Origin of the sequence: Afipia sp. Root123D2 (assembly GCF_001425835.1) — a bacterium.
Classification (GTDB): domain Bacteria; phylum Pseudomonadota; class Alphaproteobacteria; order Rhizobiales; family Xanthobacteraceae; genus Afipia.
This window is the reverse complement of sequence record NZ_LMDP01000002.1, coordinates 854,818-909,224: the sequence shown is the minus strand read 5'-3', so window position 1 is coordinate 909,224 and position 54,407 is coordinate 854,818. Positions and strand designations below refer to the sequence as shown.

The window sequence follows — 54,407 nt, the reverse complement described above, 5'->3', positions numbered from 1 at the left end:
CTTCGGCGAGATCGATATCGGCGAGGATGCCGAGCGTTTCGAGGTCCGACACGTAGACCATCGGCGAGGCTTCGAGCGACGAGCCGATCCGCTTGGCGGCACGTTCGATTTCCAGCGCGCCGGTGACCACCGAGCGTACCGCGCGGATGGTCTCCCATTTTTTCGCCAGCGCGTCGTTGCGCCACGCCGCCATCACGCTCTGGAACAACTCCAGATGCACCGACGGCGCGTCATTGCCGTTGCGCGACTGCCATGCTTCTTCCGCCGTGAACGACAGGATCGGCGCGAGCCAGGTGACGATGCAGCGGAACAGATAGTCGATCACCGTGAGCGATGCCTTGCGCGCCACCGACGACGGCGGATCGCAGTACAGCGTGTCCTTGCGGATATCGAAGTAGAACGCCGACAATTCGGTGTTCATGAAATTCGCCAGCGTCGCCACCACGGTCTTGTAGTCGAAGTTGGCGTAGGCCTGCCGCACAATGCCGTCGATCTCGACCAGCTTGTGCAGCATCAGCCGCTCGAGCTCCGGCATGTCATCGGCCTTGACGCGATCGGCGTCATGGAAATGCGCGAGGCTGCCGAGCATCCAGCGGATGGTGTTGCGCAGCTTCCGGTAGGTCTCGATGGTGTTCTTGAGAATCTCCGGGCCGATGCGCTGGTCGTCGGAGTAATCGGTCGCCGCCACCCACAGGCGCAGGATGTCCGCGCCCGATTGCGCCATCACCTTCTGCGGCTCGACCGTGTTGCCCAAGGACTTGGACATCTTGCGGCCGTTCTCGTCGAGCGTGAAGCCGTGGGTCAGCACCACGTCGTAGGGCGCGCGGCCGCGTGTGCCGCAGCTTTCCAGCAGCGAGGAATGAAACCAGCCGCGATGCTGGTCGCTGCCCTCAAGATACATCACGGTATCTTCGCCGCCGTCGACCTTCCGCGTGATGCCGGCGAGGCCGGGGAAGTTTTTCGGGTCTTCGAGTACGAAAGCATGGGTCGAACCGGAATCGAACCAGACGTCGCAGACGTCGTCGATCTTGGTCCAGTCCTCGTTGGCGCGCGATCCGAGGAAACGTTCGCGCGCGCCCTCGGCGTACCACGCGTCGGCGCCTTCCTGCTCGAACGCGTCGGCGATGCGCTTGTTCACCGCATCGTCCTGCAAAATCTCGGCGGAGCCGTCGCCCTTTTCGCGCACGAACACAGTGATGGGCACGCCCCAGGCGCGCTGGCGCGAGATCACCCAGTCGGGCCGTCCGGCGATCATGCCGGTGATGCGGTTCTGCCCTTGCTCCGGCACCCAGCGCGTCACCTTGATCGCTTCGAGTGCGCGATGACGCAGCGTGTCGCCGTTCTTTGCCGTACCGTTCGTCGCAATGTCCTTGTCCATCGCGATGAACCATTGCGGCGTGTTGCGGAAGATCACCGGCTTTTTCGAGCGCCACGAATGCGGATACTGGTGCTTGAGGCGGCCGCGTGCCAGCAACATGCCGCGTTCGACCAGTGCCTTGATGACGGCCTCGTTGGCGTCGCCCTTTTCGCCCTTGTCGGTGATGACGCGTTTTCCGGTGAAGCCCGGCGCCTGCGTCGTCAGTGCGCCGTTCTCGTCGACGGTGTAGGGGATCGCCGAGCTGATGCCGCGCGCTTCGAGATCGCGTGCGTTCTGCATCCAGATGTCGAAGTCCTCGCGGCCGTGGCCCGGCGCGGTGTGGACGAAGCCGGTGCCGGTGTCGTCGGTGACGTGATCGCCGGCGAGCAGCGGCACGGTGAATTCGTAGCCGCCTTCATAACCTTTCAGCGGATGGCTGCACTCGATCGCGTCGAGAATGTCGGCCGACACATCGCCGGCTTTTTCATAGGACGTGACGCGCGCCTGCTTGAACACGTCGGCGGCGAGATTGTCGGCGAGGATCAGAAGATCGCCGGTCTTGGCCCAGTTGTCGGCGGGGGCATCGGTGACCTTGTAGAGACCGTAGGCGATCTTCGGCGAGAAGCTGATGGCGCGGTTGCCGGGCAGCGTCCACGGCGTGGTGGTCCAGATCACCACCGAGGCATGGGCGAGACGGCCATGCGCGGCGTTGACCGGAAATTTCACCCACACGGTGTCGCTGGTGTGATCCTCGTATTCCACTTCGGCTTCGGCGAGCGCGGTCTTCTCGACCACGCTCCACATCACCGGCTTGGAGCCGCGATAGAGCGTGCCGTTGGCGGCGAACTTCATCAGCTCGCGCGCGATCTGCGCTTCCGCCGGATAGCTCATGGTGGTGTAGGGATGATCCCAGTCGCCGATCACGCCGAGGCGTTTGAATTCCTCGCGCTGGACGTTGAGCCAGTGCTCGGCATAGGCGCGGCATTCGCGGCGGAAGGCGAGCATCGCGGCGGAGTTTTTCAGGTCCGGCTTCTGCTTGCCCTTGGAGCGGTAGTTCTCTTCCTCGATCTTCCATTCGATCGGCAGGCCGTGGCAGTCCCAGCCCGGCACGTAGTTGGAATCGTGGCCGAGCATCTGCTGGCTCTTGGTCACGAGGTCCTTGAGGATCTTGTTCAGCGCATGGCCGATATGGATGTTGCCATTGGCGTAGGGCGGGCCGTCATGCAGCACGAATTTCGGCCGCCCACGGGCGGTGTCGCGCAGCCGGTCGTAGAGGCCGGTCTCGGTCCAGCGGGCGAGGATTTTCGGCTCCTGCTGCGGCAGGCCGGCGCGCATCGGGAAGTCCGTCTGCGGCAGGTAAAGGGTTTTGGAATAGTCGGGGGCGTCGGACTTTTGCGGCTTATCGGACATAAAAACTCTGGCTAGCTGGATGGCGCTGAAACGCGATGGATCGCGATGAAACTGAAACGTCCCGGTCTTGCGCCGAGCCAAAGCTCAGACGGAAGCCGGGCGGCTAATGCTGTCTATGGAGCGCCATGCGGACATGCGGCCTTCAATAGCAGGCGGTCGCCGGATCGCAAAGCGCCGGATGGGCGGGAAAACAGTCATTTCAGGCCGTCATGCTGATTTCGCGGGTAGGACATGGTCCACTGGAGCGATGTTGATTCCCTCCCCCTTGTGGGGAGGGTCAGCCGAGCGAAGCGGAGGCTGGGGTGGGGTGAAAGGCCCATGCATAGACCCCCACCCGACGCATTGCGCGCTTCGCTCTCAATGCGCCACCCTCCCCACAAGGGGGAGGGAGAAAACTCACCCCACCTTGCCGAGCTTCGGAAACGCCTCGGGCGCCGCCGTCAGCGCGGCGCGGGCGCGGGCAGAGTCGTCGTCCATCTGCTTGACCAGCGCGTCGAGACGATCGAATTTCAGTTCGTCGCGGAGGAAGGCGATGAAGGCGACATCGAGACGCTCGCCGTAGAGGTCGCCCTTGAGGTCGAACAGGAACACTTCGAGCAGCGGCGCGCCGTTGTCGAAGGTCGGGCGGCGGCCGAAACTGGCGACGCCGTCGACGCGGCTGCCATCGGCGCGGCCGACCCGCACGGCATAGACGCCGTGGCGCAGCCCGCAGGCGGGATCGAGCCGGATGTTGGCGGTGGGATAGCCAAGATCGCGCCCGCGCTTCTCGCCGTGAATGACTTCGCCGGACACGAACCAGGGATAGCCGAGCAGGGCGGTCGCCTCGTCGATCAGGCCCTGGCCGAGCGCGTTGCGGATTTCAGTCGACGACACCGCCATGCCGTCGGCATCGACATGGGACTGGATGTGAACGGCGAAGCCGAGCTCCTTGCCCTTCTCCGCGAGCAGCGCCGGCGAACCGGCGCGGCCCTTGCCGAAATGAAAGTCGTACCCCACCGAGATGCCGGTGATGCCGAGACGCTCGATCAGGTCGTGGTTAATGAAATCCATCGCCGTGGTGCGGGCGCGGGCGGCGTCGAAGGTCATCACCACCGCGCCGGCAAGGCCGGTCGCCGCCAGCAGCCGCAGCTTGTCGTCGAGCGCGGTCAGCTTGAACTGCGGGGTGTTGGGGCTGAAGAAAGTGCGCGGATGCGGCTCGAAGGTCACCGCCAGCGCCGGATGGCCGGCTTTCCCCGCCATGTCCACGGCCGCGGCAATCACGGCGCGATGGCCGAGATGGACGCCGTCGAAGTTGCCCAGCGCGACCACGGCGCCGCGTGGGATGGTTGCGGCCGGGGTGGTATCGCGAATTACGGTAAACGAAGATGTCATGCGTTGAAAACGGCTTGCCGATGGGTTCGGCTACGACGTGACGGTGTGCGGGTGCGGAAGTCAAGCCGCCGGGCCGCATGGTCTTGCCACGAAACATTCATGTTGAGGAAGCCGATTAACTGGCTGTTTAAGCGCCACTGCTACCTGTTTCGGCACCCTCGGGAGCAGAAGCCGCCCCCCCGAGGGCTGGGAATTTCAGGCGCGAGCAGTTTGGTTTTGAGGAGCGCCCGCTGAAAGCGGAGCGCCAGAAGGGGAAAGTGCGATGGCGATGGATCTCTCGATGCCGGTTCTGGTGGTTGATGACTACAACACCATGATCCGCATCATCCGCAATCTTCTCAAGCAACTCGGTTTCGAGAATATCGACGACGCCAGCGACGGATCGGCGGCGCTCAACAAGATGCGCAGCAAGAAGTACGGTCTGATCATTTCCGACTGGAACATGGAGCCGATGACCGGTTACGAGCTGCTCAAGGAAGTGCGCGGCGATCCGAATCTGGCCACCACCCCGTTCATCATGATCACGGCGGAATCGAAGACCGAGAACGTCATCGCCGCCAAGAAGGCTGGCGTGAACAACTACATCGTCAAGCCGTTCAACGCCGCGACGCTCAAGACCAAGATCGAGGCCGTGTTCCCCGATCACGCGCCGGCGTAAGCGTCTTTCGGACCGCTTCAGCGTTTGAATGCCCGGCCTTCGCGCCGGGCATTTTGTTTTGGGGGACGACAGAATGCTCTTCTGTCATGGCCGGGCTTGTCCGGGTGAGGGAAAAGAAAGCGGCGGTGCGTTCTGTGGGAGGCTGAATATCTCCGCGTCGTCCCCGCGCAGGCGGGGACCCAGATTCCCTGAGCGCAGTTGGTTTGCCGGAACTGCGTTTCTCGTTTCAGCAGACGATGCGGTGGTTATGGATCCCCGCCTGCGCGGGGACGACGAGTGGAGAGATCACGCTCGCATTCTTCGCTTGCGCAGAGGCGACACGGCGAAATCGGTCAGCTCACCACTTCACGCTGTGCATCAGCACCTTCGGCGGCTTGGCCTCGCCGAACAGCCGCTTCACCTCGACATCGTCGATGTGATCGACGCCGTCGAATTCGGCGGCGTGGATGCCGCGGGTGACGAACACGCAGTCAAGGCCCATGGTGTTGGCGCCGGTGAGGTCGGTGCGAACCGAATCTCCGATCGCGAGCATGCGCTCGCGCGGCGTCGGTCCGCCGCGCTTGCCGGCGGCCAGCTCCATCGCGCGCTCATAGGCCGGCGGATGCGGCTTGCCGTAAAAGATCACCTTGCCGCCGAGTTCGCGATAGAGTTCGGCGATGGCGCCGGCGCAATAGACCAGCCGGTCGCCGCGCTCGACCACGATGTCGGGATTGGCGCAGATGAACGTGAGGTCGCGCTTGCGCGCTTCGACCATCATGTCGCGATAGTCTTCGGCAGTTTCGACATCGTCATCGGCGGGGCCGGTGCAGACGATGTAGTCGGCGCTCTCCAGCGGCGCGAACTTGACGTCGAGCCCGCGATAGATCGGGTTATCGCGCTCGGGGCCGAGCTGGAACACCGACTGGTCGAGCCGCGCGGCGACGTAGTTGCGCGCGAGATCGCCGGACGAGACGATGGCGTCGTAGGTGTCGTCCGCGATGTTCATCCGGCGCAGCTGACGCTGCACGGAATCGGCCGGGCGCGGCGCGTTGGTCAGCATGATGACGGTGCCGTCCTGTTCGCGGAAGCTGTGCAGGGCATGGCAGGCTTCGGGAAAACTTTTGAGGCCGTCATGGATGACGCCCCAGATGTCGCTGATGATGACATCAACGCCGCGCGTGAGGTCGCGCAGGTTATCGACGAATTGCAGTGTGGTCATTGCGGACAGAACCGATCAGCTTTGGGCGGCGCGCCGGGCCAATGCGGCGTTGCCGGTGAGGCGACCGTCCTCCGGCGAGGCATCGGCCTTGATGGCGCCCGATACCACGGCACGCGGCGGCGCGGAAGCGGGCTTGCCCTGCGCGGCGCTCTCCGCCGGCGCGGTTCCTTCGGGGCGCAGCGGGCGCGGCGCCGAGAACAGGAAGCCCTGCCCGAGGCGGACATCGTAGTCCAGCAGGTCGACCACCGCGCGTTCTCCCTCGATCTTCTCGGCGATCAGGTTGATGCCGAAACGCTGCAGCAGTCCGGACAGGTCGGAGGCATGAATGTCGGCGGTGGACAGTTGCGGATCGAGCAGCAGCTTCGCCGGCACCTTGATGAAGCCGACGCCGCGGTCGGCCAGTTCGCGGCCGTCGATCCGCAGGTCGCTGACATTGTCGATCGAGAAGCGATAGCCGAGCCGCGCCAATTTGCCGAGATGCTCGCTCTGCAGCGGGCCGAGATGGCGGAAGGTGTCCTGCTTGAACTCGAGCACCAGCGACGGCGCCAGCACGCGATTGGTTTCGAGGAAGTCGAGGCATTGCGCGAACACCTCGGCATTGCCGAGCGTCGCCGCCGAGATGTTGCAGAACACGCCGACGTCCTTGCTGCGTACCATCAGTCGTCGCAGCACCTGCACGCAGCGGAACAGCACCATGTAGTCGATCTGTCCCATCAACCCGGCGGATTCGGCGGGACCGATAAAGTCGGCAGCGGGCAGAAGCTGGTCGTTGTCGTCGCGCAGCCGCGACACCGCCTCGTAGAAGCGCACCTTGCGCTGGGGCAGCGTCACCATCGGTTGGAGATAAAGGTCGATGCGGTTGGCCGCGATCGCGTTCCTCACCGCGGAAACGATTTCGGCGTCGTTGATCGCGGGCGATGGGACGGGCTGTGAGCGTACGGGCTGCGGTTCGGCCGGCATTTCGGCGTGCCGCGGAACGGCCACATTAGTTGCATGAACATGATCGGCATCGTCGTACCGCTCTTGGCGGGCCGCGCCGGACAGCAATTCTCCCTGTGATGCGACCTGGTCGGCGAGATGTTTCACCAGCATGCCGAGTTCGCCGATTTCGCCGGTGATGGTCCGCAGCCGGTCCGCACTGCCCGACTCGGTGACAGCGGCAACCCGGGTTTCGATCGCCGCGAGGCGGCGTCCGTATTCGGAAATCTGACGGGCGAGATCAGTGGTGCCGCGCGACAGATCGGCGATCTGGTTGCCGACATTGGCGCGGTCGCGCATCCGCAGCGACACCGCGTTGTAGAGGATCAGGAAGGTCAGCGCGGCCAGCGCGACCAGCCCCGATTCCTGGACGCTCCATCCCGCCACTGAATAAAGGATGAGACCGAGCGAAGCTGCGATCAGCACCATGCAGATGGCGATGAAAATCGTCGATATCCGAATCATCCAGTCAGTCCAGCCCCAGGAGGCGAACAGACTAGCATCAAACGCTGATTCGGGGCGAAAGCTGGTGTTTCCCGGTGTTGCAACTATCCCGATGTGTCATTTATCCCCGATGTGTCATTGCCGGGCTTGACCCGGCAATCCATCCCGGCTTTTGCCATGGAAGAAGATGGATGCGCGGGTCAAGCCCGCGCATGACAGTTTCGCATCGGGCGCCAGCAGCTTACGCCACCGCGCGGATCACCTTGGCGACCTTGTCGATCATCTCGCCGATCTGGCTTTCGCTGACGATCAAGGGCGGGGTCAGGCAGACGGCGTCGCCGGCGACGCGGATCATGACGTCGTGGTCATGGAAGGCGCTATCGAGCGCTGCGTAGCCGCGCGCGCCCGGCCCGTCCTTGTTCGGCGAAAGATCGATGCCAACGACGAGGCCGACAGTGCGGATGTCGACGACATTCGGTTCCTTGCGCAGGTCCATCACCGCATCGGCCCATTTCGGTTCCAGCGTGCGGGCGCGCTCGAACAGGCCTTCCTCGCGGTAGACGTCGAGGGTGGCGATGCCGGCGGCGCAGGCCAGCGGATGTGCCGAATAGGTGTAGCCGTGGAACAGTTCGACGGCGTTGTCCGGACCCTTCATGAAGGAGTCGTGGACCTCGTCGCGCACCAGCACGCCGCCCATCGGCACAGCGCCGTTGGTGACGCCCTTGGCGAACGTGATCATATCCGGCGTCACGCCGTAACGCTCGGCAGCGAAGGCGTAACCGAGACGGCCAAAACCGGTGATGACTTCGTCGAAGATCAGCAGGATGCCGTGCTTGTCGCAGATCGCGCGCAGCTTTTGCAGGTAGCCCTTCGGCGTCACGATCACGCCGGTCGAACCGGCCATCGGCTCGACGATCACGGCGGCGATGGTGCCCGGACCGTGGAGGCCGACGATACGCTCGAGTTCATCGGCGAGATGCGCGCCCCATTCCGGCTCGCCCTTGGAGAACGCCATTTTCTCGCGATCGTAGGTGGTCGGCAGGTGATCGACGCCGGTGAGCAGCGAACCGAACATCTTGCGGTTGTTGACCATGCCGCCAACGGAAATGCCGCCGAAGCCGACGCCGTGATAGCCGCGCTCGCGGCCGATCAGCCGGGTCCGTCCGGCGTCGCCGCGACCGTTGTGATAGGCGAGCGCGATCTTCAGCGCGGTGTCGACCGCCTCCGAACCGGAGTTGCAGAAGAACACGTGATCGAGGCCCTTCGGCGCCAGCGCGGCGATGCGGCTCGCCAGTTCGAACGCCTTCGGATGGCCGAACTGGAACGGCGGCGCGTAGTCGATGGTCGCGGCCTGCTTCTGGATCGCATCGACGATCGGCGCGCGGTTGTGGCCGGCGTTAGTGCACCACATGCCCGATGCGCCATCGAGAATCTTGCGGCCGTCCGTCGTGATGTAGTGCATGCCATCGGCGCCGGCGAGCATGCGCGGAGCACGCTTGAACGAGCGATTGGCGGTGAACGGCATCCAGTAGGCGGCAAGATCGTTCGGCGAGGCGACGGGCGGACGGGGGTGCTGAATGTTCAAGGTGGTTTCCTTCCGGCAAAGTAGCTGTGGGCGCAGCCAGCCTATCAGTTTCGCATGCAGATCGAAACGCATAGCTGCCGCCGGTCGCCGGTAAGTGAAACTGCGAAGGCGGTCGTATAGATATACTACCATTAGTAGTGTATCTGATTTATTTGCTCTTAAAGGTTGTGTGCGCAAATGCGCTCATGACTGGCTCTCTCCCAACCTTGGTTCAGTGGTTTCGTCGCGCGCGCAGCGGCGCGGCAGCGGTTGAATTCGCACTGATCCTGCCGGCGTTTCTCGCGATCATGTTCGGCATCGTCGTGTTCGGATCGTATCTCGCAGTGGTCCACGGCGTGCAGCAACTTGCCGCCGAAGCGGCGCGTGCCTCGGTCGCGGGCCTGAGCGAAACCGAGCGCAGCGCACCGGCGAACAGTTACGTCACCGCCAACGCCGGCTCCTATGCGCTGATCGATCCGTCGCACCTTGCGATCAATGCCGCGACATCGGCGTCGGACGCGAACGTGTTCACGGTGACGGTGCGTTACGACGCCTCCGGCATGTTCATCTATTCACTGCCGTCGTTCGTGCCGTCACCGCCTTCGACAGTCGTGCGCGCCGCCGCGATTCCGCGTGGCGGATATTGATGGGAGGCTGCCATGCGGGGGATACTTCATCGTTTCATCTCCGATCAGCGCGGCAACGTCGCGATCATGGCTGCCGGCGGCATGTTGCTTGTGGTCGGGATGGCGGCATTCGGCGTCGATATCGGCACCGTCTTTGCCGACAAGCGCCGGACCCAGAGCACGGCCGATCTCGCCGCCATCGTCGCGGCGAGCGATCTGTCCCACGCCGCGCGCGCGGCCGCTGCGACTGTCGCCAAAAACAACTACCCGCCGGACTCGCTCGTGGCTGTCGAGCCCGGCCTCTATGTGGCCGACGGCGCGCTATCGCCGCCGCAGCGTTTCACGCCGTCGGCCACACCATCGAACGCCGTCCGCGTCACCCTGAAGACCAGAACACCGCTGTATTTCGGCAAGGTGCTGACCGGTTCGCCAAGCTTCGATGTTCACGCCTCCGCGATTGCCGCGACCACGCAGATGGCGAGTTTCGCGATCGGCTCGCGGCTGGCCTCGCTGAATGGCGGACTGTTGAACGCGCTGCTCGGCGGGCTGCTCGGCACCTCGCTGTCGCTGTCGGCGATGGATTATCAGGCGCTGCTCGATGCGAAGATCGACATGTTCGATTTTCTGTCGGCGCTGGCGACGCGGGCGAATCTGACCGGAGTCACCTACGATGCGCTGCTCGATTCAAACCTCAAACTCACCGATGTGATCGCGGCGCTGCAAACTGCCTCAGGCGGAAACAGCGCGGCGACGGCGGCGTTGTCGAATATCTCGCTGGCGCTGGCGGGATTGACGACAAAGATCGCCCTGAGTTCGCTGTTCGGTGCGGGACCGTACGGCACGCTTCCCGTCGGGCAAAAGCCGAAAGCGGCGGTCACGGTGTCGGCGCTCGATCTGTTGTCGGCGGCCGGGCAGATCGCCAACGGTGCGCACCAGATCGCGGCGACGGTCAATCTCGGTCTGCCGGGCATCGCGGCGGTGACGTTGACGGCGACGGTCGGCGAACGGCCGGTCGGCACGAACTGGGTCACGGTGGGGACGCAGGGCGCCAGCGTGCACACCGCGCAGACCCGCATACTCCTGCAAGTCAAGTTGATCGGCAGCGGCACGGTGTCGGTGGTCAATCTACCGGTCTATGTCGAGATCGCCGCGGGCACCGCGACACTCGATGCGGTCGCTTGCGGCTATCCCGATGTCAGCACCTCGTCGGTGCGGCTCGGCGTGTCGCCGGGCATCGTCGATGCGTGGATCGGCAAGGTGTCCACCGCCGACCTCAACAACTTTTCCACCAAACCCAATCCGCCTGCGGCGAAGCTTGTCGATCTCGGCGCGGTGCAGGTGACGGGGAGGGCGCACGCGACGATGGCCAACACCGCGCCGACGCCGGTGACGTTCAGCTATCCGGATATTCAGGCGCAGACGAAGAAGACTGTGAACACCACGTCGTTCACGTCGTCGCTCACGGCGAGCCTGCTTGGCGATTTGCAACTCGCTGTCCAGCTTGGCCCGCTCGGGCTGCCGGTGCCCGGCCTCGCGCCGCTGGTTCTCTCGATCATCGGCGGCGCGACCCATTCGGTGGATGCGCCGCTCGCCAGCGTGCTGCAGACGCTCGGCGTCGGACTCGGGCAGGCGGATGTCTGGGTGACCGGCGTGCGGTGTGATGGGGCGGTGCTGGTGAACTAAAGCCATGTGTTTCGGCTGTCATGCCCGGCCTCGTGCCGGGCATCCCGCTTAGGAAAGCACCCTGCCCGCCCTATCGGGATGGCCGGGACAAGCCCGGCCATGACATCGAACGGGAACGCTTGCCGCAGTTCCTCGTGGCTGGTAACTCGGTGTCGACTTTGTAAGTCAACTTTGACTTATAAAAACAGCACGAGCCCATGTCCGACAAGAAACCGAAAAAGCCGCAGAAACTCCGCGCCCGCTTGCCGCGCGGGCTGGTCGACCGCACGCCCGCCGAAATCGCGGCGACGCGGCAGATGGTCGAGAAAATCCGCGCCGTCTATGAGCGCTACGGCTTTGAGCCGGTCGAGACCCCGGCGATGGAATACACCGATGCGCTCGGCAAGTTCCTGCCCGATCAGGACCGGCCCAACGAAGGTGTGTTCTCATTCCAGGACGACGATGAGCAGTGGATCTCGCTGCGCTACGACCTGACCGCGCCGCTGGCGCGCTACGTCGCGGAGAATTTCGATACCCTGCCGAAGCCCTATCGCAGCTATCGCCATGGCTACGTCTATCGCAACGAGAAGCCGGGGCCGGGGCGCTTCCGCCAGTTCATGCAGTTCGATGCCGATACGGTCGGCAGTGCGTCGCCCGCCGCAGATGCCGAGATGTGCATGATGGCGGCCGACACCATGGAAGCGCTCGGCATTCCGCGCGGCTCCTATGTGGTGAAGGTCAATAACCGCAAGGTGCTCGATGGTGTGATGGAAAGCATCGGCCTTGGCGGCGACGACAATGCCGGCAAGCGGCTTACCGTGCTGCGCGCGATCGACAAGCTGGATCGTCTCGGCGTGGAAGGCGTCACACAACTTCTCGGCGACGGCCGCAAAGATGAAAGTGGCGACTTCACGAAGGGGGCGGGGCTGAACGCGGAGCAAATCCATGGTGTTCTGACGTTACTTGGTTCCAAGCCTCAACTAGTTGATGTGAAGTCGTTGCAACATTGGGAGCAAGAAGACTCTCTGCTGGAAGGAGCGTCACTTGCTTTCACGAATCGCGAGACCCTGAAGGTTTTTCGAGGGCACTTCCCCGAATGCTCAAACGCAATCGATGAACTCGAAGCCATTTCTGACCTTGCATATTCAGGCGGCTATGGCAGCAAACGTATTCTAATCGACCCCTCCGTCGTGCGCGGCCTCGAATATTACACCGGCCCGGTCTACGAAGTGGAATTGCTGCTCGAAACGAAGGACGAGAAGGGCCGCCCGGTGCGGTTCGGCTCGGTCGGCGGCGGCGGGCGTTATGATGGCCTTGTCTCGCGCTTTCGTGGCGAGCCGGTGCCGGCGACCGGCTTCTCCATCGGTGTGTCGCGGCTGCAAGCCGCGCTGACGATGCTCGGCAAGATCGACACGACTCCCGAATTCGGTCCGGTGGTGGTCGTGGTGATGGATCGCAACGAGATCGCGCAGTACCAGACGTTCGTCGCGACGCTGCGCAATGCGGGTATCCGCGCCGAACTCTATCTCGGCAATCCGAAGAACAATCTCGGCGTCCAGTTCAAATATGCCGACCGCCGCAACTCGCCATGCGTCGTCATTCAGGGCGGTGACGAGAAGGCGAAAGGCGAAATTCAGATCAAGGATCTGATCCTCGGTGCCGAGATTGCGAACCTGTCGAGCGACCGCGACGATTATCGCGAGAAGCAGGCGCAGGCGCAGTTCGCCGCGAAGGAAAGCGAACTGGTCGAAGCCGTGCGCAAGGTTCTGGCGCGGCATGCTATCAACTGGATGTAAACCCAAAAATACAGGAGCAAAACATGCCCGAAGTGACGATCAATCTGGCGGCCGGCCGCACCGAAGAACAGAAGAAGGGCATGATGCTCGATATCACCCAGGCGCTGGTGAAGAATCTCGGCGTCGATGCCGAAGCGGTGGTGGTGCAGATCAATGAGGCACCGCTCACGAACAAGATGAAGGGCGGCAAGACCTTCGTCGAGCGGCAGAAGAAATAACGGATTTCCCGGCGCGACGGCCTGTCGCCGTCGCTGGCCATGATGCAACATCCACACGTTTCTAACGGTGCTCACCTGAGGCGCGATCATTCGGCTTGCTCCTCAGGATGAAGCGTATGCCGGTGACTTCATCTCGCGAGGTGGCCATGAGCGTGCTCGAAAACGTCAAGGTCGGTATGACGGGGGAAGCCTCGGTCGTTGTCGCGCCCGATCACACTGTCGGGCATTTCGTGCCGAACATGCCGATGGTGTTCGCCACGCCGATGATGATCCTGCTGATGGAGCGGGCGGCAGGCGCGACGATCGCGCCGCATCTGCCGGACGGCTATGTCAGCGTCGGCACCGAGGTCAACATCCGGCATCTTGCCGCGACGCCGGTCGGTCACACCGTCCATGCGGTTGCGCGCGTCACCGCAATCAAGGGACGTAGCGTGATGTTCGCGGTGGAGGCGTGGGACGGCGAGCGCAAGATCGGCGATGGCAGCCATCGTCGCGGCGTCGTCAACGCCGCCGAGTTCGAGAGGCGGTTGGCTCAGTAGCGGGTGCGCAACGGCCGCCCGTAGGAGCCTTCCGGCACCCATATGCAGGCGAACGAGATGTAGCCGCCGTAGGTCGCCTGGGCGCCGGTCAGTTTCACCACCTTGCCGTAGCGCGCGCAGTGATCGACAGCCATTCCCTTGGCGTCGGCGCCGCTGGTGTAGAGCGAATAGGCGATGATGCCGCCGGTGTCGTTGCCCTTGAACGGCGGCACCCAGTCGGCCATGGCCGGCGTCGCCGACAGCGCACCGGAGACCACTGCACCGGAAACCAGCGCACAGGTCAGGATCGCCGTCCGTTTCGCCATGTCGATCGCTCGCATCGTCGTCTCCGTTGATTCCGCAGAGGCACTGTAAACGCCATCATAAGCCTTTGAAAGAACGGCTGGCCGCTCCGCACGGGGTTGTTCCGGGGTGTTGCCGCGTTGCACTTGACCCGGTTACGGCTTCGCGGCACCTTCCGCCCCAACGATTTGCGGTGGGCTGCTTCATGCGCGACCTTTTCACATCTTTCAGGACATCCAGCCTTGCCGCCGTTGTCGGCGCAGCGCTCGGATTGCTGGCCATGGGCGATGCGGCACGGGCCGCCAATCCGCTCGAACTGAATTTCTGGCTGTCCGGGCCGCGCTATGACGGCCAGATGGGGCAGTGCGAGCAGGCGCTGAATGCGATTTCCTATCAGTTCGCTGAAAAGGAAAGCACGTTCTGGAATTCCAGCCTGCAGATCACCGGTTTCGATCGTGTCCATGAAACGGCGTTCCGTCCGTGGTCCCGCGGCGCGCCGGACACCATTCCGCGCCGCTTCTGCTCCGCGAATGCGCTGTTGAGCGACGGCCGCGTGCGGCAGGTTCATTACTCGATCACCGAAGACGGCGGTTTCGCCGGCTATCAGTCGGGTGTGCAATGGTGCGTCGTGGGGCTTGACCGCAACTGGGCCTACAACCCGTCCTGCAAATCCGCGCGGCCCTGATCGTTCAGCCAAATCTCCGATCTGATGTGGCGTCATCCGGTGCCCGGATCGCGGTGCATATTTGTTCTTGTAATGTTCTTTTGGCCTCGGTAGGCTTTCTGCACCGAGGGAGCGGGGGCGTATCCATGTTGGGTTTCTCGAGGTTGATTGGCCGCCGGCTGGCGGCGCTGGCCGTCGTCGGCCTGTTCGCGACGGCGCTGTCGGTCAGCGGTGCGGCGGCGCAGGACCGGCGCCAGAACGCGCCCGGCGAGTTCGACTTCTATGTTCTGTCGCTGTCGTGGTCGCCATCGTTCTGCAAGGCGGCAAGCGAGCGCGGCAACACCGGAAAGAACACACGGATCCAGTGCGGTGGGCGGCCCTATTCGTTCGTGGTGCACGGGTTATGGCCGCAATACGAGCGCGGCTTCCCGAATTATTGCCAGCGGCCGGCGCCGCGGCTCGATCGCCGGGTCATGAGTTCGATGCTCGACCTGATGCCTGCGCCGGGGCTGATCTACAACGAGTGGGACAAGCACGGCACCTGTTCCGGCCTCGGCGCGCGGCGCTATTTTGAAGCGATCCGCAAGGCACGGGCCGCCGTGAAAATCCCGGCCGATTATCTCGAACTGAACACCACCAAGACCGTTGAGCCTGCCGCGATCGAGGATGCTTTCATCAAGGCCAATCCGGGTTTGAGCAGTGCGGCGATCGCGGTGACCTGCGACAGCAAGCGCCTCAGCGAGGTACGGATTTGCATGAGCAAGGACCTGCAATTCCGCGCCTGCGATGAGATCGACCGCCGTCCCTGCCGCCGCAAGCAGGTAATGATGCCGCCGGTGCGCGGGGGGTGAGCTTCAACTCTGCGCGGTTCAAGCCCGCGCAGGATGCGCCTTGGACTTGTCGCATCCAATCGCGTTACTTTCGCCGCGCGATGTCGTAACCCTGCGCCATGAATTATCGCCACGCCTTCCATGCCGGCAATTTCGCTGACGTCGTCAAGCACATCGTGCTGGCGCGCATCCTGACCTATCTGCACGAGAAGCCGGCGGCATTTCGCGTCATCGATACCCATGCCGGTGCAGGTCTCTATGATCTGACCGGCGATGAAGCGATGCGCAGCGGCGAATGGCGCACCGGCATCGCGCGCCTGATGCAGGCGCGATTGAGCGACGCCGCTGCGGCGCTGGTCGCGCCCTATCTCGACATCGTGCGCGCCTTCAACCCGCAGCGCGATCTGCAAACCTATCCCGGCTCGCCGCTGGTGGCGCGCGCGCTGATGCGGCCGCAGGATCGTCTGGTGGCTTGCGAAATCGTGCCAGATGCACGCAAGCGCCTGATCGCAGCGCTGCGCAAGGATCCCCAGGCGCGGGTGGTCGATCTCGACGGCTGGACCGGGCTGCCCGCCTTCGTGCCGCCGAACGAGCGGCGCGGGCTGGTGCTGATCGATCCGCCTTATGAAAGCCGCGACGAGTTCGACCGCATGGCCGATGGTTTTGCGGGTGCGTTCGCCAAATGGCCGAACGGCATCTACATGCTGTGGTATCCGATCAAGGAGCGCCGCGCCGCCGATACACTCGCCAAACGTGTAGCCGGTACCGTGCAGCAAGCGGGAGGCGGCGCCGACAAATGCCTGCGGGTCGAATTCAGCGTGGCGCCGCAGACCGCGCAGTCCGGGCTGGTGTCGGCGGGACTTCTGATCGTCAATCCGCCGTGGACGCTGGCGGCGGATTTGAAGGTCATCCTGCCAGAGCTTGAGAAGCCGCTCGGCCTTGGCGGGGCAGGGCGCTACCGGGTCGAAACCGCCCGGCCCTAAGCCGAACGTGCAATGGGCCGTAGCACGAAACTGTCATCACGACCGTAGGCAATTTGCCGGGAACCGTATTATGCTGTTCCCGTGGCTGGCGTTGCGCCCTGCTTTCGCAAATGGAAGCGGCGGACCAGATGGCCCTTGAACGACTTCGGACTTTCTTCCGGATGTAATGGAAAAACCCGGTCCGGAATTTTCTGAAGCCCCTTCCAGGCCGCTGTTTCGGCAGCGCGCGACCAGTCAGGCAAGTGCATGTGCTGCACTTGCGGTACAGGCGGGGAGGGGAGTTCCCGATGGCAATGACTGGTACGGTCAAGTTCTTCAATGCAGAGCGCGGTTACGGTTTCATCAAGCCGGACGATGGCGGACGCGATGTGTTCGTGCACATCACCGCAGTCGAACGTGCTGGACTGAAAGATCTGACCGAGGGACAGCGTATTACGTTCGAGGTTGAACCGGATAAGAAGGGCAAGGGCCCCAAGGCGGTCGATCTCGTTATTTCGCCCTGAGCGTTTTCGCCGCTCGATGAAAGAAAAATCCCGGGTCGCGGTGCGCCCGGGATTTTGATCGTGCGTGGATGTTCGCGAAATCTAGAAGTGATAGTTCACGCCGACGCGCAGCATGCCGAACTCATAGCCATGCTGAAGGCCGGTGAGGAACGTGCTGTTCGACAGATCGACGTAAAGGTATTCGGCCTTTGCCGACCAGTTCTGGCTGAGCGCGACTTCGGCGCCGAGGCCGATCGTCCAGCCGAGGCTGGTGTGGCTTTCGCTGAGGCCCAGCGTTTCGCCCTTCAGCGAACCGAAGGCAAGACCGCCGGTGGCGTAGAGCAGGATGTTGTTGAGGGCGTAGCCGACGCGGCCGCGCGCGGTGCCGAACCATGGATTGGAGAATTTCCAAGCCGCGAAAGTGTCGTCAGCGCCGCTGGCCTGAATGTCGCCTTCGACACCGAACACGAGCGGGCCGGACTGCCAGTTGTAACCGGCCTGCAAGCCGCCGGCAGGGCCGGACGGGCTTGCGCCGTTGTTGGTCACGTCGCCCCATGCATAGCCGACATTGGCGCCCAGATACGGGCCGGCCCAGCTGTACATGTTGAGGGGCTGGTTGACGGTGTAGGGTGCGGGCTGACGCCCATATCCGAAATCGGCGGCTTGCGCGGAAGCCCCGATGCAAGTGGCGGCGGCGACGATCGCGCCAAAAGCTAGTCTATTCATCTCAACTCTCCCCGATACGCACGCAACAAAGTCAGCCGATCGATTCCTGTCGCGCTGTCGAAACGGCTGCGCCGATGGCTCTCCGTGGTTACGGATGTCCACCGTTTGTGTGTAAGATTTATCGAGAATTTTACGTTAAACAGTCGTTAAGCTCCGACTTCGGGGTCCGAACGTTATTAAGAGAGTCTTACAGGGCCATCTGCGTGCCTCACGGACGTGGCGGTTTTGTGGATTGATGAGCGCTGGCCGATCAGGCCAGCCGCACCTAGTTTGTGATGATGGATAACGACGATACTGAGACGTCAAAGCCGCGGCCGGTCGATGCGACTGCGGAAGATACCGGGCTCGGCTCCGCGCGGCGGCGTGCGAGCGCGGCCGACGTTCCGCCCCAGGAACTCGATCTTGCCGATGCCGTGCCGGATGAAGACGACGAAGGCCGCTTGCCGGAACCCGTCGACGAGGCCGCGGATATCGCCGGGGAGGGAACGTTTGCCACCGGACGCGCGGCGATCGAGCGCGCGGTGAAACTGGCGCCGACCTCGCCCGGCGTCTACCGGATGCTCAATGCCGGTAGTGACGTGCTCTATGTCGGTAAGGCGAAGAACGTCAAAAAGCGCCTTGCATCCTATGCGCGGCTGACCGGTCATGTCGCCCGCATCGCGCGGATGATTGCGGCAACGGTGACGGTGGAGATCGTCTCGACCGCAACCGAAACCGAGGCGCTGCTGCTCGAAGCGAATCTCATCAAGCAATTGCGGCCGCGCTTCAACGTGCTGCTGCGTGACGACAAATCGTTTCCTTATATCCTGTTGACCGGCGACCACTGGGCGCCGCAGATTCTCAAGCATCGCGGCGCGCAGACCAAGCCGGGCCGCTATTACGGGCCGTTCGCATCGGTGGGCGCGGTCAACCGCACCATTACGGCCCTGCAGCGCGCATTTCTGGTGCGCTCCTGCACCGACTCGTTTTTTGAGGGCCGCACCCGGCCATGCCTGCTGTTTCAGATCAAGCGCTGCTCGGGGCCATGCACCGGCGAGATCGATTTTCCCGGCTACAGCGAGCTGGTGCGGGAAGCGAATGATTTTCTCTCCGGCCGCAGCCGCGCGGTGAAGCAGGAACTGGCCGCTGAAATGGAGAAGGCCTCCGCCGATCTCGAATTCGAGAGCGCGGCGCTCTATCGCGACCGTCTTGCGGCGCTGTCGGCGATCCAGTCGCAGCAGGGCATCAACCCCCGCACAGTGGAAGAAGCCGACGTGTTCGCCATCCATCAGGAGGGCGGCTTCTCCTGCGTCGAGGTGTTCTTCTTCCGCACCGGTCAGAACTGGGGCAATCGCGCCTATTTTCCGCGCGCGGACAAATCGCTGACGGCGGAAGAAGTCCTCGGCTCGTTCCTGGCGCAGTTCTACGACGACAAGCCGGCGCCGAAGCTGATTCTGCTGTCGCACCGGATCGAGGAAGAAGAATTGCTCGCCAGCGCGCTGACGATCAAATCCGGTTTCAAGGTCGAGGTGACGACGCCAAAGCGCGGCGAGAAAAAGGACCTGGTCACGCACGCGCTGACCAACGCGCGCGAGGCACTTGGCCGCAAGCTCGCCGACACCGCGACCCAGACGCGGCTGCTCGACGGTCTTGTGACTTCGCTCAGTCTGCCGCGTGCGCCGAAGCGAATCGAGGTTTATGACAACAGCCACATTCAGGGCACCAACGCGGTCGGCGCCATGATCGTTGCCGGGCCCGAAGGCTTCCTCAAGAACCAGTATCGCAAATTCAACATCAAGTCGGAGAACCTGACGCCGGGCGACGATTACGGCATGATGCGCGAGGTCCTGCAGCGCCGGTTCAAGCGCCTGCTCGCCGAAGCTCCCGACGCTGCGGCGAAAGACGACGACGCCACCCCGCAATGGCCCGATCTCGTCATCATCGACGGCGGATTAGGCCAGTTGAACGCGGTGCGGGAGATTTTCACCGAACTGGGCGTGACCGATGTGACGCTGATGTCGGTGGCCAAGGGGCCGGACCGCGACGCGGGGCGGGAGACGCTGTTTCTGCCGGATCGGCCGTCGATCAAGCTCGAGCCGCGCGATCCGGTGCTCTATTTTATCCAGCGGCTGCGGGACGAAGCCCATCGATTCGTGATCGGGTCGCACCGCAAACTGCGCAAGAAGGACATCCGCGAGGCCGGCTTGCAGGAAATTCCCGGCATCGGGCCGTCCCGCAAGCGCGCTTTGCTTCATCATTTCGGGACCTTGAAGGAAATCGAGCGGGCCTCGCTGGCCGATCTCGGCAAGGTTCCAGGCGTCAGCGCCGAAAGCGCTCGCAAGATCTTCGATTTTTTTCACCCCAGTCACGGCTGACGGGTCTGGCAGTTATGAAGTGAATGTCTCATCTGCCGTAATGGTGCGGTTAAACGGTTGACCCCGAGGCCCGGGCAGTATTGGTATCGCGCATGACCAGTGTCACGACCCGGAAGCAGGCGAACCACTCTCTGGCCCTGCCCAATATGCTGACATACTCGCGGATCGCCGCCGTTCCGGTGGTGGTGGGCTGCATGTATGCCCAGTCGATCGGCGAGGGGCCGTTGTGGCTGCGCTGGGTGGCGCTGGCGGTTTTCATCGTCGCTGGAGTGACCGATTTCCTCGACGGCTATTATGCGCGGATCTGGGATCAGTCGTCGGCATTCGGACGGATGCTGGATCCGATCGCCGACAAGCTGCTGGTGGCGTCCTGCCTGCTGATGCTGGCGGCCGACGGGACCATCAAGGGCTGGTCGCTGTGGGCGGCCATCGTGATCCTGTGCCGTGAAATTCTCGTCTCCGGCCTGCGCGAATATCTCGCCGCGTTGCGCGTCAGCGTGCCGGTCACGCAACTCGCGAAATGGAAGACGACGGTCCAGCTCGTCGCCATCGGGTTCCTGATCGCGGGTCAGGCCGGTGAGAAGATCCTGCCCCCGACCACCATCATCGGTATTGTCCTGCTGTGGGTTTCGGCGATCGTCACGCTTTATACTGGCTGGGATTATTTCCGTGCCGGAATCCATCACCTGATCGAGGAGGACTGATGAAGGTTCTCTATTTCGCCTGGGTGCGTGAGCGGGTCGGGAAGGCGGAAGAAACCATCGATCCGCCGGCCAGCGTGCGCACGGTCGCCGACCTGATGCAGTGGCTGGTGGCGCGTGGCGAGGAATACGCCAACGCGTTTGCGACCCCGCGGGTGATTCGCACCGCGATCGATCATACCCACGTCAAACCCGACGCCGCCATTGCCGGCGCACGCGAGATTGCCTTCTTTCCGCCGATGACCGGCGGCTGAGCGCCGCCATGACGATGCTCGTCACCATCCGTTTGCAGGCCGCCGATTTCGACGTGAATCGGGAAATCGCGGCGCTGACCGCAGGCAACACCAATATCGGGGCCGTTGTCAGTTTTGTCGGCATTTGCCGTGGCGGCGAGGGCGCTGACGCGATCGCCGCGCTGACGCTCGAACATTATCCCGGTATGGCGGAGGCCGAGATCGCGCGCCACGCCGAGGAAGCGATGTCGCGTTGGCCGCTGACCGGATTGACCGTGATCCATCGCTTCGGCCGCGTCACGCCGGGTGAGAACATCGTGCTGGTACTCACCGCCTCGTCGCACCGCGAAGCGGCGTTTCAGGCCGCTGAATTCCTGATGGATTATCTCAAGACCAATGCGCCGTTCTGGAAATCGGAAGAGCGCGCGGACAATCAGACAACGTGGGTCGATGCGCGCGATCATGATGACGCCGCCGCGGCGCGATGGAAAAAGTAAGCAGGAATGGCGAAGAAAGCGAAAGCACCGGCAAAGCGCGTGCGGGCGAAGGCATTTCCCAAGGTGGCAACCGGCGAGTTGGTGACGGTGCTCGATTTCATCCGCTTCGCAGTCAGCCGCTATGTCGAGGCGGATGTTGTATTCGCCCATGGCACGACCGATCCGGTCGCTGAAGCGGCGTTTCTGGTATGCGAGGCGCTGCATCTGCATCCCGATCAGTTCGAGCCGTTTGCGGGCGCGCGCGTCACCAGGGCGGAAGGCGCGAAAATCCTCAAGCTGATCGAGCAGCGCGTAACGATGCAGAAGCCCGCGGCCTATCTGGTCAACAAGATCTACATGCGCGGGCTGCCGTTCTTCGTCGACGAGCGCGTGATCGTGCCGCGCTCCTTCATCGGCGAATTGTTCGATACCCATTTCAGCGGGGATGACGCCTCGCTGATCGACGAACCCACCGCGGTCGAGCGTGTGCTCGATCTATGCACCGGCTCAGGTTGTCTCGCGATTCTCGCCAGTCAGACGTTTCCCAACGCTCATGTCGATGCTGTCGATATTTCAAAAGATGCCCTGGCGGTCGCAAAGATCAACGTCACGGACTACGGCCTTGAAGATTGCATCGCGTTGCATCGGGGCGATCTGTTCGCGCCGCTCGGCGATGCCCGTTACGACCTGATCGTCAGCAACCCGCCTTATGTCGATGCCGATGGCATGGCTGGATTGCCGCCGGAATGTCGCCACGAGCCGAAGATCGCGTTCGATGGCGGCAAGGATGGACTCGACATCGTGCGGCGGATCATCGCGGAGGCGCCGCGTCATCTGACGCCGGCTGGCGGACTGCTGTGCGAGATCGGCCGTGGCCGCGAGGTGGTCGAGGCTGCGTTTCCGCATCTGCCGCTGCTGTGGCTCGATACCGAAGACTCGGACGGCGAAGTCTTCTGGATCGGCGCGCAAGATCTCGGCTGACCCCGTCTCGGGAGGTGAGCATGTCGAGCGCCAGGCGTTTTCTGTGCGAAGCCATTGAGCTTGCCCGCGACAATGTTCGCAACGGCGGCCGGCCGTTCGGTGCCGTGCTAGTCAGGGATGGCAAGGTGGTTGCGATCGGCGTCAACGAGATCGCGGCGACCGGCGATCCGACCACGCACGCGGAATTGCAGGCGATCCGCGCCGCGAGCCGCATGCTTGGCACTCCGCGCCTCGATGGCTGCGTCATTTATGCGAGCGGCCATCCGTGCCCGATGTGTCTGGCAGCGATGCATCTCACCGGCATTCGAGATGTCGCCTACGCCTATTCCAATGAGGACGGCGAGCGTTACGGCCTGTCGACCGCCGCGATCTATGCCGAGATGGCGCGCCCGTTGGCCGCGCGATCGCTGAAGGCGATCCACGTTCCTGTCCGGATCGAGGGCGAGGATCTTTACGATATGTGGAAGGCGCACTCCGAAATGTAGGAGCAACTAACTGCTCACAGGCGTGTGTTCGTGTCCGTGTGCTCGTCTCTCTTCATGGCTGACTTGCCGTGCCGCCTCTGGTCAAAATGCTCCGATGTTGCGATACCCGGCGCCCTTGATCGCTACCCGTCTGTGCCGATGATCGGAGACGCATGCTTTTTTCTCCTCACCAGAACGCGCTTTCGCGCGCGGCGTGGCTCGGCGAATTCCGGGCGATGCTGGCGCTTGGCGCGCCGCTGGTGCTCACCAATCTGGCTCAGATCGCGCTCACTACGACCGATGTGGTCATTCTCGGGCGGCTCGGGCCGTCGGCGCTGGCGGCAGCCACACTCGGCACCAATCTCTATATTGCGATCCAGATTTTCGCCATCGGTGTGGTGAGTGCGACGTCACCGATGATGGCGGAAGCACTGGGCCGCAAGAGACATGCGGCGCGCGATGTCCGGCGCACCTTCCGGCAAGGATTGTGGACGGCCGTGATCATCACGCTGCCGAGCTGGGTCGTGCTGTGGCACAGCGAGGCGGTGCTGCTGCTGTTCGGGCAGGACCCGCAGCTCGCAGCCGATGCGCAATCTTTCGTCCACGAACTGCAATGGGGATTCCTGCCGTTCCTCGGCTTCATCGCATTGCGTTCGTTCGTCTCGGCGCTGGAACGGCCGATCTGGGCACTGGTAGTGACGGCGATTGCGATCCTGTTCAACGTCGCCGCGAACTGGGTTCTGGTGTTCGGCCATCTCGGTTTTCCGGCGCTCGGCCTGCGCGGCTCGGGCATGGCGACATCGCTGTCGAACACGTTTCTGTTCGTGTCGCTGACCGTTGTGGTTCTCACCAACCGGAAATTCCGCCGCTATCATCTGTTCGGGCGCTGGTGGCGGCCGGACTGGCCACGTCTTGCCGGGCTGTGGCGGCTCGGCCTGCCGATCGGTGCGACGCTGGGCTTCGAGGTGACGGTGTTCAACGCCGCCGTGTTCCTGATGGGACAGTTCGGCATGGCGGCGATCGCCGCCCATTCGATCGCGATCCAGATCGCCTCGGCCTCTTTCATGGTGCCGCTGGGACTGGGGCAAGCCGCGACAGTGCGCGTCGGCCGCGCGCTCGGCGCGAACGATCCCGACGGCATCACACGGGCGGGCTGGACCGCGTTTGCGCTCGCCATTTCCTTCATGGCGACGATGAGCATGGTGATGATCGCCGCGCCGCACCTGCTGATTGGCGCGTTCATCGACATCGCCGATCCTGCGAATGCCGCGGTCGTTCAACTCGCCGCGACCTTCCTGTTCTGCGCCGCCGTGTTCCAGATTGTCGACGGCGCCCAGGCGATCGGCGCCGGGATGTTGCGTGGGCTGCAGGATACCCGTGTGCCGATGATCTATGCCGGTCTCGGCTATTGGGGCTTCGGCATGCCGCTCAGTCTGTTTTTCGGATTTTACATGGGACTGCAGGGGCTCGGGATCTGGATCGGTCTCGCCTCCGGCCTCGCCATTGTCGCGGTCATGATGATGGCGCGCTGGATCCGGCGCGATCGGCTCGGGCTGGTGACGGCACGTTGAACGCGCCATTTCCTACCCTGCCACAAAAGAATAATGGCCGGGAGAGGCCCGGCCATTCGTCGAAGATGTGAAGATTCTCGCGCCCCTGATTACAGAACTTTGCGAATCCAGTTATGCGGGTCGGCCGCGCGACCGTACTGGATGTCGACCAGCTTCTTGCGCAGTCCCATCGCGACGGGGCCGGCCGCGCCGCCATTGATGAGAAAATCGCCGCTGGTGGAGCACACCTTGCCGATCGGCGAGATGACGGCGGCGGTGCCGCAGGCGAAGGCCTCTTTCAGCTTTCCGCTGGCCGCGTCGGCGCGCCACTGGTCGATCGTGTAGGTCTCCTCGCGCACGCGCGTGCCGGTTTCCTTCGCGAGCGCGATGATCGAATCGCGGGTGATGCCCGGCAGGATAGTGCCGAGCGGCGGCGTCAGCAGCGAACCGTCGTCGAACACGAAGAAGATGTTCATGCCGCCGAGCTCCTCGATGTAGCGGCGTTCGACCGCATCGAGGAAGACAACCTGATCGCAACCGTGCTCGATAGCTTCAGCCTGCGCGCGCAGGCTGGCGGCGTAGTTTCCGCCGCATTTGACGGCACCGGTGCCGCCGATCGCGGCGCGCGTGTAGTTTTCCGAGACCCAGATCGACACCGGCGCAGGTCCGCCCTTGAAATAGGAGCCGACCGGCGAAGCGATGACGGCGAAGATGTATTCCGCGGAGGGCTTCACGCCGAGGAAAACCTCGTTCGCTATCATGAAGGGCCGCAGATAAAGACTGCCCTCGCCGCCGGGTATCCAGGCGCTGTCGATGTGCACGATCTGCTCGACCGCTTCGATGAAGACGGACTCGGGCAATGGCGCCATGGCCATCCGGTCAGCTGAATTCCTGAAGCGCCGGGCATTGGCGTCGGGGCGAAACAGGTTCACGCCGCCGTCGTCCCGCTTGTAGGCCTTGAGGCCTTCGAAAATTTCCTGCGCGTAGTGCAGCACGGCTGTGGCCGGATCGAGCTGGAAATTCGCGCGGGATTCGACGCGCGCGCCATGCCAGCCCTTTGCCTGGCTGTATCGGACCACAGCCATGTGATCGGTGAAAACCCGGCCGAAGCCCGGGTCCACGAGTTTTGCCGCACGGTCCTTCTCGGACGTCGGATTCGCCGAGGGCTGAATTTCGAAATTCAACAAGATCGCACCATCGATTTTATCGAACGAAACTCCCATGGGTCTTCTCCCGGCTTTGGTGCAGTCCACGCGGCGGCGGGCTGGTCATTCAGGTCCTAGAGGACCTGGCCCGCCGGCCCGAGGGCCGGTTTCCGCTTTGGCGGAAGGCGCGAAGTCCAGTATGTTTTGCGCGATGTCGACCGACAATCGCAAGGTGAGAACAATCGCGGAATATTCCAGCAGAAGGCCGGGCGGCAGGACCTCGGGTCCGGGCCGGAGCAGGCCAATTCTCGAATATTTCGCGTAACTTGCCTTTTTTGTAACATTGAAACCCAGATATGTCAATATGGCTGACATAAATTTCAAAGGCTCATCTTCGATCGCGGAGGGCGGCAATGCCGCCCCGGCGGCCGAGGACTTGCGCTGGGACATTATTGAACTGCTGTTTTTCGCCTATCGCGATTTCGTCGGCGACGCCGACCATGTACTCGAAGAGTTCGGTTTCGGCCGGGCTCACCATCGTGTGGTGCATTTCGTGCAGCGCTATCCGGGCCTCAAGGTTGCCGATCTGCTCGATGTGCTGCGGATCACCAAGCAATCGCTGGGACGGGTGCTCAAGCAGCTGCTCGACGAAGGGTATATCGTTCAGAAGGCCGGAGACAGCGACCGGCGGCAGCGCCTTCTTTTCGCCACCGCAAAGGGCGAGGCGCTTGTGGCCAAGCTCGCAGGCCTGCAGACGATCCGTATCGACCGCGCGCTGAAAGACGTTCCGGCGAGCGGGGCTGACGCGGTGCGACAGTTTTTGCTCGGCATGATCGACCAAGACGATCCGGACAAGGTGCTGGAGATCATTCTCAAAGGCGGCCCGAGGGCTGCGAAGGATTCACGGTGACGGAAGCCGCAACACCCGTGCGTGCAATGCCTCGCGAACCGGCCGACGATGCGCCGCATCTTCTGCTGGTCGATGACGACCGCCGCATCCGCGATCTGCTGTCGCGCTTTCTCGCCAGCGAAGGCTATCGCGTCACCACGGCGAAAAGCGCGGGCGACGCGCGCGCCAAGCTTGCCGGCCTGCACTTCGACCTGCTGATCCTTGATGTGATGATGCCGGGCGAAACCGGCTTCGACCTTGCGCGTTCGATCCGCGAGTCCTCCTCAGTGCCGATCGTGATGCTGACGGCGCGGCACGAAGCCGAAAGCCGGATCGAGGGTTTGCAGATCGGTGCCGACGACTACGTTGCCAAGCCGTTCGAGCCGCGTGAGCTGGTGTTGCGCATTGCCAATATCCTCAAGCGTGCCGCGCCGGTCACGGTTGCGCCGCTCGAGTCGGTGGCGTTCGGTCCTTACGTCTATCATCTCGACCGCGGCGAGTTGCGCAACGGCGACGAGATCGTCCATCTCACCGACCGCGAGCGCGAGATGCTGCGGATTCTCGCCAACACGCCGGGCGAGACCGTGCCGCGCGGCGCGCTGACCGGCGGCGGCGACAGCATCAACGAGCGCGCGGTCGACGTGCAGATCAACCGCCTGCGGCGCAAGATCGAGCACGATCCGGCCAATCCGCTGTTCCTGCAGGCGGTGCGCGGCATCGGCTATCGTCTTGTCGCTTCGCCGTGACGCCGGTGGTGAGCCGATCATGAGCACGCTCGACACCGGACTCACCCTGATCCGCTCCGCATCGCGGCGGATGTCCGACCTCAACGGCCGAATGAGCCGTTCATTCAAGGAGCTGATGCCGAAGGGGCTCTATGCCCGCGCGCTGCTTATCATCATCGTGCCGATGGTGGTGCTGCAATCGGTGATCGCCTTCGTATTCATGGAGCGCCACTGGAACACGGTAACGCGGCGCCTCTCGTCGGCGGTGGTGCAGGACATCTCCGCGCTGATCGATGTCTACAAGATGTATCCGCAGGACAAGGATCGCACCAAGATCAAGGCGATCGCCCAGAACCGGCTAGGCCTGGTGGTGGATTTCCTGCCGCCGAACGACATGCCGCCGCCGGGGCCGAAGCCGTTCTTCTCGCTGCTCGATCAGACGCTGTCGGTGCAGCTCAGCCGCCAGATCGGACGGCCGTTCTGGATCGATACGGTGGGGCGGTCGTCGCTGGTGGAAATCCGCATCAAGCTCGATGATACCGTGATGCGGGTCTACGCTCAGCGCAGCGCGGCTTACGCCTCGAATTCCCAGATATTCCTGTTCTGGATGGTGGGCACGTCGGCGATCCTGCTATTCGTGGCGGTGCTGTTTCTGCGCAACCAGATCAGACCGATCCTGCGGCTGGCGGATGCGGCGGAGAATTTCGGCAAGGGGCGCGATGCACCGGACTTTCGTCCGCGCGGTGCGCGCGAGGTGCGCCGCGCCGCGCAGGCTTTCCTCGAAATGAAAACCCGCATCGAGCGCAGCATCGAGCAGCGCACCGCGATGCTGGCCGGCGTGTCGCACGATCTGCGCACCATCCTGACCCGCTTCAAGCTCGAACTGGAGTTGATTGGCGACAGCCCGGAAGTCGACGGCATGCGCAAGGACGTCGATGAAATGAGCGCGATGCTCGAGGCATATCTCGCCTTCGCGCGCGGCGACAGCGGCGAGACGGCGCAACCGACCGATATGGAGAAGGCACTCGAGGAACTGCGCAGCGACGCAGAGCGTCAGGGCCACGTCGCGACGGTGGCATTTCGCGGCCTGCCGGTGGTCACCGTCAAGCCGGCGTCGTTCAAGCGCTGCCTCGCCAATCTGGTGTCGAACGCGGCGCGTCACGCCAATACCATCGCCATCAGCGGCCACCGCGATCACCGCTGGCTGACGGTGACGATCGACGATGACGGCCCCGGCATTCCGATGAAGATGCGTGAAGAAGTGTTCAAGCCGTTCCTGCGGCTCGACGATGCACGCAATCAGGACGAGGGCGGAACCGGTCTCGGCCTCGCCATCGCCCGCGACATCGCGCGCTCGCATGGCGGCGACATCACGCTCGGGGACAGTCCGATGGGCGGCCTGCGCGCGACTGTGCGGGTGCCGGTGTAAGTGTGTTTCAGCCGAGGCCTATCGTCATATCCAATGCGTCATCACCGGGCTTGACCCGGTGATCCATCATTCTATGAGAAAAGTGGATGGATTGCCGGGTCAAGCCCGGCAATGACACATGTGAGATTTGAGCTTATTTTACTTCGCCAGTTCTTTCGAGCGTTTGGTCGCCGCCGCGACGGCGCGCATCAGCAGCGGCTGGAAGCCATCCTTGCCCATCAGCACCTCTAGCGCGGCAGCGGTGGTGCCGCCCGGCGACGTCACGTTCTGGCGCAGCACCGCGCTGTCCAGATCCGAGCGATGCAGCAGTTCGCCAGAGCCTGCAACGGTCTCCCGCGCGAGTTTCGTCGCCAGTGCTTCCGGCAATCCCGCCGCGGCACCGGCGCGCGCCAGCTCCTCGGCGAGCAGAAACACGTAGGCCGGTCCCGACCCCGACACCGCGGTCACCGCGTCCATCAGTGATTCTTCGTCGACCCATTCCACCGACCCGGTGGTGCGCAACAGCGCATCGGTGATGCCGCGTTGCTGCGGCGTAATGCTGCCGCTCGCGACGGCCACCGTGATGCCACGCCCGATCGCTGCAGGCGTGTTCGGCATCGCGCGCACGACGGCGCCGCCGATCACGTCCGCCAGCACTGCAATCGGCGTGCCGGCCATGATCGACACCACCAGCGTCGATGGCTTCACCAGAGGCCGCAGGAGCGCTCCGGCGTCGCGAAACATCTGCGGCTTCACCGCAACGACAAGGGCGGCAACATCGCCGATCTCCGCTGGCGTTGCGTTGAGCCGGACGCCTTTTGCAACGAGCGCCTTGATCTCGTCGGACGGCATCGGTTCGATCACCGCCACTGCCGATGGCGCGATACCCTGCGTCAGCCAGCCCGATAGCATCGCGCCGCCCATCTTGCCCGCGCCGGCGAGAACGATGGAGCCGCGAAGGCTTGCGAGCGCGTCCGAAGAATTGGTCATCATCACAGCCTCAAATTGTCATTGCCGGCATAGCTGTTCGAAGAACGGCGTCGCTTCCGCTCGCCTATGCCCGGCAATCCATCAATTCGCACGTTGTCTTGTGATGGATGCCCGGGTCAAGCCCGGGCAAGACGGTGCGGTGATGGCGTGCTCACGCTTCGCCGGCGGTATCGAACATCGCGGCGGCCATCGCGTCCGGCGCGGACTTGCCGGCCCACACCACGAACTGAAACGCCGGAAAATAACGTTCGCAGGCGTGGACGGCGCCTTCCAGCATCATCTCGCATTGCGCGTTCGAGGCCTGCATTCCGCCGGGCAGCACCAGCGCCTGCCGGTACATCACGAGGCCGGACTGGGTCCACAGATCGAAATGCCCGACCCACAACTGCTCGTTGATCGCAGCGACCAGCCGTTGAACCTCGGCACTGCGGCCTTGCGGAATCTTCAGGTCGAAGGCGCAGGCGAGATGCAGTGCGTCGATCTCCGCCATCCAGGTAAACGACAGCTGATAGTCAGCGAACCGGCCCTTGGCGATAATGGTGATTTCATCTTCGCCCGAACGCTCAAAAGCGAGGTCGTTGGTGGCCGCGATTTCCTCGACGACCGAGAGCGGATGAATCCGGGAATCGATTGTGATGTCCAGAAGGGACATGCTGCCTTCATCCTGTTCTTGTGATGGAATGCACGCGGGCACGAAACGCCGGATACTGCGCGATCTTCATCGCTGCGCGTTTTGCTGGAACAATCTGCGTCCGATCCACCAGCAAACTTGCGTGGTCAAATTGATCGGTGATTTGCGACAGGGGCGCAACGCCGTGCCGAGTCCGTCCACAGGCATTCCGGACAAATCGCAACGTCATCAACAGCTGATGAGAACAAACCGGAATCAAATGCGCGGATTGCGAGTCGGGGCAGGGAATTTCGCGTCAGGCGAGTCTTGGGCGTGTCCTGAAGCGCTGGGATTGGGCATACGACGCTCCAGGTGTCGTCCCCGCGAAGGCAGGGATGACGCGAGGAGAGTTCGCGTCGCGGCAAAGGCTTCGAGGGAGAGGTGCTCAGTCGAATAGGCTGGAAACCGACTCTTCAGACGCGGTGCGTCCGATCGCCTCGCCGATCAGCGACGAGATCGGCAGAGCGCGGATGTTGGCGGCCTTGCGCACTGCCTCGGTCGGCTGGATCGAATCCGTGATCACCAACTCCTTGAGCTTGGATGACGCGATGCGGGCCACCGCGCCGCCGGACAGCACGCCGTGCGTGATGTAGGCGTAAACGTCCTTTGCGCCGTTAGCGAGCAGCGCATCGGCGGCGTTCACCAGTGTGCCGCCGGAATCGACGATGTCATCGACGAGAATACAGGTGTAGCCGGCGACGTCGCCGATCACGTTCATCACTTCGGATTCGCCGGCGCGCTCGCGGCGCTTGTCGATGATCGCCAGCGGCGCATTGATACGCTTGGCGAGGCCGCGCGCGCGGACCACGCCGCCAACGTCGGGCGAGACCACCATCACGGTGCCGAGATCGAACTTCTCGCGGATGTCGCGCACCATCACCGGCGAGGCGAACAGGTTGTCGGTCGGAATGTCGAAGAAGCCCTGGATCTGGGCGGCGTGCAGGTCGAGCGTCATCACGCGGTCGGCGCCGGCGTGGGTGATCAGATTGGCGACGAGCTTGGCTGAGATCGGCGAGCGCGAACCGGCCTTGCGATCCTGCCGGGCGTAGCCGAAATACGGGATCACTGCAGTGATCCGGCGCGCCGAGGCGCGGCGCAGCGCGTCGGTAATGATCAGCAATTCCATCAAGTGGTCGTTGGCGGGATAAGAAGTCGACTGAATGATGAAGACGTCGGAGCCGCGGACGTTTTCCTGGATTTCGACGAAGATTTCCTCGTCGGCGAAGCGGCGGACGCTGGCCTTGGTCAGCGGCAGATTGAGCCATTCGGCGATCGAGGCGGCGAGGGCGGGGTTGGAGTTTCCGGCGACCAGTTTGATCGAGCCGTTTTTCGCCGACATCGCGGCATCTCCTCGCGACTTGGTGGATACGCTCGTCAACATCTCAGCCACCCGGATAACAACGCTGGTCAGGTCTTTTGCACGCGCGAGGTGATAACAAGGCCCTGCCGCCCAAGGCAATACGACGCAGGCGGTTTTTCCTGCAAAATCACGGGTCCAATGGTCGGAGACCCCGATCGCAGCAGGCGGAGCGTGAGGAAAACCGGCTATTGGCCGTTGAAGGCGAGGGCGCGGTGTTCGACCGGCGCCGTTTCCGGCCCGGATCCGTCGATTGTTGCAACCGCCGGTCCGGCGGACGGGGCTACTCCGGGGGCCGGCTGGTCTTGTGCCGGAGCGGTTCCGTCGATCAGGCCGTTGAGGCCAGCCAGTCCAGCCTGGGCGATTCGGCGCATGACGCCGTCATCGGCGCTGGCCCAGGCATCTTGCGGGCTTTTTCCGGCAGGTTCCTCGCCACTCAGGCGCAGGGCGCGCTGCTTGTCCCGGTCGTAGATATCCCACACCCAGGCAATCGTGTTCTTGCCGCGGCTGACCTGGGCGGACAGATAGCTGCGCACCCGATAGGAGGCCGGGGCTTCGCGGGAGACGATGGAAAAGCTGCGGCCAGTGGATTCGGTTTCCAGAGCCTTGACCAGCCGGTCGAACACCTGCGGCGGCGGGCCATCAACCGATTCGAAGGCCACGGTGGGGCCGAAGCCTTGCGACGAGGCCATCGGGCTCGGCCCGTTCGCGGTGCATCCGGCAGCAAGGGAGAGCAGGGTTAGCAGCGCAGCCGCGCGAAGCGTGCGCGACGGTGCCCAACCATTTGCGATGGTTTGGATTTTTGTACCCCGGATTCTGATCCGCTGGATTTTCATGCCCCGCCGTTCCTGTGCGCCTTTTCGATGCGCTTGTGGCGGCGGTTGTGAGCGAGAACACGCCGACGGTCCAGCGATATCGTTAATAAGCGTTAACGTCTAGGGCAGAGCTGGTCACAAATTGGCTCGAGCCGTCGGCCTCAGCCTTCCAGAACGAGGCCGTGAATGTTGCGGCCGTAGTCAGGCTCGGCGCGGTGCACCGAGCGCCGGTAACTGAAGAACCGTTCGTCAGCGTAGGTGCAGACGTCGACATCGTCGATCAGCAGGATGCCGGCGCCTTCCAGCCGTGCGCGGATATATCCGGCGAGATCGAACATCGCGTGATCGGCGCGTGCGCTCGGCACGAAGAACCGCGCATTGTCGCGGTCTGCATCGGTGAATCGCGTGACGAATTCCGCACCCACCTCATAGCTGCGCTGGCGGATCAGCGGGCCTATGGCGGCGATGATCTGTCCGCGCGCGGCGCCGAGATTTTCCATTGCTGTGATCGTCGCTTCCAGCACACCGGTGAACGCGCCCTTCCAGCCGGAGTGCGCCGCGCCGATGACGCGCGCCTGCGGATCGGCGAACAGGATCGGGCCGCAGTCGGCGGCAGTCACGCCGATGGCGAGACCCGGAGTTTTCGTCACCATCGCGTCGGCGCGCGGACGGTCACCGGTGCTCCACGGTTGCGTCACCACCGCGACGTCGGGCGAATGGATCTGAAACACCGTGAGGAAATGCGACGGCGCGACGCCGAGGCTGTCGGCCATGCGGCGGCGGTTTTCCTGAATATGCGCGGGATTGTCGTTCGAGCCGACTCCGCCATTGAGGCTCGCATAGATTCCTTCAGAAACACCGCCTTCACGGGTGAAGAACGCATGACGCAGAGCGGGCACCGCCTGCAGCAGGGAGGATTCAAACTTCATGGCGCGGCGGGTCCCGGCGGCAGCGGAAGATCGGACAGTGCGGCCAGCGTTTCGATCGAGGGATGCGAGATGCCGAGCACCTTGAACAGTGAGCCCATGCCCTTGTTGCCGCTGTCGGTCAGCCGCAGCAAGGCAGAGGCGACATCGCCGGCGCCGACGTTGCTCGAATGTTTGATCAGCGTTTGCGCGCGGGTGTCGATGCCGAGACGGTTGAGGAACACGCCTTGCTCGACCGGGCCGTGGGTGCGGACGCCGACATCTTCCGCGGCCAGCGCCAGTGCCTGAAAATCGACATGCGCGGTGATGTCGGCCTGACCGGGCGAGCGCAACGGATTGGCATAGGAATGCTGGGCGACGGCTTGTAGCGTATCGCCGGCATCGCTGCGCAGATGGCCATAGTCGATGATGAGTGCCGCACCACCGTGGTCGCGAATCCTGCGAGCCAGCGTCATGATCTCGGTCGGCGCGCGCCACTCAAAAATCGCGCCGCTCGGGGCTGCACGCACTTGCGGCGGCAACAGCACCTCGAAACGGGGCGCGGGGTCCGGTGCGGTGGTGAAAACGAAAATGTCGTCGTCGACGTCGATCATCCGCTCATGCCAGCCAGTGTCCTTCTTCACCATCTGGTGGACCGGCAGCACATCGAAATATTCGTTGGCAAGGATGATCGCCGGGCCCGGCGGAATGTCCTCGAGCAAATGATGCCACTGGACCGGCCGCGTGTCGCCGAGCGTTTCGCGCTGCCGCGCCCGCAGCGTCGGGCTAACCTCGACGAGATGAACGTGGATCGCTTCATGGAATGCCGGCAGGATGCGGATCGCGCGCAGCGCGTCGTTCATCATGGTGCCGCGTCCGGGGCCGAGTTCGATCAGCTGCACCTCCGGCGGCATGCCCATCGCACTCCACACCGACGCCGCCCACAGGCCGAGCAGTTCGCCGAACATCTGGCTGACTTCCGGCGCGGTGGTGAAATCGCCTTCACGGCCGAGCGGATCGCGCGCGACGTAGTAGCCGTGCTCGGGATGGGTCAGGCAGAGCTGCATGTAGCGTGACACGGGCATCGGCCCGCTGGTCGCGATCAGGTGGCGGATATGGGCTTCAAGCGGGCTGAATTCGGTCACGGCAGGTTCCGTGGCTGCGGCCCGCGCCGCCAGGCGTATGCAATGAAACTGAGCCCCGCGATGATCATCGGAATCGACAATATCATGCCCATGGTCAGGCCGCCCCACAGAAATCCGAGCTGTGGATCGGGTTCGCGGAAAAATTCGGATGTGATGCGCGCTAACCCGTAGCACAGCGCGAACACGCCGATGGTGAGGCCCGGCCGCTTCAGAGCGCCAGCTCGAATCAGCAGCGCAAGGATGATAAACAGAACGATGCCTTCGAGGCCGGCTTCGTAAAGCTGACTCGGGTGGCGCGGCAGCGGTCCGCCGTTCGGAAACACCATCGCCCACGGCACGCTGGCGTCGGCCGGCCGGCCCCACAATTCGCTGTTGATGAAGTTGGCGATGCGCCCGAGCAGAAGCCCGATCGGTCCGACCGCGCAGGTCACGTCGCCGAGCGACAGCACCGGAATTCCACGGCTGCGCCCGAAGGCCATTACCGCGATCACGCAGCCCATGAATCCGCCATGGAACGACATACCGCCCCGCCACAGCGCGAAAATCTCCATCGGGTTCTGGGCGAAATAACCGAAATTGTAGAACAGCACGTATCCGGTGCGGCCGCCAAGGATGATGCCGAGTGTCACCCACAGGATGAAATCGTCGAAGCCCTGAAGGGTCATCGGCGCCTTGCCGCCCCACAGCCGGTCATTGCGGATGATCGCGCGCGCATACAGCCAGCCGAGCACGATGCCGCCGATATAGGCGAGCGCGTACCAGCGGATCGCGATCGGGCCGATGGCAATGGCGATCGGGTCGAACACCGGAAAGGCGATGACGAGAAAGGGCATCGCGAGAAGAGGCATGGCGGGAAGAAGCATTGGCCGGTCGATCCCTGCGAAATGCGGCGTGCCGCGATATATCTAAAAGGTCATGGGGTCTTTCGGCGCGGCAAGTCAAGGATCGTGACGGCGATCCGTCACGACACGGAACAGACCCTGTTTTGCATCTTGCGTCGGCGCGCGCCGATCCCCATTGTCAGGGCTCGTGACGAGTGGCCATGGGCTTCGGAGACAGACGATGACGCAGACCAGCAACCGGTTTTTTGACGAGATCGCGCGCCTGATGAACGACGCGGCCGGTGCCGCGCAGGGTGTCAAGCGCGAGGTCGACACTGTGGTGCGCAATCAGGCCGAGAGAATCCTGCGCGATCTCGATCTCGTCAAGCGCGAGGAGTTCGAGGCGGTCAAGGACATGGCCCGGCTCGCCCGCGAGGAGAACGAAGCGCTGAAGGCGCGCCTCGACAAGCTCGAGAAAAAAGCAGGGCCGGTCGCCGAGGCCTGAGCGCCGAAGCTGCGCACGGGAACAACTGAGACCGCGCTTATGCGCCGAACGCCACCGGGCGGAACGCCTGCAGCAATTGCATGTCGAGCTTTCCGGTCATCCGCTCCATGAAGGCGAACGCATCGGCATGGTGCATCGGCGGAGTGTCGCCGCGTTTTTCCACCAGCATGGAGAAGGTGTCGACAATGGTCAACATGCGCACGATGTCGGAAATCTGTTCGTCCCTGAGCGCATCCGGATAGCCGGTGCCGTCGAGAAGCTCGTGGTGATGCAGCACGACGTCGAGCATTTCGCGCGGGAAATATCCTTGGCGGCTGAGCACGTCGTAGCCGATACGGGCATGCTGCGCGATCTCGATCTCGTCCTGTTCGGTCAGCTTGCCCGGCTTGTCGAGAATCGACAGTGGAATGTAGGCCTTGCCGACGTCGTGAATGAGAGCCGCGCGCGCCAGACGGCGCTGGTCATGTTCACGCATGTTCAGATGCTGGGCGAAGGCGACGGCGTAGCCCGTCACCATCAGGCAATGGCGATAGCTGCGGATATGATGCTTGTTGACCGCGATCAGCCATTCGCGAAGCGTCGATCGCTTCAGCGCCTTCAGGATCGCTTTCTCCACCTGCATCACGTCGTCGAGGGTGAGCGGATTTCCCGCCGGCAACTTCTCGAAGATTTTCACCATCACCGACTGCGCGGCGGCGACGCCTTCGCTGAGCGCGGCTTCGCTTTCGCTCAATTCGTCCGGCGTTTCGGGGAAGGAGTAGCGTACGCGATGCAGGATGCTTTCGGGGTCGAACGGTCGGCGAATCGTATCGGTGGCGCCGAGCGCCCAGGCCTGGGTGGATTCGTGATGCAGGGCGTCGGCCAGCACGAACAGCCGCGGCAGGGCCTGATAGGCCTTGCCGATCAGCTTGCGGCGGATCACCTGCATGCTGTTGACCGAGGTAAGGTCAATGTCGACGACCACGCCGGAAAAGCGGCCTTCCGGGTTTTCCGGCATGTTGAGGGTTGACGTGTGTTCAACCTCGCCGGCGTTTTGCAGAATGTTGGCCAGTTCTCGGCTTCGGTCGGCGCGGTCGGACGCGAGCAACATGCGCCGTCGGGCGGGGGACCGGTTTGCCAAACTCATTTCGTCCTCTTCACGTCTTCTTCTTCTTGAGTCTTCTTGCGGTTGCAGGACGCTAACCCAGAAATTTCGACAAAACGGTTCCGTGATAGTTAGGATTTTAATGAAATGGACGCGGCGGATGGCCGCGAGGCTTCGTGGAATGGCTGGGCCGGCGGGCAATATCCGGCAGGCGAGGTTTGAGATGATTGTGGTAACAGGAACGATTGTTACGTGCCCGGGGATGGCCGCCGAGGTGCCGCCTCCCGCCAGTTCGTCCGGGCGCTGAAAGATCTGCTGGCCGAGAACACCGGAACCCAGATTGTCCGGACCGAGCCGATTCCCGATAGCGTCGCGGGTCCATTCGGGGCAAAAAACCGGCTGCTTTCCTTGTCTTTCGGGGGCTTTGGCGCTAAGAACCCCCACGTTCGCGGCCCCCGCACCCCTGGAGGCTTGCCGCAACGCTTGAACCGGGCCGCGATGCGGCCCTTAACTTTTGCGAAAACAAGGACTTAACCAATGGCGACCGTCAAGGAATTGAAGGCGACCGCTCGTCCGAAGGCCGGCAAGGGGGCCGCCCGGGCTGAACGTCGCGCTGGCCGTATTCCGGCAGTGATCTATGGAGACAACCAACCCCCGCTCGCGATCTCGGTGGACGATGCCGAGCTGCGCTTGCGTATTCAGGCCGGCCGCTTCCTCACCACGGTCTGTGACGTCGAACTCGACGGCAAGAAGCATCGCGTGATTCCTCGCGACTACGCCCTCGATCCGGTCAGGGATTTCCCGCTCCATGTCGATTTCCTCCGTCTCGGCCAAGGCGCCAAGATCCGCGTCAGCGTTCCGCTGCATATCCTGAACGCCGAAACGGCGCCGGGCGTGAAGCGTGGCGGTACCATCAATGTCGTGACCCACGCGATCGATCTCGAGTGCTCGGCTGACAGCATCCCGCAGTACATCGAGGCCGACGTCGGCTCGCTCGACATCAGCCACTCGCTGCATATTGGCGACGTCAAGCTGCCGGCCGGCGTGAAAATGCTGACCCGCGAGGACGCGACGCTGGTTACCATCGTTCCGCCGTCGGGTTACGCCGAAGAGCAGAAAGCCGCTGCCGCTGCCGCGGCCGGTGGTGCTGCCCCCGCAGCCGGTGCTGCTCCCGCGGCTGCCCCCGCAGCCGGTGCCGCTCCCGCAGCCGGTGCCGCCAAGGCGCCTGCCGCTGGTGGCGACAAGAAGAAGTAAGCGACAGCCCGCGCCATGCGCCTGTTCGTCGGACTGGGCAATCCCGGCACGAAGTACCAGGGCAACCGGCACAACATCGGGTTCATGGTCGTGGACGAGATTGCGCGGCGTCACGGTTTCGCACCGTGGCGCCGTCGCTTTCAGGGCGAGACCTCCGAAGGCACGCTCGATCGCGAGCGCGTCATCCTGCTGAAGCCCGCGACCTATATGAACGAGTCCGGCCGGTCGGTCGGCGAGGCGGCGAATTTCTTCAAGCTGACGCAGGACGACATCGTGGTGTTTCACGACGAGATCGAACTGCCGCCGGCGAAAGTGCGTGTCAAAGTCGGCGGGGGCATCGCCGGACATAACGGCCTGCGCTCGATCTCGGCGCATGTCGGCAACGAGTATCGCCGCGTCCGCCTCGGCGTCGGGCATCCCGGCGTCAAGGAACTGGTGCACATCCACGTGCTGAACGATTTCGCCAAGAGCGAGCGGCCGTGGGTCGAAGGGTTGTGCGATATCGTCGCGGAAAACGCCGCGTTGCTTGCGACGGGCAAGGACTCGACGTTTCAGAACAAGGTGCATCTTGCGATGCAGGCCAAGGGGCTTGGTCCGGAAGATGAGAACGGTACCGCAAACGGCGCCAAATAAAATGGGCTGTCATCGCCGGACTTGATCCGGCGATCCATCGCGCAGCGAAGATGGATACACGGGTCGGGCCCGCGTATGACGAACCGAAGCCGGGGCTGACGCCTCGCAAGGACAGTGGATATGGGATTCAAATGCGGCATCGTCGGACTGCCGAACGTCGGCAAGTCCACCCTCTTCAACGCGCTTACGGAAACAGCGGCGGCGCAGGCGGCGAACTATCCGTTCTGCACCATCGAGCCGAATGTCGGTGAAGTCGCTGTACCGGATCCGCGCCTCGACAAGCTGGCTGAAATTGCCAAGTCGGCGCAGATCATCCCGACGCGGCTGACTTTCGTGGACATCGCCGGTCTGGTGCGTGGCGCGTCGAAGGGCGAAGGCCTCGGCAACCAGTTCCTCGCCACCATCCGGGAGGTCGATGCGGTGGCGCATGTGGTGCGCTGCTTCGAAGATTCCGACGTCACCCATGTCGAAGGCAAGATCGCGCCGCTGGCAGACATCGAAACCATCGAGACCGAACTGATGCTGGCCGATCTCGACAGTCTCGAGAAGCGCGTCAACAACCTGTCGAAAAAGGCCAAGGGCAACGACAAGGACGCCAAGGAGCAACTCGATCTGGTGGAGCGTGCGCTGAAGCTGCTGCGCGACGGCAAGCCGGCGCGGTTTCTCGAGCGTAAGCTCGAGGAGGAACGCGCGTTCCGGATGCTCGGACTATTGACCTCGAAGCCGGTGCTTTACGTTTGCAACGTCGAGGAAGGTTCGGCGGCGACGGGTAACAGTTTCTCGCAGACCGTGTTCGAGCACGCCAAGAAGGAAGGCGCGGTTGCGGTGGCGATTTCCGCCAAGATCGAATCCGAGATCGCGACGCTGTCGCGCGAGGAGCGCGTCGATTTTCTTGAGACGCTGGGACTGGAAGAAGCCGGGCTCGATCGTCTGATCCGTGCCGGCTACGATTTGCTTCATCTCATCACTTATTTCACGGTCGGCCCGAAGGAAGCACGCGCCTGGACCATCACCAAGGGCACCAAGGGCCCTGCGGCGGCGGGCGTCATTCACACCGATTTCGAGAAGGGCTTCATCCGCGCCGAAACCATCGCGTATGACGATTACGTCGCGCTGGGCGGCGAGGCCGGCGCACGTGATGCCGGCAAGCTGCGTCTTGAAGGCAAGGAATATGTCGTCGCCGACGGCGACGTGATGCATTTCCGGTTCAATACGTAAAGGGGACCTCATCCTGAGGTGCGAGCCGCTTTTGCGGCGAGTCTCGAAGGATGACAGCACATCCGACGGCATTGCCCTTCGAGGTCTTCACTGCGCTTCGGCGCCTCAGGATGACGCGGATCGAAGCCCGCTTACGTTTGCCGCTCGCGCTCCCGGTCGCGGATGGCGCCAAGATGCTCGTTGATCCGGAAGATGATCAGGATGAACTCCGCGGCGATGCGCGAAAACACCACGCCGACGACGACCCCTGCGAGAGCGGACAGCACCAGGATAAAGCCGCCGAACGGACTGACGGCCATCTGCATCAGGCCTGTGAATACGCCGGAAATTCCGAAAAGGATGACCAGCGCGATGACCAGCCAGTAGAACGATTTGATGATGGTGGGGGTGATGAATCGGTCCCACTGAAAAAGATCCTTGATGTCGAACATCGCTCGTTCTCCCGGTCTGTCGTTCAAGCCGACGCCAAATGTCATTGCGCGCCATTTGCCGCGCGCCGATCTGCTTACGTGAATGACGGGGCTCGCGCTCATTGTCGCATGTCGCGTGGTTCGCTGAAAGTCATAGCTCGCGCGATGCTTGTGTGAATACGCGATAGCCACGGATATCCCCGCGCTCGGCTCCGTGCAGGTGCGGGTTGAGATTGCCTTCAATAACGGCCACAATCGGGCACCAGCCACGTGAAACCACGAGCATGAAACTGACATTCGAGGACTTCAAGCCCGGTCATCTCGGAACGTTCGGACCGCACCATGTCTCGCGCGAGGACATCATCGCGTTCGCCACCGAGTTCGATCCGCAACCCATGCACCTCGACGAGGAGGCGGCCAACCGCTCGATGCTGAAGGGTCTGTCAGGCTCCGGCTGGCATCTTTGCGCGATCCTGATGCGCATGTCCTATGACGGATTTATCAACCGTATTGCCTCCGCCGGTGCGCCGGGCGTCGACGAGGTGCGCTGGATGTCGCCGTTGCGGCCCGGCGACGATCTCACGCTGGAAGTGGAGGTGGTGAGCAAGCGCGAATCGAAAAGCCGTTCGGACATCGGTTTTGTCCAGTTGAAGAACACGATGAGCAACGCCGCGGGTGTCACACTGATGACGGCGGACATTCCGATCATGGTTTTGCGGCGTGCTGCCGTCGGCGTCAAATGAGGACGATCGGCAATGCCTTACTTTGAAGACATCAAGATCGGTGATCGTCGTCCGATCGGATCGTTCACCTTCACCACGGAGAACATCAAGGCATTTGCCCGCCAGTTCGATCCGCAGCCGTTCCATCTCGACGAGGAAGCTGGCCGCAAGTCGATCTTCGGCGGGCTGGCAGCTTCGGGCTGGCAGGTCAGCGCGGTGTGCATGAAACTTCTAATGGGGAGTTTCCAGCGCGAAGCCGAGGCGCGCGCGGCGCGCGGCGAGCCACCGATCGTTAATGGGCCGTCGCCGGGCTTCAAGGAATTGAAGTGGATCAAGCCGGTGCTGGCCGGCGATACGGTGACTTACGACTCGGAAATCGTCGCGATGCGTCCGCTGAAGTCGCGGCCGGAATGGGGGCTGGTGAGTTTTTTCAACACCGGCACCAACCAGCGCGGCGAACGGGTCTATTCATTCATCGCGTCCGGATTCATGGCACGGAGGCCAACCTGAGCCTTTTCGCGTCTGATGGAATCAGACGCGGAGCTGTTGGTTGGTGAACGTGGTTTCTTGACGCGAGCCGCTATGGCTTCGTGTGAAAGTGCTGTGGACCTATCCGGCCCAGGCCAGCAGCAGAACCGCGATCGCCAGCGTCAGGAACATCACAAAACGCATCAGGATGGTCGCGATGTGCGGCCGCTGCTCGGTCAGCGGAATCGGATCGGTGTGGGTGGTCTTCACGATTTTCACAATGGTCGCCCCGCATACGCAGCGCGCCGTACGGTGCCGGCGCTTGATCTATGTCGCGGTGGCGGAGGGAAAGGTTCAGCGGGAAACAAGAAAACCGCCGCGGCCCGTTACGGGCGCGGCGGTCAAGCCGGGCTGTCGCCCGGACCAGGGAGATTTATTCCTGCGGTTCGGCGGGGGTACCGCGTTTCCACTGGGCGAGATTGTCGGCGATCATCCGCGTCGATTTCATCGCGGTCTGGCTGAGCTGGGCGAAGCTCGCCAACTCGCGCTGAACGCGCTGACCTTCGCTGTGCATGAAGCTGCGCAGACTATCGAGTTCAGAGATCAGTGATTCGATTTCGCTGACCGACGCGCCGGCAACGCGCTGGATCAGGGTGTTGACGTTGCTCACCGCTGCATCGGCATCGGCCTTGACGTCCGGCGAGGCGTCGCTGCTGAGAGCGGACGGCGCCCGACGCAGATAGGCAATGTCCTTGCGGACGAAATCGCGAATCCCGGCTTCGACGTCCGAGACGGCGGCGAGATTGGCATCCTCTTCCGTTGCTTCAGGCATTTCGGATCGAATGGCTGTCATCGGCTGTTTTTCCTTAAGGTTCGCGGTGAGCGAGCGCGGATGTCCCCGCACGACGAAGTCACGGTGCCAGATTACTGCGGATCATGACCAGAAAGCGGCCGATTGACGGCAGGGTTTGGCGATTCACTGAAGTAAACAGGGTAAACAAAGTGCAAACGAGGCTGGCCGGCTACCAGCTATACTTGTACCCCGCCTTCAGGCTTCGTTCCGCATATCCCTCGGCTGTCTCGCTGACCGAGGCGGTGACGCTGACACCGCCGAACAGTTTCTGTTCGGCGCCCACATGGCTAAGCCATCTGTCGTCGGCGGTCGATAGCGTTTGTCCCGCCATCAGGCTGGTGCCGGTCCCGAGAACGTTCAGCCGCGCGGAGTTGTCGATGGCGATATTGCGGCCGGCTTGCCCGGCGATGCTCGCGAGCGGCGAGTTGCCCTGCTGGATCAGGCTGTAGCCGCTTTGCATGATGAGCGCGTACTGGCCGCTGCCAAGCGGCAGTGACTTGCTGATCGCGGTGCCGAACATGGTCTGGTCTTCGGATGGATCGATGCGCGCCTCGATCGTGGTCTTGTCCCAGATGGTGCCGACGCCGGGAGCGGTCATGCCGGCCCAGGCGCTACCCCTGGATTGCGCGTAGGGATCCGCGCCGTCGATCTTGCGTGTCAGCACCTCCTGAGCGCTCGTTGCCGGAGACGACGCGACATTCATGTCCGCGCCGATTTTTGCGTCCCAGAACGGAATGATCGATCGCCTGACCGAGACGGCCGACGAGCCGTCGTCATTGTCCGATCGTTTCCAGTCCGCGTGAGCCCTGGGTGTTCCGGCCGCAGGGGCGCGATTCTTCGGCGTCTTTCCGGGCAGCGCCGTGACGTCCGAGTTGAGCAGGCTCCAGTCGATGTCGTCCGGCACCGCGATCCGATCCGACGGGTTGGCCTCGGCGACGTCGTGCGCCTGATCCTGGATTTGATCCGGGGTCTGATCTTCGGCGTTGTTCTGGTTGTCCTGGACCTGACCTTGAACGACGTCCGGTGCGTGGTCTCCGTCCTGTGCACGAGCCGATGCGGCGCACAGCAGAATGGCGGCGCATGTCACAGCGAAGATCGGTCCGCGTGAACGGACGAGCGAGGAATTGAGTTTGCGAGGATTGACTTCAGGAGACATGGCGAATTTCGAAATCATGCAGCTCATCCGACGATTCACGGCGCGTGTGTTCGTCAGGCAGGTGGAACGACGCGGGTTAATATCAGCTTTCTGCGCCCAGTCTGCGCATCTCTTTGTGATCGTTTCCTCACAAGATGATGAACGTCGATCGGCTGCAACCTTGTTCCAATTGTGTCGCGTTGAAGGCTTGCAGGGTTCATAGGTCATTTCATTCGGAACCGATCCGCGCTTCGGACATTGTCCTGCGCATTAACAAACGGATCGGTTTCCGGAGGAGGTTGAGTGAAGAAAATTGCTTTGGCTATTGCAGCGGCAGCGGCGATTTGCGTTGCCGTCCCGGCGTCAGCGCAGACGGTTGTCATTCGCGACGGCGTACATCGTCATCATCATAACAACGGATGGCATCGCGAGCGGACGCGGTATCGTGTCGAGCGCCATCGTCACCACCGGTATCATTACAAACGCGACGTGCATCGTCATCGGTCGCACGGCCCGGCGATCGTCATCCGTCCGTGACGGGTGAGGCGTATTCAACACGATGATTCGACCCGAGCGGCCCTGCAATATGCAGGGCCGTTTTCGTTATCAGTGAGGGAGGTTTGTTAGGCGATCTTCGGCAGATGGATGGGGCGGCCGAGTGCCTGCTCGACCAGATCGAACGTGTCGACGATCACCCGCATGTTCGAAAGGCGCCCGGCCTTGAACTGCGCGAAATGAGCAAGGCGAACGCTGATCGACTGATCCGAATCCTTCGCGGTCAGCGAATATCGCATCAGGGATGCCGCCGTGTCGTCGCCGAGCATCACCGCTTCGCGATCAAAGCGCACCAGGCGGATGGTGTCGGCAATCTTGCGAACCACATCGAGAACGGCGGGCTTGCCGCGGTGGGTGCCGAAAAATCCAAACATGTCGATCGGGCCGTAAATCGTCCACTCGATGTTGTCATCGAGAATGGATTCCAGATCGCTGGTGGAGTTGTCGTTCAGCGCGAGATGAATCGCGCGCGAGAAACGCCAGAGGCTGTGCTCTGTCATTGGCTTAAGTCCTGATATCGATACGTAAACGGGCAGCGGCTGTGCGGGAATGGGCGCGCTGCCGGCAAACTGCATTTCAATTATTGGCGTTGAGATACAATCTTTTCGCACTTGCACAATGACACTTATTGCAATGCACAAATGCCCGCCGCGCAGACGTGGCGTAGCGGCCTGTTCGGCGGTATGCGGAAACCGCAATATTTAGAAAGTGTTAAGCAGTCGGATTCGCAGCTGGGCAGCCCGGCGCTTAGCCGCGCATCGCGAAATTGACCTGGCTGGCGAGATTGGCGGTGAGATCGCACCCCAGCAACTGCTGAATGAAATCGAGCGAGTCGAAGAACGCGCGGTGTTCGAGGATGAGACCGTCGCGCAGCGTGAAGAATTCCGCGATCATGAACTGCAAAACGCACTGGTCGGCGTGTTTGGTCAGGCGAGCCTCGACCATCGTCGCAGCCTTGTTGTCGTCAACGACTATGGATTGAAGCGTATAATTTCGCGCCGAGTAGCGCTCATGCTGGATTCGCACCGCCTGTGCGAGCCACATCTTGCCTTCCTTAAGGCCATGATGAGGAAAGATGTCCACTGGCGCGTAGGTGAGGGATGTCAGCGCATTGTCGCAGCATTGTTCTGCAGCCGCGATGTTGCCGGCGTAGAAGGCAGCGATAAAATCCAGCACACATTTTTTGGTTTTGTTTTCGGCCATCGCTCATTCCCAGACACGAGGCGGTACCTATTTGGGAACCGGAGGCCGATCAAGCCGCGTCTGTCATAAGGTTTACCGAACTCTTTCAAATCTGATTTCGATTGTTTCGACTTGCATGCAAGGGACGAGGTGGTCGCATCCGCACGCGTCAACCTGACGCGTGCGGATGCATGACGTTAAGTCGCACGCCCCGAACCACGCCGGGCAGCATCGTGTTGACTACCAGACCGCAGACACTCAGGGCCGATCATGACCAAGACCGTTCAACCCGTTCCGCCGGAAAACCAGAGTCACAAGGGCCCCGGCAGCGCGCCGGACGCCGAAATCGATACCACCAAGGGTCATCGCGACGACGAGAAGCAGAACATCGACGAGCAGGGTGCTCGCGCCAACGTCAAGCAGAACACCAGCAACCGCCGCTCTGGCTGACACGCAGGCCAAAACTGCTTCGCGCCGATTCAATAAACCTTCGCACCCGGCGAAATCACGGTGCCGGGGTGAGCACTGCGCGGCGATAGCACGATGACCTTCCCGTCCTGATCGGGCGCGCCGAGGATCAAAACTTCCGACATGAACCCCGCGATGTTGCGCGGCGCAAAGTTACACACGCACACCACCAGCGAGCCCATCAGTTCTTCGGCCGTGTAGTTGGTAATCTGCGCGCTTGACCACTTTTCGCCCATCTCGCCGAGATCGACGCGGACTTTCCACGACGGGTTACGCGCCTTCGGAAACGGCAGCACTTCGAGAACGCGGCCGGCGCGGAGGTCGACCTTGGCGAAATCGTCGTAAGTGATCGGGGAAGAGGGCATGGCGAACGCGCTCGAAGCGCCGGTCAGGCTTTGGTCTTCTTGGCCCTGGTCTTGGCAGGTTTAGACTTGGCAGCTTTGGCTTTGGCGGTTTTCTTCGCAGTCGTCTTGCCGGGTTTGTTCACGGAGGGTGCCGGCTTCTTCGCGGCGGCGGCCTCGACAGCCTGACGGATCGCGCGGGCGTAGCTGTATGCGGCGTTATCGGCCGACATCTGCAGCCGCTTCACCGCCGCCGTGCCAAGGTCCTGCGCGTCCTTCGCAAGTTGCCGATAGCGCTGTTTCGCCTCGGCGTCCTTGGCCTTCACGGCGAGAGAGTTGTAACGATCACGTCGCTTTTTGACGACTGCCGTCAGAGTTTTGTGTTGCTGCTTCGCAAGCTGCCGGATGACCACATCCAGATCGGCGTCTGCCATTGTTCAGTCCTCCAAGCGATATGCAAAAATTTCTGAATGACGACCTAGCAGTTGAAGAGGGGACTTTGCAATTGGCGCCGGGCAAATGCGTCATTCAGGGTTCGATCGCTCGACAGGTCCGCCTTCGGATGTGACCATGGTGCTTCTGCCATGGGCGGACGCAAGCGTCCGCCTGCCTCCGATCTCTCGGCCGGAAAGGAGGCGATCAGTGCCCGCTCAGAACCAGAGCTTTGACGGGAAGCAGGAGGGCTTGGATCCGCAGCAGCATCGCATGCACGATCCCCACCGCATCGACAGCGTGCAGCCAGATCCGTTTTGAGGCGCTGGTTTCCCTCGCGGAAATCACGTCGTGGTTGCTGGTATAGGCATTGGCGATGCAACTGCTGCCCGGCGTGACGCCTTCAAGACCGCCTTTATAGATAGGCTCCATGAACACGAGAATGGTGCCCGGTCGCAGCGTCTGCTGCGCTTCGACGAGCTGATCGCCGCCGCGGACCTGGCCCGCTGCGATGTAGTTCTGCACGCTGGTGATCACCATCGGAATAATGGTCCACGGCTTCGAAATGCAGGTGGCCTCGGCCACCATCCCGACTTTCATGACCTGCGCTTCGATCTGCCCGAACCCGGCGGCCAGTGCGCGCTCTCCCGCGCCTTCCGGAATCAGGATGCCGGCGGATCGCATGATCGGATTGACGATATCGCCCGGCCGCAATGTGAACTGCTCGACGCGGCCTGCAACTCCCGCGCGAATGAAGGTTTTGTCCAGATCGACCTGCGCCTCGGCAAGTACAGCCTCCGCGCTGGCCTTTTCCGCAGGAAGAAGAGATGTCACGCGGGCCATCACGGATTGCCGCGAAGCGTTTGCCGCATCCACGGAAGCCTGGCGCCCGGCGAGGACGACTTCCAGCTTTTCGATATCGCGCTGAGGAACCATGCCGGGGCTTCGTCTCTGCAACTCGCGTTTAACATCGAGTTCTTCGGCCGCTTGCTGATACGCGCTCTTTGCTTCCTGAATCTGGGCATCCGCTTTCAGAATATCCGCCTGCGCCGACACCATGGATGCGTCGATCTGCGCGATCTTGCGCCGCGCCGTTTCCAGTGCGGCCTGCTGTTTTGAACTGTCCAGTCTGAAAATCACCTCGCCCTTTTTCACGGGGGCGCTGAAATCGGCATGAACCTCGGCGACGCGTCCGATGGTATCCGGAATGATCGGTACGGTTCGGAAGTACAACGTCGCGCTCGTGGTCGACGGGTGAAAATAGAAAATCATCGTGATCAGGGCGACGGTCAGCATTACACATGCAGTGATACCCCATCGCAATTCGTACCAGACAGAGAACAGCGTGATCTCTTTGCCAAGCCTCTTGCCCTGCGCGTAGCGGCGATAGAGATAATCGGGAAAGATTGTCAAAAGCGAACAGAGGATCAGCTCAAGCATGACCTTGCGCCTCGCTCTTGCCGACAGGATCCTTCGTCGTGTCGGGCCCGTCCGCAGGAGCGGTGTGAGCCGCTATTTCAGGCGGCTTCTCGGATGGATCGGGCTCCGGCGGAATTCCAGCCATCTTCTGGACCGAACCTGCAATGCTGCGCAGCGGTGTGCTGAAATCGGGCAGATCGACCATGGCAAGAAACAGCCCGATCACCCAGAACAGGTGATTGTGCGTAAAGAGCGCGAGAAGGCAGAGGACGGCGACGATCTCGAATTGCAGTTTCTGCGATTTGTGCGCCATGCGCTCGGGCAGGGAATGGATCTGCAGATAAATGTTGCCGACGAAAAGAACGGCTCCGATCAGGATGATCCCGACCACCACCATCAGCACGTCCGTGTCGCCGGGGGCGGTGATAAAGCCGGGGAGATGGTGAGGCGCGATTGGATGAAGCGGCTCGCTCAAGCAGGCCTCCTGTCCGGAAAATTGCAGCGCAAAATAAAATATCAGACAAACATGCAGTCTGCGCTGAACGGTTCCATCATTGCATAGGGGTGGCGTTTGGCAAGCGAGATCAACTGCGCCGTGGCCATGTCACGGCGGCTGACCTCATGCGGGGCGTCATCGGGGCAAATTGCCGAGGTCGAGCGGCGAACCTACCTCTTCTTCCACCCGCCGCGCTTGCCCGGTGCTCCGCCGCTGGAGCGTGGTGAAGGCCCGGTGGAGCGGCCCGAGTGCTCCTGTCCGCTTTCACGCATCGACTTCGGCTGGAAAATTCTGCTTTCCATGCCCGGTCCCATTTCATCGAGGGTCGGCTTGCGCGCGCGGGATTTGGTCGCGGCCGCGGCCCGGTCCAGTTGCGCCGGCAGGTTCGCCGCGTCGCCATACTTCTTCTTGCCGGCGTAGGCGCCGGCTTTTGCCGCCACGCCGCGCTGCTTGATGGTCGGATCATCGACGACGGCCAGCTCGGTTGCGCGAAGGCGCTTGACCTCGTCGCGCAGCCGCGCGGCTTCCTCGAAGTTGAGATCGGCGGCAGCTTCCCGCATCCTTGTTTCGAGATCGGCCAGCACCGCCTCGAAATTGTGGCCGATCGCCACCGCATCGTCGGCCATGCCGCCGTCGCCGATTTCCACCAGCACATGGTCGCGCTCGTAAACGCTGCCGAGAATGTCGCCGATCGAGCGCTTGATGCTCTCCGGAGTGATGCCGTGCGCGGTGTTGTATTCGACCTGCTTCTCACGGCGGCGGTCGGTTTCGGCGATGGCGCGCTCCATTGAGCCGGTGACCTGATCGGCATAGAGAATGACCTTGCCGTCGACGTTACGTGCTGCGCGGCCGATGGTCTGGATCAGCGAGGTTTCCGAACGCAGGAAGCCTTCCTTGTCGGCGTCGAGAATGGCGACCAGCGCGCATTCCGGAATGTCGAGGCCTTCGCGCAGCAGGTTGATGCCGACCAGCGCGTCAAATGCACCGAGACGAAGATCCCGAATGATCTCGATGCGCTCGATGGTGTCGATGTCGCTGTGCATGTAACGGACGCGGATGCCCTGCTCGTGCAGATACTCGGTGAGGTCTTCCGCCATCCGCTTGGTCAGCACGGTGATCAGCGAGCGATAACCCGCTGCCGCGGTGGCGCGGACCTCGCCGACGAGGTCGTCGACCTGGGTGCGGGCAGGGCGGATATTGACCGGCGGATCGATCAGGCCGGTGGGGCGGATCACCTGCTCGACGAACACGCCGCCGCTTTCGTTCAGCTCCCAGCCGCCTGGTGTCGCTGAGACCGCGACCGATTGCGGGCGCATCATGTCCCATTCTTCAAAGCGCAGCGGGCGATTGTCCATACAGGACGGAAGGCGGAAGCCGTATTCGGCCAGCGTCGCCTTGCGGCGGAAGTCGCCTTTGAACATGCCGCCGATCTGCGGCACGGTGACGTGGCTCTCATCTGCGAACACCAGCGCGTTGTCAGGCACGTATTCGAACAATGTCGGCGGTGGTTCACCCGGCTTGCGGCCGGTGAGGTAGCGCGAATAGTTTTCGATGCCGGCGCAGCTGCCGGTCGCTTCCATCATTTCAAGGTCGAACGTGGTGCGCTGCTCGAGGCGCTGCGCTTCGAGCAGGCGGCCCTGCGCGTTCAGTTCGTCGAGCCGCCATTTCAGTTCACTCTTGATGCCCTTGATCGCCTGAATCAGCGTCGGGCGCGGCGTAACGTAGTGCGAGTTGGCGTAGACCTTGATGAACTCGAGTTCGTCCTGCTTGTGGCCGGTGAGCGGATCGAACTCCTCGATAGTGTCGATGGTGTCGCCGAACAGATTCATGCGCCAGGCACGGTCTTCATAGTGCGCCGGGAAAATGTCGATCACGTCGCCGCGCACCCGGAAGGTGCCGCGGGTGAAATCCGCCGAAGTGCGCTTGTACTGCAGGGCGACCAGATCGGCGATGATCTGGCGCTGGTCGATGCGCTCGCCCTTTTTCATCGCGAAGGTCATCGCGGTGTAGGTTTCGACCGAGCCGATACCGTAGATGCACGACACCGAGGCGACGATGATGACGTCGTCGCGCTCCAGCAGCGCGCGCGTCGCGGAGTGGCGCATCCGGTCGATCTGTTCGTTGATCGACGAATCCTTCTCGATATAGGTGTCGGTGCGCGGAACGTAGGCTTCCGGCTGGTAGTAGTCATAATACGAGACGAAGTACTCGACGGCATTGTCGGGGAAGAAATTCTTGAACTCGCCGTAGAGCTGCGCCGCCAGCGTTTTGTTCGGCGCGAGGATCAGCGCCGGGCGCTGCGTCGCCTCGATCACCTGCGCCATGGTGTAGGTCTTGCCCGAACCGGTGACGCCGAGCAGCACCTGGGTACGGTCGTTGCGTTTGACGCCTTCGACCAGTTCCTTGATTGCGGTGGGCTGGTCGCCCTTTGGTTCGTACTCGGACTTGATCTGGAAACGGACGCCACCTTCGGATTTTTCCGGGCGCGGCGGGCGATGCGGCGTCCACACTTTCAGGCTGCCGTCGTCCTTGCGGAATTCGGGACGGCCCTCGCGCATCAGCGCTTCGAGCGCGTCCGCCGTGGCCTGCACGCCCAGCGCTTCCATCTTGTTGCGCGGCGGCCGGGCCATCGCGGCTGCGTCTTCTTCCTCGGTGGTGTAGCCGAGCTGTTTCGCCAGTTCGGGATCGAGCGTCGGGATTGGCGCGCTGGTGCCGTAATTGGGCGTCTTGAAATCAGATTGGGGCGCTTCGTCGAAGCCGGCGCCATGTGTCTGCGAACGGTGCTGCTCGTCGTCGTTGAATGTCTTCGGCGTCGAGGCGCGGGCGCGATGAATCGCGGCCTCGCCGCCGGAGCGGCGGTCGCGGGAATTGTCGGGTGGCGGCTGCAACCCGGTCGAGGAGCCGATGCCACTTTCGCCGCGATTGATCGCGGGGTTGAGCAGTTCCGCCAGCGCAGGCGCAATCGGCTGCACGTCGGGACGGTGCACTTTCGATTTCGGGGTTTTGACGGTGGTCTTCGGAGAGCCGGGTTTCTTCGCCATGGACGCAATATGGGAAGAATTTTCGGCGGTTGGAAGGCCGATTGTTCCCTCGCAAAAAATATCCTCAGGACCTGTCGATGTGGCACCGGGACGCGGGGCAAAGCGCCGCAAAACGGAAACCGGCGGTTGTTCGCTGCCGTAGCTCGCGCGGCATCGTCGCCGATTTCACAAGGGAGTGTGTCCATGATTGTTCGTTCGCTCGTCGCTGCATCAGCGGCACTGTTGATGACCTCAGTTGCGGCAAACGCCGCGCAAGTTGCGACCCTGATCGGTGGCGACACTATCGCCATGGTCGATACCGCGCAGAAGAAGGTGACTGGAACCGTCAAGGTCAGCGGCATTTCCGGCGCTCTGGTCGGGATCGATGTGCGCCCCGCCGACGGCATGCTCTACGGGGGTCGTCGATGACGGCACGGTCGTCACCGTTGCCAAGGACGGCAAGGCAACGATGAAATCGAAACTCGAAACCATGGCGCAAGGCGGCGCTATTACCGTCGATTTCAATCCTGCCGCGGACCGCATCCGCATCATGAGTTCGGATGGCACCAGCCTGCGCGGCAACGTCGATGACGGCAAGGTGACGAAAGACGGCAGCCACAAATACGCCGACGGCGACATGCACAAGGGCGAAAAGCCGAACATCGTCGCCGGCGCCTATACCAACTCGGTGAAGGGAACCAAGGAAACCACGCTGCTCAACATCGACGGCACCATCAGCGGCCTCATCAAGCAGGCTCCGCCGAATGACGGCACTCTCAGCGCCATCGGCAAGCTCGGCATCAAGGCCGATAATGCTGCGTTCGATATCTCCACCGATTCGTCTGGGAAGAACGAAGGCTGGCTGATGGCGGGCGACACGCTCTACAGCGTCGATCTCGCGACCGGCAAGGCCACCGAAGCCGTCAGGATTTCCGGCGTCAGCGGCACAGTGAAGGATATCGCCATTCTCGGCATGTAAGGCAGCGCTTCGTGGTCGAGACTGCTCAGGCCCCTGAGTGACGGCGTTGCGGTGCTCCGCAGCGCCGTCATGGGGATGGATCAACGCGTGTCCTCGGCGGATCACGATTCTGCGCGGGCGTTGTGATGCGTATTGACTTGGCGGACAGACGGCGCGAAATTCATGCAATCGCATTCAATTTCGCGCGCCGCGCGCGCCGGATTAGCTCACCTCAGCAGGACTGCAAAGATGATCGATCTCTATTATTGGCCGACGCCAAACGGCCACAAGATCACGATGTTTCTCGAAGAAACCGGCACGCCGTACAAAATTCATCCCGTGAATATCGGCAAGGGCGATCAGTTCAAGCCGGAATTCCTCTCTTTCTCGCCGAACAACCGCATGCCCGCGATCATCGATCAGGCGCCGACGGACGGCGGCGAGCCGGTGAAGATCTTCGAATCCGGCGCGATTCTGATGTATCTCGCGGAAAAGACCGGCCAGTTCATGCCGCAGGATCTGCGCAAGCGCTTCGACGTGATCCAGTGGCTGATGTGGCAGATGGGCGGCCTCGGCCCGATGGCCGGCCAGAACCATCATTTCTCGGTTTATGCTCCGGAAAAGCTTCCATATGCGATCATCCGTTACGTCAACGAAACCAACCGCCTCTATGGCGTGTTGAACAAGCGTCTCGCCGACCGGGAGTTCGTTGCAGGCGACTATTCGATCGCCGACATGGCGGCGTATCCGTGGATCGTGCCTTACGAGCGTCAGGGCCAGAAGCTGGAAGACTTCCCGCATCTGAAGCGCTGGTTCGAGGCCATTCGCGCGCGGCCCGCGACCGTGCGGGCTTATGAACAGGGTCCGAAGATCAATCCGAACCCCACCATCAGTACCGACGAACAGAAAAAGGTGCTGTTCGGCCAGACCGCTGCTGTGGTGAAGGCTTAATCATGGCGCGCAAGCTGTTCGAACTGTGCGGCACGGATTCGGAGCGTGTGTTCAGCCCCTATTGCTGGCGCACGCGCATGGCGCTGGCCCACAAGGGGCTGGATCATGAAACGATTCCGTGGCGCTTCACCGAGAAGGACGCGATCCGCCCGCACAAATCGGAGAAGGTCCCGGTGCTGCTCGACGGCGACAAGGCGGTGGTCGATTCGTGGGTCATCGCCAACTATCTCGATGACGCTTATCCGGATCGTCCGTCGCTGTTCGGCGGCGAAGGCGGCCGCGCCATGGGCCGAATGCTGAACTGGTGGGGCGATACTGTGGTGCTCGGCGGTATCTTTCCGCTGATCGTCGCAGACATTCCGCAGCACCTGCCCGAGAAGGATGAGATCTATTTCCGCGAAAGCCGCGAGGCACGTCTTGGCCGCCCGCTGGAAGATGTCTCGGCCGAGCGCGACCACAAGATCGATGCGTTCCGCAAAAGTCTCGACCCGCTGCGGCTGACACTGAAGACACAGCCGTTCCTCGGCGGCGACAAGCCGAACTACGCCGACTACATCGTGTTCGGCCCGTTCCAGTGGGCGCGTATCGTCAGCCCGTTCAAGCTGCTGAAAGAGGACGACCCCGTCCACGCATGGCGCGAGAAGCTGTTTGATGCCTTTGGCGGCCTCGCGCGCAATGTGCCCGGTTACGCGGCCTAGGCTGTCAACGAGATCCGTCATGCAGCGGTAACACATCGCCGCTAGCTCCTGAGCGATGACCGAGTCTGTTCCTGCCGTCGTTCACTGGGTCGGTGCGCTGGCCGCCGTGCTGACCACGTTGTGCTGGTTGCCGCAGGTGGTGCGCGTCATCCGTCTCAAGGATACCCATGCGATTTCGCTGGCGACCA

At 62.6% G+C, this 54,407-nt stretch carries 60 protein-coding genes (2 of these 60 only partly in view); 32 read left to right on the top strand and 28 right to left on the bottom strand.

Translation table 11 applies throughout. The annotated features are described in order from the left end of the window. Positions 1-2,767 carry the 5' portion of an isoleucine--tRNA ligase gene (gene ileS, locus ASC80_RS13465; RefSeq protein WP_056297840.1) on the bottom strand. It extends 227 nt beyond the left edge of the window, so the window shows 2,767 of its 2,994 coding nt (coding positions 1-2,767); the start codon lies at positions 2,765-2,767; its stop codon lies off the left edge, out of view. A 396-nt stretch (positions 2,768-3,163) separates the two neighbouring features. After that, complete coding sequence (locus ASC80_RS13460) at positions 3,164-4,138, bottom strand: bifunctional riboflavin kinase/FAD synthetase (protein WP_056297837.1); 975 nt, start codon at positions 4,136-4,138, stop codon at positions 3,164-3,166. Positions 4,139-4,400: 262 nt separating this feature from the next. Between ASC80_RS13460 and ASC80_RS13455 the strand changes: the two genes are divergently transcribed. After that, on the top strand, positions 4,401-4,796 hold the full coding sequence (locus tag ASC80_RS13455; protein WP_056297836.1) for a response regulator: 396 nt from the start codon (positions 4,401-4,403) through the stop codon (positions 4,794-4,796). A gap of 337 nt (positions 4,797-5,133) precedes the next feature. Here the strand turns inward: ASC80_RS13455 and ASC80_RS13450 are convergent, their stop codons facing one another. The 3 genes from ASC80_RS13450 to aptA all read right to left on the bottom strand — a co-directional run bounded on the left by ASC80_RS13450 (position 5,134) and on the right by aptA (position 8,941). Next, a complete protein-coding gene (locus ASC80_RS13450) occupies positions 5,134-5,994 on the bottom strand; it encodes a TIGR01459 family HAD-type hydrolase (protein WP_056297833.1) in 861 nt (286 codons plus the stop codon). 15 nt (positions 5,995-6,009) lie between these two features. After that, the gene (locus ASC80_RS13445; protein WP_056297830.1) at positions 6,010-7,437 is read right to left on the bottom strand and encodes an EAL domain-containing protein; all 1,428 of its coding nucleotides are present in this window, start codon (positions 7,435-7,437) and stop codon (positions 6,010-6,012) included. A 220-nt stretch (positions 7,438-7,657) separates the two neighbouring features. After that, the gene (gene aptA / locus ASC80_RS13440) at positions 7,658-8,941 is read right to left on the bottom strand and encodes an omega-aminotransferase AptA (RefSeq protein ID WP_502690971.1); all 1,284 of its coding nucleotides are present in this window, start codon (positions 8,939-8,941) and stop codon (positions 7,658-7,660) included. Positions 8,942-9,186: 245 nt separating this feature from the next. Here aptA and ASC80_RS13435 point away from each other — a divergent pair, with 245 nt between their 5' ends. The 5 genes from ASC80_RS13435 (at position 9,187) to ASC80_RS13415 (ending at position 13,821) form a co-directional block, all read left to right on the top strand. Continuing rightward, entirely contained in the window at positions 9,187-9,627 is a 441-nt protein-coding gene (locus tag ASC80_RS13435) for a TadE/TadG family type IV pilus assembly protein (protein ID WP_056298931.1), read from the top strand. Between the two features lie 12 nt (positions 9,628-9,639). After that, on the top strand, positions 9,640-11,289 hold the full coding sequence (locus tag ASC80_RS13430) for a TadG family pilus assembly protein (protein WP_056297827.1): 1,650 nt from the start codon (positions 9,640-9,642) through the stop codon (positions 11,287-11,289). 197 nt (positions 11,290-11,486) lie between these two features. Further along, the gene (gene hisS / locus ASC80_RS13425) at positions 11,487-13,064 is read left to right on the top strand and encodes a histidine--tRNA ligase (protein WP_056297824.1); all 1,578 of its coding nucleotides are present in this window, start codon (positions 11,487-11,489) and stop codon (positions 13,062-13,064) included. 23 nt (positions 13,065-13,087) lie between these two features. Then, a complete protein-coding gene (locus ASC80_RS13420; protein WP_056297821.1) occupies positions 13,088-13,282 on the top strand; it encodes a tautomerase family protein in 195 nt (64 codons plus the stop codon). 146 nt (positions 13,283-13,428) lie between these two features. After that, on the top strand, positions 13,429-13,821 hold the full coding sequence (locus tag ASC80_RS13415) for a thioesterase family protein (RefSeq protein WP_056298929.1): 393 nt from the start codon (positions 13,429-13,431) through the stop codon (positions 13,819-13,821). Here ASC80_RS13415 and ASC80_RS13410 read toward each other — a convergent pair. Beyond that, positions 13,815-14,045, bottom strand: a complete 231-nt coding sequence (locus tag ASC80_RS13410; protein ID WP_244487289.1) for a hypothetical protein — start codon at positions 14,043-14,045, stop codon at positions 13,815-13,817. The genes ASC80_RS13415 and ASC80_RS13410 overlap by 7 nt on opposite strands. Positions 14,046-14,308: 263 nt before the next feature. Between ASC80_RS13410 and ASC80_RS13405 the strand changes: the two genes are divergently transcribed. From ASC80_RS13405 to ASC80_RS13390, 4 genes are all read left to right on the top strand, one after another. Further along, the gene (locus tag ASC80_RS13405; protein WP_056297815.1) at positions 14,309-14,788 is read left to right on the top strand and encodes a hypothetical protein; all 480 of its coding nucleotides are present in this window, start codon (positions 14,309-14,311) and stop codon (positions 14,786-14,788) included. A gap of 125 nt (positions 14,789-14,913) precedes the next feature. Then, positions 14,914-15,618 carry a ribonuclease T2 family protein gene (locus ASC80_RS13400; protein ID WP_056297813.1) on the top strand — a complete coding sequence of 235 codons (705 nt, stop codon included), beginning with the start codon at positions 14,914-14,916 and terminating at the stop codon, positions 15,616-15,618. A gap of 98 nt (positions 15,619-15,716) precedes the next feature. Further along, a complete protein-coding gene (locus ASC80_RS13395; RefSeq protein WP_056297810.1) occupies positions 15,717-16,580 on the top strand; it encodes a 23S rRNA (adenine(2030)-N(6))-methyltransferase RlmJ in 864 nt (287 codons plus the stop codon). A gap of 287 nt (positions 16,581-16,867) precedes the next feature. Then, entirely contained in the window at positions 16,868-17,083 is a 216-nt protein-coding gene (locus tag ASC80_RS13390) for a cold-shock protein (RefSeq protein ID WP_056297807.1), read from the top strand. Positions 17,084-17,164: 81 nt separating this feature from the next. Here ASC80_RS13390 and ASC80_RS13385 read toward each other — a convergent pair whose 3' ends face one another. Next, complete coding sequence (locus ASC80_RS13385) at positions 17,165-17,788, bottom strand: outer membrane protein (RefSeq protein WP_056297805.1); 624 nt, start codon at positions 17,786-17,788, stop codon at positions 17,165-17,167. 275 nt (positions 17,789-18,063) lie between these two features. Between ASC80_RS13385 and uvrC the strand changes: the two genes are divergently transcribed. The 7 genes from uvrC (at position 18,064) to ASC80_RS13350 (ending at position 24,568) form a co-directional block, all read left to right on the top strand. Further along, entirely contained in the window at positions 18,064-20,142 is a 2,079-nt protein-coding gene (gene uvrC / locus ASC80_RS13380; protein ID WP_502690963.1) for an excinuclease ABC subunit UvrC, read from the top strand. Between the two features lie 92 nt (positions 20,143-20,234). After that, a complete protein-coding gene (pgsA, locus tag ASC80_RS13375; protein ID WP_056297802.1) occupies positions 20,235-20,846 on the top strand; it encodes a CDP-diacylglycerol--glycerol-3-phosphate 3-phosphatidyltransferase in 612 nt (203 codons plus the stop codon). Then, positions 20,846-21,097, top strand: a complete 252-nt coding sequence (moaD, locus tag ASC80_RS13370) for a molybdopterin converting factor subunit 1 (protein ID WP_056297799.1) — start codon at positions 20,846-20,848, stop codon at positions 21,095-21,097. The genes pgsA and moaD overlap by 1 nt, the downstream gene beginning before the upstream one ends. 8 nt (positions 21,098-21,105) lie before the next feature. Beyond that, positions 21,106-21,573 carry a molybdenum cofactor biosynthesis protein MoaE gene (locus tag ASC80_RS13365; RefSeq protein ID WP_056297797.1) on the top strand — a complete coding sequence of 156 codons (468 nt, stop codon included), beginning with the start codon at positions 21,106-21,108 and terminating at the stop codon, positions 21,571-21,573. A gap of 6 nt (positions 21,574-21,579) precedes the next feature. Then, positions 21,580-22,533 carry a 50S ribosomal protein L3 N(5)-glutamine methyltransferase gene (gene prmB / locus ASC80_RS13360; protein ID WP_056297794.1) on the top strand — a complete coding sequence of 318 codons (954 nt, stop codon included), beginning with the start codon at positions 21,580-21,582 and terminating at the stop codon, positions 22,531-22,533. 20 nt (positions 22,534-22,553) lie between these two features. Beyond that, complete coding sequence (locus ASC80_RS13355; RefSeq protein ID WP_056297792.1) at positions 22,554-23,018, top strand: nucleoside deaminase; 465 nt, start codon at positions 22,554-22,556, stop codon at positions 23,016-23,018. 152 nt (positions 23,019-23,170) lie between these two features. Next, the gene (locus tag ASC80_RS13350) at positions 23,171-24,568 is read left to right on the top strand and encodes an MATE family efflux transporter (RefSeq protein ID WP_056297790.1); all 1,398 of its coding nucleotides are present in this window, start codon (positions 23,171-23,173) and stop codon (positions 24,566-24,568) included. An 89-nt stretch (positions 24,569-24,657) separates the two neighbouring features. Here the strand turns inward: ASC80_RS13350 and ASC80_RS13345 are convergent, their stop codons facing one another. Beyond that, positions 24,658-25,770 carry a branched-chain amino acid aminotransferase gene (locus tag ASC80_RS13345; RefSeq protein WP_056297789.1) on the bottom strand — a complete coding sequence of 371 codons (1,113 nt, stop codon included), beginning with the start codon at positions 25,768-25,770 and terminating at the stop codon, positions 24,658-24,660. A gap of 286 nt (positions 25,771-26,056) precedes the next feature. Here ASC80_RS13345 and ASC80_RS13335 point away from each other — a divergent pair, with 286 nt between their 5' ends. Genes ASC80_RS13335 through ASC80_RS13325 form a run of 3 tightly spaced genes read left to right on the top strand, consistent with a single transcriptional unit; the run spans position 26,057 to position 28,735 of the window. Next, a complete protein-coding gene (locus ASC80_RS13335; RefSeq protein ID WP_056297781.1) occupies positions 26,057-26,602 on the top strand; it encodes a MarR family winged helix-turn-helix transcriptional regulator in 546 nt (181 codons plus the stop codon). A gap of 26 nt (positions 26,603-26,628) precedes the next feature. Further along, entirely contained in the window at positions 26,629-27,327 is a 699-nt protein-coding gene (locus ASC80_RS13330; protein ID WP_056297777.1) for a response regulator, read from the top strand. A 19-nt stretch (positions 27,328-27,346) separates the two neighbouring features. Next, positions 27,347-28,735, top strand: coding sequence for an ATP-binding protein (locus ASC80_RS13325; protein ID WP_056298922.1), 1,389 nt, complete (start codon positions 27,347-27,349; stop codon positions 28,733-28,735). Between the two features lie 138 nt (positions 28,736-28,873). Here ASC80_RS13325 and proC read toward each other — a convergent pair whose 3' ends face one another. The 7 genes from proC to lgt form a co-directional block, all read right to left on the bottom strand. Then, positions 28,874-29,704, bottom strand: a complete 831-nt coding sequence (gene proC, locus ASC80_RS13320; RefSeq protein WP_056298919.1) for a pyrroline-5-carboxylate reductase — start codon at positions 29,702-29,704, stop codon at positions 28,874-28,876. A 151-nt stretch (positions 29,705-29,855) separates the two neighbouring features. Then, on the bottom strand, positions 29,856-30,356 hold the full coding sequence (locus ASC80_RS13315; protein WP_056297774.1) for a type III secretion system chaperone family protein: 501 nt from the start codon (positions 30,354-30,356) through the stop codon (positions 29,856-29,858). A gap of 403 nt (positions 30,357-30,759) precedes the next feature. Beyond that, a complete protein-coding gene (locus ASC80_RS13310) occupies positions 30,760-31,713 on the bottom strand; it encodes a ribose-phosphate pyrophosphokinase (protein WP_056297772.1) in 954 nt (317 codons plus the stop codon). A gap of 206 nt (positions 31,714-31,919) precedes the next feature. Then, complete coding sequence (locus tag ASC80_RS13305) at positions 31,920-32,567, bottom strand: hypothetical protein (protein ID WP_056297769.1); 648 nt, start codon at positions 32,565-32,567, stop codon at positions 31,920-31,922. A 140-nt stretch (positions 32,568-32,707) separates the two neighbouring features. After that, on the bottom strand, positions 32,708-33,475 hold the full coding sequence (gene pgeF / locus ASC80_RS13300; protein ID WP_056297766.1) for a peptidoglycan editing factor PgeF: 768 nt from the start codon (positions 33,473-33,475) through the stop codon (positions 32,708-32,710). After that, positions 33,472-34,596 (bottom strand): class I SAM-dependent methyltransferase, encoded by a 1,125-nt coding sequence (locus ASC80_RS13295; protein ID WP_056297763.1) that lies wholly within the window; start codon positions 34,594-34,596, stop codon positions 33,472-33,474. The genes pgeF and ASC80_RS13295 overlap by 4 nt, the downstream gene beginning before the upstream one ends. Further along, a complete protein-coding gene (lgt, locus tag ASC80_RS13290) occupies positions 34,593-35,429 on the bottom strand; it encodes a prolipoprotein diacylglyceryl transferase (protein ID WP_156464417.1) in 837 nt (278 codons plus the stop codon). Before lgt ends, ASC80_RS13295 begins: the two co-directional genes overlap by 4 nt. A 229-nt stretch (positions 35,430-35,658) precedes the next feature. On the opposite strand from lgt, the gene ASC80_RS13285 reads away from it, so the two are divergent. Then, positions 35,659-35,922, top strand: coding sequence for an accessory factor UbiK family protein (locus ASC80_RS13285; RefSeq protein WP_056297759.1), 264 nt, complete (start codon positions 35,659-35,661; stop codon positions 35,920-35,922). Positions 35,923-35,959: 37 nt separating this feature from the next. Here the strand turns inward: ASC80_RS13285 and ASC80_RS13280 are convergent, their stop codons facing one another. Next, entirely contained in the window at positions 35,960-37,048 is a 1,089-nt protein-coding gene (locus tag ASC80_RS13280; protein WP_056297757.1) for an HD-GYP domain-containing protein, read from the bottom strand. 495 nt (positions 37,049-37,543) lie between these two features. Between ASC80_RS13280 and ASC80_RS13275 the strand changes: the two genes are divergently transcribed. The 3 genes from ASC80_RS13275 (at position 37,544) to ychF (ending at position 40,111) form a co-directional block, all read left to right on the top strand. Continuing rightward, entirely contained in the window at positions 37,544-38,260 is a 717-nt protein-coding gene (locus ASC80_RS13275) for a 50S ribosomal protein L25/general stress protein Ctc (RefSeq protein WP_056297754.1), read from the top strand. Between the two features lie 15 nt (positions 38,261-38,275). Further along, positions 38,276-38,893 carry an aminoacyl-tRNA hydrolase gene (gene pth, locus ASC80_RS13270; protein ID WP_056297751.1) on the top strand — a complete coding sequence of 206 codons (618 nt, stop codon included), beginning with the start codon at positions 38,276-38,278 and terminating at the stop codon, positions 38,891-38,893. 120 nt (positions 38,894-39,013) lie between these two features. Further along, positions 39,014-40,111, top strand: a complete 1,098-nt coding sequence (gene ychF / locus ASC80_RS13265) for a redox-regulated ATPase YchF (RefSeq protein ID WP_056297748.1) — start codon at positions 39,014-39,016, stop codon at positions 40,109-40,111. A 131-nt stretch (positions 40,112-40,242) separates the two neighbouring features. Here the strand turns inward: ychF and ASC80_RS13260 are convergent, their stop codons facing one another. Next, positions 40,243-40,542: a DUF4282 domain-containing protein gene (locus ASC80_RS13260; protein ID WP_056298916.1), complete on the bottom strand. Its 300-nt coding sequence runs from the start codon at positions 40,540-40,542 to the stop codon at positions 40,243-40,245. Between the two features lie 263 nt (positions 40,543-40,805). Here ASC80_RS13260 and ASC80_RS13255 point away from each other — a divergent pair, with 263 nt between their 5' ends. Further along, positions 40,806-41,264 (top strand): MaoC family dehydratase, encoded by a 459-nt coding sequence (locus tag ASC80_RS13255; RefSeq protein ID WP_056297745.1) that lies wholly within the window; start codon positions 40,806-40,808, stop codon positions 41,262-41,264. A 12-nt stretch (positions 41,265-41,276) separates the two neighbouring features. Next, on the top strand, positions 41,277-41,753 hold the full coding sequence (locus tag ASC80_RS13250; RefSeq protein ID WP_056297743.1) for a MaoC family dehydratase: 477 nt from the start codon (positions 41,277-41,279) through the stop codon (positions 41,751-41,753). 99 nt (positions 41,754-41,852) lie between these two features. Here ASC80_RS13250 and ASC80_RS24185 read toward each other — a convergent pair whose 3' ends face one another. From ASC80_RS24185 to ASC80_RS13230, 6 genes are all read right to left on the bottom strand, one after another. Next, positions 41,853-41,990, bottom strand: a complete 138-nt coding sequence (locus ASC80_RS24185) for a hypothetical protein (RefSeq protein ID WP_200941193.1) — start codon at positions 41,988-41,990, stop codon at positions 41,853-41,855. Positions 41,991-42,144: 154 nt separating this feature from the next. After that, the gene (locus ASC80_RS13245; protein WP_056298913.1) at positions 42,145-42,564 is read right to left on the bottom strand and encodes a hypothetical protein; all 420 of its coding nucleotides are present in this window, start codon (positions 42,562-42,564) and stop codon (positions 42,145-42,147) included. Positions 42,565-42,733: 169 nt separating this feature from the next. Further along, positions 42,734-43,738: a hypothetical protein gene (locus ASC80_RS13240; protein ID WP_156464390.1), complete on the bottom strand. Its 1,005-nt coding sequence runs from the start codon at positions 43,736-43,738 to the stop codon at positions 42,734-42,736. 324 nt (positions 43,739-44,062) lie between these two features. Further along, complete coding sequence (locus tag ASC80_RS23760) at positions 44,063-44,200, bottom strand: hypothetical protein (protein WP_156464389.1); 138 nt, start codon at positions 44,198-44,200, stop codon at positions 44,063-44,065. 122 nt (positions 44,201-44,322) lie between these two features. Then, the gene (locus ASC80_RS13235) at positions 44,323-44,754 is read right to left on the bottom strand and encodes a nuclear transport factor 2 family protein (RefSeq protein ID WP_056298910.1); all 432 of its coding nucleotides are present in this window, start codon (positions 44,752-44,754) and stop codon (positions 44,323-44,325) included. Positions 44,755-45,001: 247 nt separating this feature from the next. Continuing rightward, positions 45,002-45,457, bottom strand: a complete 456-nt coding sequence (locus ASC80_RS13230; protein ID WP_056297738.1) for a nuclear transport factor 2 family protein — start codon at positions 45,455-45,457, stop codon at positions 45,002-45,004. Positions 45,458-45,706: 249 nt separating this feature from the next. Here ASC80_RS13230 and ASC80_RS13225 point away from each other — a divergent pair, with 249 nt between their 5' ends. Continuing rightward, positions 45,707-45,886, top strand: a complete 180-nt coding sequence (locus tag ASC80_RS13225) for a hypothetical protein (protein WP_056297735.1) — start codon at positions 45,707-45,709, stop codon at positions 45,884-45,886. Between the two features lie 29 nt (positions 45,887-45,915). On the opposite strand, the gene ASC80_RS13220 is transcribed toward ASC80_RS13225, so the two are convergent. The 5 genes from ASC80_RS13220 to uvrB form a co-directional block, all read right to left on the bottom strand. Continuing rightward, complete coding sequence (locus tag ASC80_RS13220; protein ID WP_056297732.1) at positions 45,916-46,269, bottom strand: tRNA-binding protein; 354 nt, start codon at positions 46,267-46,269, stop codon at positions 45,916-45,918. Between the two features lie 23 nt (positions 46,270-46,292). After that, positions 46,293-46,679: a hypothetical protein gene (locus ASC80_RS13215; protein WP_056297730.1), complete on the bottom strand. Its 387-nt coding sequence runs from the start codon at positions 46,677-46,679 to the stop codon at positions 46,293-46,295. A 205-nt stretch (positions 46,680-46,884) separates the two neighbouring features. Beyond that, the gene (locus ASC80_RS13210) at positions 46,885-48,117 is read right to left on the bottom strand and encodes an HlyD family secretion protein (RefSeq protein ID WP_056297728.1); all 1,233 of its coding nucleotides are present in this window, start codon (positions 48,115-48,117) and stop codon (positions 46,885-46,887) included. Then, on the bottom strand, positions 48,110-48,571 hold the full coding sequence (locus ASC80_RS13205) for a hypothetical protein (protein ID WP_056297725.1): 462 nt from the start codon (positions 48,569-48,571) through the stop codon (positions 48,110-48,112). The genes ASC80_RS13210 and ASC80_RS13205 overlap by 8 nt, the downstream gene beginning before the upstream one ends. 191 nt (positions 48,572-48,762) lie before the next feature. Next, a complete protein-coding gene (gene uvrB / locus ASC80_RS13200) occupies positions 48,763-51,633 on the bottom strand; it encodes an excinuclease ABC subunit UvrB (RefSeq protein ID WP_082512568.1) in 2,871 nt (956 codons plus the stop codon). A 183-nt stretch (positions 51,634-51,816) separates the two neighbouring features. On the opposite strand from uvrB, the gene ASC80_RS24640 reads away from it, so the two are divergent. The 5 genes from ASC80_RS24640 to ASC80_RS13180 all read left to right on the top strand — a co-directional run. Beyond that, positions 51,817-52,041, top strand: coding sequence for a hypothetical protein (locus tag ASC80_RS24640; protein ID WP_349509661.1), 225 nt, complete (start codon positions 51,817-51,819; stop codon positions 52,039-52,041). Continuing rightward, entirely contained in the window at positions 51,998-52,591 is a 594-nt protein-coding gene (locus tag ASC80_RS13195; protein WP_349509660.1) for a DUF4394 domain-containing protein, read from the top strand. Before ASC80_RS24640 ends, ASC80_RS13195 begins: the two co-directional genes overlap by 44 nt. Positions 52,592-52,819: 228 nt before the next feature. Next, the gene (locus ASC80_RS13190) at positions 52,820-53,521 is read left to right on the top strand and encodes a glutathione binding-like protein (RefSeq protein ID WP_056297724.1); all 702 of its coding nucleotides are present in this window, start codon (positions 52,820-52,822) and stop codon (positions 53,519-53,521) included. 2 nt (positions 53,522-53,523) lie between these two features. Beyond that, positions 53,524-54,219, top strand: a complete 696-nt coding sequence (locus ASC80_RS13185) for a glutathione S-transferase family protein (RefSeq protein WP_056297721.1) — start codon at positions 53,524-53,526, stop codon at positions 54,217-54,219. A gap of 55 nt (positions 54,220-54,274) precedes the next feature. Next, positions 54,275-54,407 carry the start of a SemiSWEET family sugar transporter gene (locus tag ASC80_RS13180; protein WP_056297718.1) on the top strand. Its footprint extends 137 nt past the window's final position, so 133 of the gene's 270 nt are visible here — the first part of the coding sequence; its start codon is at positions 54,275-54,277; the stop codon falls past the right edge of the window.

Coding starts and splice junctions, on each gene's coding strand:
- ASC80_RS13460 (WP_056297837.1), bottom strand. CDS start 4,138: ATGACATCTTCGTTTACCGTAATTCGCGATACCACCCCGGCCGCAACC.
- ASC80_RS13455 (WP_056297836.1), top strand. CDS start 4,401: ATGGCGATGGATCTCTCGATGCCGGTTCTGGTGGTTGATGACTACAAC.
- ASC80_RS13450 (WP_056297833.1), bottom strand. CDS start 5,994: ATGACCACACTGCAATTCGTCGATAACCTGCGCGACCTCACGCGCGGC.
- ASC80_RS13445 (WP_056297830.1), bottom strand. CDS start 7,437: ATGATTCGGATATCGACGATTTTCATCGCCATCTGCATGGTGCTGATC.
- aptA (WP_502690971.1), bottom strand. CDS start 8,941: ATGCCGTTCACCGCCAATCGCTCGTTCAAGCGTGCTCCGCGCATGCTC.
- ASC80_RS13435 (WP_056298931.1), top strand. CDS start 9,187: ATGACTGGCTCTCTCCCAACCTTGGTTCAGTGGTTTCGTCGCGCGCGC.
- ASC80_RS13430 (WP_056297827.1), top strand. CDS start 9,640: ATGCGGGGGATACTTCATCGTTTCATCTCCGATCAGCGCGGCAACGTC.
- hisS (WP_056297824.1), top strand. CDS start 11,487: ATGTCCGACAAGAAACCGAAAAAGCCGCAGAAACTCCGCGCCCGCTTG.
- ASC80_RS13420 (WP_056297821.1), top strand. CDS start 13,088: ATGCCCGAAGTGACGATCAATCTGGCGGCCGGCCGCACCGAAGAACAG.
- ASC80_RS13415 (WP_056298929.1), top strand. CDS start 13,429: ATGAGCGTGCTCGAAAACGTCAAGGTCGGTATGACGGGGGAAGCCTCG.
- ASC80_RS13410 (WP_244487289.1), bottom strand. CDS start 14,045: ATGGCCGACTGGGTGCCGCCGTTCAAGGGCAACGACACCGGCGGCATC.
- ASC80_RS13405 (WP_056297815.1), top strand. CDS start 14,309: ATGCGCGACCTTTTCACATCTTTCAGGACATCCAGCCTTGCCGCCGTT.
- ASC80_RS13400 (WP_056297813.1), top strand. CDS start 14,914: ATGTTGGGTTTCTCGAGGTTGATTGGCCGCCGGCTGGCGGCGCTGGCC.
- ASC80_RS13395 (WP_056297810.1), top strand. CDS start 15,717: ATGAATTATCGCCACGCCTTCCATGCCGGCAATTTCGCTGACGTCGTC.
- ASC80_RS13390 (WP_056297807.1), top strand. CDS start 16,868: ATGGCAATGACTGGTACGGTCAAGTTCTTCAATGCAGAGCGCGGTTAC.
- ASC80_RS13385 (WP_056297805.1), bottom strand. CDS start 17,788: ATGAATAGACTAGCTTTTGGCGCGATCGTCGCCGCCGCCACTTGCATC.
- uvrC (WP_502690963.1), top strand. CDS start 18,064: ATGATGGATAACGACGATACTGAGACGTCAAAGCCGCGGCCGGTCGAT.
- pgsA (WP_056297802.1), top strand. CDS start 20,235: ATGACCAGTGTCACGACCCGGAAGCAGGCGAACCACTCTCTGGCCCTG.
- moaD (WP_056297799.1), top strand. CDS start 20,846: ATGAAGGTTCTCTATTTCGCCTGGGTGCGTGAGCGGGTCGGGAAGGCG.
- ASC80_RS13365 (WP_056297797.1), top strand. CDS start 21,106: ATGACGATGCTCGTCACCATCCGTTTGCAGGCCGCCGATTTCGACGTG.
- prmB (WP_056297794.1), top strand. CDS start 21,580: ATGGCGAAGAAAGCGAAAGCACCGGCAAAGCGCGTGCGGGCGAAGGCA.
- ASC80_RS13355 (WP_056297792.1), top strand. CDS start 22,554: ATGTCGAGCGCCAGGCGTTTTCTGTGCGAAGCCATTGAGCTTGCCCGC.
- ASC80_RS13350 (WP_056297790.1), top strand. CDS start 23,171: ATGCTTTTTTCTCCTCACCAGAACGCGCTTTCGCGCGCGGCGTGGCTC.
- ASC80_RS13345 (WP_056297789.1), bottom strand. CDS start 25,770: ATGGGAGTTTCGTTCGATAAAATCGATGGTGCGATCTTGTTGAATTTC.
- ASC80_RS13335 (WP_056297781.1), top strand. CDS start 26,057: ATGGCTGACATAAATTTCAAAGGCTCATCTTCGATCGCGGAGGGCGGC.
- ASC80_RS13330 (WP_056297777.1), top strand. CDS start 26,629: ATGCCTCGCGAACCGGCCGACGATGCGCCGCATCTTCTGCTGGTCGAT.
- ASC80_RS13325 (WP_056298922.1), top strand. CDS start 27,347: ATGAGCACGCTCGACACCGGACTCACCCTGATCCGCTCCGCATCGCGG.
- proC (WP_056298919.1), bottom strand. CDS start 29,704: ATGACCAATTCTTCGGACGCGCTCGCAAGCCTTCGCGGCTCCATCGTT.
- ASC80_RS13315 (WP_056297774.1), bottom strand. CDS start 30,356: ATGTCCCTTCTGGACATCACAATCGATTCCCGGATTCATCCGCTCTCG.
- ASC80_RS13310 (WP_056297772.1), bottom strand. CDS start 31,713: ATGTCGGCGAAAAACGGCTCGATCAAACTGGTCGCCGGAAACTCCAAC.
- ASC80_RS13305 (WP_056297769.1), bottom strand. CDS start 32,567: ATGAAAATCCAGCGGATCAGAATCCGGGGTACAAAAATCCAAACCATC.
- pgeF (WP_056297766.1), bottom strand. CDS start 33,475: ATGAAGTTTGAATCCTCCCTGCTGCAGGCGGTGCCCGCTCTGCGTCAT.
- lgt (WP_156464417.1), bottom strand. CDS start 35,429: ATGCCCTTTCTCGTCATCGCCTTTCCGGTGTTCGACCCGATCGCCATT.
- ASC80_RS13285 (WP_056297759.1), top strand. CDS start 35,659: ATGACGCAGACCAGCAACCGGTTTTTTGACGAGATCGCGCGCCTGATG.
- ASC80_RS13280 (WP_056297757.1), bottom strand. CDS start 37,048: ATGAGTTTGGCAAACCGGTCCCCCGCCCGACGGCGCATGTTGCTCGCG.
- ASC80_RS13275 (WP_056297754.1), top strand. CDS start 37,544: ATGGCGACCGTCAAGGAATTGAAGGCGACCGCTCGTCCGAAGGCCGGC.
- pth (WP_056297751.1), top strand. CDS start 38,276: ATGCGCCTGTTCGTCGGACTGGGCAATCCCGGCACGAAGTACCAGGGC.
- ychF (WP_056297748.1), top strand. CDS start 39,014: ATGGGATTCAAATGCGGCATCGTCGGACTGCCGAACGTCGGCAAGTCC.
- ASC80_RS13260 (WP_056298916.1), bottom strand. CDS start 40,542: ATGTTCGACATCAAGGATCTTTTTCAGTGGGACCGATTCATCACCCCC.
- ASC80_RS13255 (WP_056297745.1), top strand. CDS start 40,806: ATGAAACTGACATTCGAGGACTTCAAGCCCGGTCATCTCGGAACGTTC.
- ASC80_RS13250 (WP_056297743.1), top strand. CDS start 41,277: ATGCCTTACTTTGAAGACATCAAGATCGGTGATCGTCGTCCGATCGGA.
- ASC80_RS13245 (WP_056298913.1), bottom strand. CDS start 42,564: ATGACAGCCATTCGATCCGAAATGCCTGAAGCAACGGAAGAGGATGCC.
- ASC80_RS13240 (WP_156464390.1), bottom strand. CDS start 43,738: ATGATTTCGAAATTCGCCATGTCTCCTGAAGTCAATCCTCGCAAACTC.
- ASC80_RS23760 (WP_156464389.1), bottom strand. CDS start 44,200: ATGACGATGCACGTCGCGTTTGTAATGATACCGGTGGTGACGATGGCG.
- ASC80_RS13235 (WP_056298910.1), bottom strand. CDS start 44,754: ATGACAGAGCACAGCCTCTGGCGTTTCTCGCGCGCGATTCATCTCGCG.
- ASC80_RS13230 (WP_056297738.1), bottom strand. CDS start 45,457: ATGGCCGAAAACAAAACCAAAAAATGTGTGCTGGATTTTATCGCTGCC.
- ASC80_RS13225 (WP_056297735.1), top strand. CDS start 45,707: ATGACCAAGACCGTTCAACCCGTTCCGCCGGAAAACCAGAGTCACAAG.
- ASC80_RS13220 (WP_056297732.1), bottom strand. CDS start 46,269: ATGCCCTCTTCCCCGATCACTTACGACGATTTCGCCAAGGTCGACCTC.
- ASC80_RS13215 (WP_056297730.1), bottom strand. CDS start 46,679: ATGGCAGACGCCGATCTGGATGTGGTCATCCGGCAGCTTGCGAAGCAG.
- ASC80_RS13210 (WP_056297728.1), bottom strand. CDS start 48,117: ATGCTTGAGCTGATCCTCTGTTCGCTTTTGACAATCTTTCCCGATTAT.
- uvrB (WP_082512568.1), bottom strand. CDS start 51,633: ATGGCGAAGAAACCCGGCTCTCCGAAGACCACCGTCAAAACCCCGAAA.
- ASC80_RS24640 (WP_349509661.1), top strand. CDS start 51,817: ATGATTGTTCGTTCGCTCGTCGCTGCATCAGCGGCACTGTTGATGACC.
- ASC80_RS13195 (WP_349509660.1), top strand. CDS start 51,998: ATGTGCGCCCCGCCGACGGCATGCTCTACGGGGGTCGTCGATGACGGC.
- ASC80_RS13190 (WP_056297724.1), top strand. CDS start 52,820: ATGATCGATCTCTATTATTGGCCGACGCCAAACGGCCACAAGATCACG.
- ASC80_RS13185 (WP_056297721.1), top strand. CDS start 53,524: ATGGCGCGCAAGCTGTTCGAACTGTGCGGCACGGATTCGGAGCGTGTG.